Source organism: Neobacillus sp. BP17, from assembly GCF_059579525.1.
This window is the reverse complement of sequence record NZ_CM184198.1, coordinates 3,879,005-3,935,235: the sequence shown is the minus strand read 5'-3', so window position 1 is coordinate 3,935,235 and position 56,231 is coordinate 3,879,005. Positions and strand designations below refer to the sequence as shown.

General features: G+C 38.1%; 63 protein-coding genes, 1 pseudogene and 1 other annotated feature (2 of these 65 running past the window's edge). Of the genes and pseudogenes, 52 read left to right on the top strand and 12 right to left on the bottom strand.

The features are described 5' to 3' along the window. The 6 genes from AC4QJR_RS19085 to AC4QJR_RS19060 all read left to right on the top strand — a co-directional run. Positions 1 to 853: the 3' portion of a spore germination protein gene (locus AC4QJR_RS19085; protein ID WP_496523882.1), read on the top strand. The gene continues 665 nt to the left of window position 1, outside the view; 853 of the gene's 1,518 nt are visible here — the last part of the coding sequence; its start codon lies beyond the left edge, outside the window; its stop codon occupies positions 851 to 853. Positions 854 to 864: 11 nt separating this feature from the next. After that, entirely contained in the window at positions 865 to 1,986 is a 1,122-nt protein-coding gene (locus AC4QJR_RS19080) for a GerAB/ArcD/ProY family transporter (RefSeq protein WP_496523881.1), read from the top strand. After that, positions 1,970 to 3,136, top strand: coding sequence for a Ger(x)C family spore germination protein (locus AC4QJR_RS19075; protein ID WP_375374979.1), 1,167 nt, complete (start codon positions 1,970 to 1,972; stop codon positions 3,134 to 3,136). The genes AC4QJR_RS19080 and AC4QJR_RS19075 overlap by 17 nt, the downstream gene beginning before the upstream one ends. A gap of 81 nt (positions 3,137 to 3,217) precedes the next feature. After that, on the top strand, positions 3,218 to 3,796 hold the full coding sequence (locus tag AC4QJR_RS19070; RefSeq protein WP_251456825.1) for an SCO family protein: 579 nt from the start codon (positions 3,218 to 3,220) through the stop codon (positions 3,794 to 3,796). A gap of 105 nt (positions 3,797 to 3,901) precedes the next feature. Beyond that, entirely contained in the window at positions 3,902 to 4,732 is an 831-nt protein-coding gene (locus tag AC4QJR_RS19065) for an SGNH/GDSL hydrolase family protein (protein WP_496523880.1), read from the top strand. Further along, positions 4,733 to 5,308, top strand: coding sequence for a YpmS family protein (locus tag AC4QJR_RS19060; protein ID WP_496523879.1), 576 nt, complete (start codon positions 4,733 to 4,735; stop codon positions 5,306 to 5,308). A gap of 29 nt (positions 5,309 to 5,337) precedes the next feature. On the opposite strand, the gene AC4QJR_RS19055 is transcribed toward AC4QJR_RS19060, so the two are convergent. Then, complete coding sequence (locus AC4QJR_RS19055) at positions 5,338 to 6,090, bottom strand: DUF4397 domain-containing protein (protein ID WP_375374977.1); 753 nt, start codon at positions 6,088 to 6,090, stop codon at positions 5,338 to 5,340. A 342-nt stretch (positions 6,091 to 6,432) separates the two neighbouring features. On the opposite strand from AC4QJR_RS19055, the pseudogene rsgA reads away from it, so the two are divergent. From rsgA to msrB, 3 genes and pseudogenes are all read left to right on the top strand, one after another. Then, a pseudogene (gene rsgA, locus AC4QJR_RS19050) lies at positions 6,433 to 7,501 on the top strand (ribosome small subunit-dependent GTPase A). Between the two features lie 130 nt (positions 7,502 to 7,631). Further along, positions 7,632 to 8,174, top strand: a complete 543-nt coding sequence (gene msrA / locus AC4QJR_RS19045) for a peptide-methionine (S)-S-oxide reductase MsrA (protein ID WP_496523878.1) — start codon at positions 7,632 to 7,634, stop codon at positions 8,172 to 8,174. Beyond that, entirely contained in the window at positions 8,164 to 8,598 is a 435-nt protein-coding gene (msrB, locus tag AC4QJR_RS19040; protein ID WP_496523877.1) for a peptide-methionine (R)-S-oxide reductase MsrB, read from the top strand. Before msrA ends, msrB begins: the two co-directional genes overlap by 11 nt. 44 nt (positions 8,599 to 8,642) lie before the next feature. Here msrB and AC4QJR_RS19035 read toward each other — a convergent pair whose 3' ends face one another. Beyond that, positions 8,643 to 9,233, bottom strand: coding sequence for a DUF502 domain-containing protein (locus AC4QJR_RS19035; RefSeq protein WP_098571969.1), 591 nt, complete (start codon positions 9,231 to 9,233; stop codon positions 8,643 to 8,645). A gap of 191 nt (positions 9,234 to 9,424) precedes the next feature. Between AC4QJR_RS19035 and AC4QJR_RS19030 the strand changes: the two genes are divergently transcribed. Continuing rightward, complete coding sequence (locus AC4QJR_RS19030) at positions 9,425 to 9,499, top strand: YjcZ family sporulation protein (protein ID WP_142332963.1); 75 nt, start codon at positions 9,425 to 9,427, stop codon at positions 9,497 to 9,499. Positions 9,500 to 9,561: 62 nt separating this feature from the next. On the opposite strand, the gene AC4QJR_RS19025 is transcribed toward AC4QJR_RS19030, so the two are convergent. Continuing rightward, on the bottom strand, positions 9,562 to 10,914 hold the full coding sequence (locus tag AC4QJR_RS19025) for a TrkH family potassium uptake protein (protein ID WP_496526712.1): 1,353 nt from the start codon (positions 10,912 to 10,914) through the stop codon (positions 9,562 to 9,564). A gap of 190 nt (positions 10,915 to 11,104) precedes the next feature. Here AC4QJR_RS19025 and AC4QJR_RS19020 point away from each other — a divergent pair, with 190 nt between their 5' ends. The 10 genes from AC4QJR_RS19020 (at position 11,105) to yodN (ending at position 20,567) form a co-directional block, all read left to right on the top strand. Continuing rightward, positions 11,105 to 12,439, top strand: a complete 1,335-nt coding sequence (locus tag AC4QJR_RS19020) for an aspartate aminotransferase family protein (RefSeq protein WP_496523876.1) — start codon at positions 11,105 to 11,107, stop codon at positions 12,437 to 12,439. A 23-nt stretch (positions 12,440 to 12,462) separates the two neighbouring features. Continuing rightward, on the top strand, positions 12,463 to 13,155 hold the full coding sequence (locus AC4QJR_RS19015; RefSeq protein WP_496523875.1) for a CoA transferase subunit A: 693 nt from the start codon (positions 12,463 to 12,465) through the stop codon (positions 13,153 to 13,155). Then, positions 13,140 to 13,805, top strand: a complete 666-nt coding sequence (locus AC4QJR_RS19010; RefSeq protein WP_496523874.1) for a 3-oxoacid CoA-transferase subunit B — start codon at positions 13,140 to 13,142, stop codon at positions 13,803 to 13,805. The genes AC4QJR_RS19015 and AC4QJR_RS19010 overlap by 16 nt, the downstream gene beginning before the upstream one ends. Positions 13,806 to 13,848: 43 nt before the next feature. After that, positions 13,849 to 15,102: a peptidase gene (locus tag AC4QJR_RS19005; RefSeq protein ID WP_251457596.1), complete on the top strand. Its 1,254-nt coding sequence runs from the start codon at positions 13,849 to 13,851 to the stop codon at positions 15,100 to 15,102. A gap of 124 nt (positions 15,103 to 15,226) precedes the next feature. Continuing rightward, complete coding sequence (ablB, locus tag AC4QJR_RS19000; protein ID WP_496523873.1) at positions 15,227 to 16,081, top strand: putative beta-lysine N-acetyltransferase; 855 nt, start codon at positions 15,227 to 15,229, stop codon at positions 16,079 to 16,081. Positions 16,082 to 16,144: 63 nt separating this feature from the next. Next, positions 16,145 to 17,542 (top strand): sigma-54 interaction domain-containing protein, encoded by a 1,398-nt coding sequence (locus AC4QJR_RS18995; RefSeq protein WP_496523872.1) that lies wholly within the window; start codon positions 16,145 to 16,147, stop codon positions 17,540 to 17,542. 124 nt (positions 17,543 to 17,666) lie between these two features. After that, complete coding sequence (gene kamA / locus AC4QJR_RS18990) at positions 17,667 to 19,106, top strand: lysine 2,3-aminomutase (protein WP_496523871.1); 1,440 nt, start codon at positions 17,667 to 17,669, stop codon at positions 19,104 to 19,106. 11 nt (positions 19,107 to 19,117) lie between these two features. Next, entirely contained in the window at positions 19,118 to 19,402 is a 285-nt protein-coding gene (locus AC4QJR_RS18985) for a YokU family protein (RefSeq protein ID WP_098571978.1), read from the top strand. A gap of 119 nt (positions 19,403 to 19,521) precedes the next feature. Then, complete coding sequence (locus tag AC4QJR_RS18980; RefSeq protein WP_496526711.1) at positions 19,522 to 19,746, top strand: YozE family protein; 225 nt, start codon at positions 19,522 to 19,524, stop codon at positions 19,744 to 19,746. A gap of 125 nt (positions 19,747 to 19,871) precedes the next feature. Next, complete coding sequence (yodN, locus tag AC4QJR_RS18975) at positions 19,872 to 20,567, top strand: germination protein YodN (protein ID WP_098571982.1); 696 nt, start codon at positions 19,872 to 19,874, stop codon at positions 20,565 to 20,567. On the opposite strand, the gene AC4QJR_RS18970 is transcribed toward yodN, so the two are convergent. Next, on the bottom strand, positions 20,568 to 20,735 hold the full coding sequence (locus AC4QJR_RS18970; protein ID WP_180229994.1) for a hypothetical protein: 168 nt from the start codon (positions 20,733 to 20,735) through the stop codon (positions 20,568 to 20,570). Positions 20,736 to 20,932: 197 nt separating this feature from the next. Here AC4QJR_RS18970 and AC4QJR_RS18965 point away from each other — a divergent pair, with 197 nt between their 5' ends. The 4 genes from AC4QJR_RS18965 (at position 20,933) to AC4QJR_RS18950 (ending at position 23,552) form a co-directional block, all read left to right on the top strand. Next, positions 20,933 to 21,106 (top strand): YozD family protein, encoded by a 174-nt coding sequence (locus tag AC4QJR_RS18965; protein ID WP_098571979.1) that lies wholly within the window; start codon positions 20,933 to 20,935, stop codon positions 21,104 to 21,106. 359 nt (positions 21,107 to 21,465) lie between these two features. Continuing rightward, on the top strand, positions 21,466 to 22,263 hold the full coding sequence (locus AC4QJR_RS18960; protein WP_496523870.1) for a serine/threonine-protein kinase: 798 nt from the start codon (positions 21,466 to 21,468) through the stop codon (positions 22,261 to 22,263). A gap of 11 nt (positions 22,264 to 22,274) precedes the next feature. After that, on the top strand, positions 22,275 to 23,045 hold the full coding sequence (locus AC4QJR_RS18955) for a sporulation protein (protein WP_098575031.1): 771 nt from the start codon (positions 22,275 to 22,277) through the stop codon (positions 23,043 to 23,045). Positions 23,046 to 23,240: 195 nt separating this feature from the next. Then, positions 23,241 to 23,552, top strand: coding sequence for a YodL domain-containing protein (locus AC4QJR_RS18950; RefSeq protein WP_180230155.1), 312 nt, complete (start codon positions 23,241 to 23,243; stop codon positions 23,550 to 23,552). Between the two features lie 61 nt (positions 23,553 to 23,613). Here the strand turns inward: AC4QJR_RS18950 and yoyE are convergent, their stop codons facing one another. Beyond that, positions 23,614 to 23,742: a protein YoyE gene (yoyE, locus tag AC4QJR_RS18945; RefSeq protein ID WP_098575029.1), complete on the bottom strand. Its 129-nt coding sequence runs from the start codon at positions 23,740 to 23,742 to the stop codon at positions 23,614 to 23,616. Between the two features lie 160 nt (positions 23,743 to 23,902). Here yoyE and deoD point away from each other — a divergent pair, with 160 nt between their 5' ends. From deoD to AC4QJR_RS18915, 6 genes are all read left to right on the top strand, one after another. After that, entirely contained in the window at positions 23,903 to 24,607 is a 705-nt protein-coding gene (gene deoD / locus AC4QJR_RS18940) for a purine-nucleoside phosphorylase (protein WP_251456801.1), read from the top strand. A 221-nt stretch (positions 24,608 to 24,828) separates the two neighbouring features. Then, positions 24,829 to 27,018 carry a heavy metal translocating P-type ATPase gene (locus AC4QJR_RS18935; protein ID WP_496523869.1) on the top strand — a complete coding sequence of 730 codons (2,190 nt, stop codon included), beginning with the start codon at positions 24,829 to 24,831 and terminating at the stop codon, positions 27,016 to 27,018. 20 nt (positions 27,019 to 27,038) lie between these two features. After that, positions 27,039 to 27,245: a copper chaperone CopZ gene (gene copZ, locus AC4QJR_RS18930; RefSeq protein WP_098575027.1), complete on the top strand. Its 207-nt coding sequence runs from the start codon at positions 27,039 to 27,041 to the stop codon at positions 27,243 to 27,245. Between the two features lie 192 nt (positions 27,246 to 27,437). Beyond that, a complete protein-coding gene (locus AC4QJR_RS18925; RefSeq protein WP_496526710.1) occupies positions 27,438 to 28,901 on the top strand; it encodes a lmo1851 family serine protease in 1,464 nt (487 codons plus the stop codon). 76 nt (positions 28,902 to 28,977) lie between these two features. Next, positions 28,978 to 29,883 (top strand): CobW family GTP-binding protein, encoded by a 906-nt coding sequence (locus AC4QJR_RS18920; RefSeq protein WP_496523868.1) that lies wholly within the window; start codon positions 28,978 to 28,980, stop codon positions 29,881 to 29,883. 88 nt (positions 29,884 to 29,971) lie between these two features. Then, on the top strand, positions 29,972 to 30,793 hold the full coding sequence (locus AC4QJR_RS18915) for a hypothetical protein (protein ID WP_496523867.1): 822 nt from the start codon (positions 29,972 to 29,974) through the stop codon (positions 30,791 to 30,793). Between the two features lie 61 nt (positions 30,794 to 30,854). Here the strand turns inward: AC4QJR_RS18915 and AC4QJR_RS18910 are convergent, their stop codons facing one another. Beyond that, positions 30,855 to 31,100 carry a DNA alkylation repair protein gene (locus tag AC4QJR_RS18910; RefSeq protein ID WP_098575023.1) on the bottom strand — a complete coding sequence of 82 codons (246 nt, stop codon included), beginning with the start codon at positions 31,098 to 31,100 and terminating at the stop codon, positions 30,855 to 30,857. Between the two features lie 100 nt (positions 31,101 to 31,200). Here AC4QJR_RS18910 and yoyC point away from each other — a divergent pair, with 100 nt between their 5' ends. Continuing rightward, the gene (gene yoyC, locus AC4QJR_RS18905) at positions 31,201 to 31,479 is read left to right on the top strand and encodes a protein YoyC (RefSeq protein WP_496523866.1); all 279 of its coding nucleotides are present in this window, start codon (positions 31,201 to 31,203) and stop codon (positions 31,477 to 31,479) included. A gap of 12 nt (positions 31,480 to 31,491) precedes the next feature. Then, complete coding sequence (locus AC4QJR_RS18900) at positions 31,492 to 31,968, top strand: FixH family protein (protein WP_496523865.1); 477 nt, start codon at positions 31,492 to 31,494, stop codon at positions 31,966 to 31,968. A gap of 49 nt (positions 31,969 to 32,017) precedes the next feature. On the opposite strand, the gene AC4QJR_RS18895 is transcribed toward AC4QJR_RS18900, so the two are convergent. Beyond that, entirely contained in the window at positions 32,018 to 32,434 is a 417-nt protein-coding gene (locus AC4QJR_RS18895; protein WP_496523864.1) for an Hsp20/alpha crystallin family protein, read from the bottom strand. Between the two features lie 220 nt (positions 32,435 to 32,654). Between AC4QJR_RS18895 and AC4QJR_RS18890 the strand changes: the two genes are divergently transcribed. Together AC4QJR_RS18890 and AC4QJR_RS18885 are read left to right on the top strand one after the other, a co-directional pair. Then, entirely contained in the window at positions 32,655 to 33,425 is a 771-nt protein-coding gene (locus tag AC4QJR_RS18890; protein ID WP_098575019.1) for an SDR family oxidoreductase, read from the top strand. 90 nt (positions 33,426 to 33,515) lie between these two features. Next, on the top strand, positions 33,516 to 33,674 hold the full coding sequence (locus tag AC4QJR_RS18885) for a hypothetical protein (RefSeq protein WP_180230154.1): 159 nt from the start codon (positions 33,516 to 33,518) through the stop codon (positions 33,672 to 33,674). A gap of 51 nt (positions 33,675 to 33,725) precedes the next feature. Here AC4QJR_RS18885 and AC4QJR_RS18880 read toward each other — a convergent pair whose 3' ends face one another. Together AC4QJR_RS18880 and AC4QJR_RS18875 are read right to left on the bottom strand one after the other, a co-directional pair. Continuing rightward, the gene (locus AC4QJR_RS18880; protein ID WP_098575018.1) at positions 33,726 to 34,286 is read right to left on the bottom strand and encodes a GNAT family N-acetyltransferase; all 561 of its coding nucleotides are present in this window, start codon (positions 34,284 to 34,286) and stop codon (positions 33,726 to 33,728) included. A 310-nt stretch (positions 34,287 to 34,596) separates the two neighbouring features. Beyond that, positions 34,597 to 35,724: an amidohydrolase gene (locus tag AC4QJR_RS18875; protein WP_496523863.1), complete on the bottom strand. Its 1,128-nt coding sequence runs from the start codon at positions 35,722 to 35,724 to the stop codon at positions 34,597 to 34,599. 180 nt (positions 35,725 to 35,904) lie between these two features. On the opposite strand from AC4QJR_RS18875, the gene AC4QJR_RS18870 reads away from it, so the two are divergent. The 3 genes from AC4QJR_RS18870 to dapF all read left to right on the top strand — a co-directional run bounded on the left by AC4QJR_RS18870 (position 35,905) and on the right by dapF (position 38,725). Next, positions 35,905 to 36,759: a patatin-like phospholipase family protein gene (locus AC4QJR_RS18870; protein ID WP_098575042.1), complete on the top strand. Its 855-nt coding sequence runs from the start codon at positions 35,905 to 35,907 to the stop codon at positions 36,757 to 36,759. 111 nt (positions 36,760 to 36,870) lie between these two features. Further along, positions 36,871 to 37,662, top strand: coding sequence for a hypothetical protein (locus AC4QJR_RS18865; protein ID WP_496523862.1), 792 nt, complete (start codon positions 36,871 to 36,873; stop codon positions 37,660 to 37,662). Between the two features lie 79 nt (positions 37,663 to 37,741). After that, positions 37,742 to 38,725 (top strand): diaminopimelate epimerase, encoded by a 984-nt coding sequence (gene dapF / locus AC4QJR_RS18860; protein ID WP_496523861.1) that lies wholly within the window; start codon positions 37,742 to 37,744, stop codon positions 38,723 to 38,725. Positions 38,726 to 38,733: 8 nt separating this feature from the next. Here the strand turns inward: dapF and AC4QJR_RS18855 are convergent, their stop codons facing one another. After that, positions 38,734 to 40,578: a DNA ligase D gene (locus tag AC4QJR_RS18855; protein WP_496523860.1), complete on the bottom strand. Its 1,845-nt coding sequence runs from the start codon at positions 40,576 to 40,578 to the stop codon at positions 38,734 to 38,736. A 129-nt stretch (positions 40,579 to 40,707) separates the two neighbouring features. On the opposite strand from AC4QJR_RS18855, the gene ku reads away from it, so the two are divergent. The 4 genes from ku to AC4QJR_RS18835 all read left to right on the top strand — a co-directional run bounded on the left by ku (position 40,708) and on the right by AC4QJR_RS18835 (position 43,490). Beyond that, positions 40,708 to 41,538 carry a non-homologous end joining protein Ku gene (gene ku, locus AC4QJR_RS18850; RefSeq protein WP_496523859.1) on the top strand — a complete coding sequence of 277 codons (831 nt, stop codon included), beginning with the start codon at positions 40,708 to 40,710 and terminating at the stop codon, positions 41,536 to 41,538. Positions 41,539 to 41,648: 110 nt separating this feature from the next. Next, a complete protein-coding gene (locus AC4QJR_RS18845; RefSeq protein WP_496523858.1) occupies positions 41,649 to 42,611 on the top strand; it encodes a nucleoside hydrolase in 963 nt (320 codons plus the stop codon). Between the two features lie 292 nt (positions 42,612 to 42,903). After that, positions 42,904 to 43,104, top strand: a complete 201-nt coding sequence (locus AC4QJR_RS18840; protein ID WP_066256683.1) for a cold-shock protein — start codon at positions 42,904 to 42,906, stop codon at positions 43,102 to 43,104. Positions 43,105 to 43,286: 182 nt separating this feature from the next. After that, complete coding sequence (locus AC4QJR_RS18835) at positions 43,287 to 43,490, top strand: cold-inducible protein YdjO-related protein (RefSeq protein ID WP_180230153.1); 204 nt, start codon at positions 43,287 to 43,289, stop codon at positions 43,488 to 43,490. A 36-nt stretch (positions 43,491 to 43,526) separates the two neighbouring features. On the opposite strand, the gene AC4QJR_RS18830 is transcribed toward AC4QJR_RS18835, so the two are convergent. Further along, the gene (locus AC4QJR_RS18830) at positions 43,527 to 43,820 is read right to left on the bottom strand and encodes a DUF6509 family protein (RefSeq protein ID WP_098575039.1); all 294 of its coding nucleotides are present in this window, start codon (positions 43,818 to 43,820) and stop codon (positions 43,527 to 43,529) included. 302 nt (positions 43,821 to 44,122) lie between these two features. Here AC4QJR_RS18830 and AC4QJR_RS18825 point away from each other — a divergent pair, with 302 nt between their 5' ends. The 3 genes from AC4QJR_RS18825 to AC4QJR_RS18815 are packed head-to-tail and all read left to right on the top strand — an operon-like array spanning position 44,123 to position 47,665. Then, the gene (locus AC4QJR_RS18825) at positions 44,123 to 44,875 is read left to right on the top strand and encodes a DeoR/GlpR family DNA-binding transcription regulator (RefSeq protein ID WP_496523857.1); all 753 of its coding nucleotides are present in this window, start codon (positions 44,123 to 44,125) and stop codon (positions 44,873 to 44,875) included. Then, on the top strand, positions 44,872 to 45,786 hold the full coding sequence (pfkB, locus tag AC4QJR_RS18820; protein WP_496523856.1) for a 1-phosphofructokinase: 915 nt from the start codon (positions 44,872 to 44,874) through the stop codon (positions 45,784 to 45,786). Before AC4QJR_RS18825 ends, pfkB begins: the two co-directional genes overlap by 4 nt. 13 nt (positions 45,787 to 45,799) lie before the next feature. Continuing rightward, the gene (locus AC4QJR_RS18815) at positions 45,800 to 47,665 is read left to right on the top strand and encodes a PTS fructose transporter subunit IIABC (protein WP_496523855.1); all 1,866 of its coding nucleotides are present in this window, start codon (positions 45,800 to 45,802) and stop codon (positions 47,663 to 47,665) included. Between the two features lie 28 nt (positions 47,666 to 47,693). On the opposite strand, the gene bcbE is transcribed toward AC4QJR_RS18815, so the two are convergent. Next, on the bottom strand, positions 47,694 to 48,980 hold the full coding sequence (bcbE, locus tag AC4QJR_RS18810; protein ID WP_496523854.1) for a bacillibactin exporter BcbE: 1,287 nt from the start codon (positions 48,978 to 48,980) through the stop codon (positions 47,694 to 47,696). Positions 48,981 to 49,201: 221 nt separating this feature from the next. After that, positions 49,202 to 49,450: a binding site (T-box leader), on the top strand. A gap of 61 nt (positions 49,451 to 49,511) precedes the next feature. Between bcbE and trpE the strand changes: the two genes are divergently transcribed. From trpE to mnmH, 8 genes are all read left to right on the top strand, one after another. Next, positions 49,512 to 50,900 (top strand): anthranilate synthase component I, encoded by a 1,389-nt coding sequence (gene trpE / locus AC4QJR_RS18805; RefSeq protein WP_496523853.1) that lies wholly within the window; start codon positions 49,512 to 49,514, stop codon positions 50,898 to 50,900. Next, entirely contained in the window at positions 50,897 to 51,508 is a 612-nt protein-coding gene (locus AC4QJR_RS18800) for an anthranilate synthase component II (protein ID WP_496523852.1), read from the top strand. Before trpE ends, AC4QJR_RS18800 begins: the two co-directional genes overlap by 4 nt. Beyond that, positions 51,480 to 52,508 carry an anthranilate phosphoribosyltransferase gene (gene trpD, locus AC4QJR_RS18795; RefSeq protein WP_496523851.1) on the top strand — a complete coding sequence of 343 codons (1,029 nt, stop codon included), beginning with the start codon at positions 51,480 to 51,482 and terminating at the stop codon, positions 52,506 to 52,508. Before AC4QJR_RS18800 ends, trpD begins: the two co-directional genes overlap by 29 nt. Further along, complete coding sequence (gene trpC, locus AC4QJR_RS18790; protein ID WP_496523850.1) at positions 52,509 to 53,300, top strand: indole-3-glycerol phosphate synthase TrpC; 792 nt, start codon at positions 52,509 to 52,511, stop codon at positions 53,298 to 53,300. Continuing rightward, complete coding sequence (locus AC4QJR_RS18785) at positions 53,297 to 53,914, top strand: phosphoribosylanthranilate isomerase (RefSeq protein ID WP_496523849.1); 618 nt, start codon at positions 53,297 to 53,299, stop codon at positions 53,912 to 53,914. The genes trpC and AC4QJR_RS18785 overlap by 4 nt, the downstream gene beginning before the upstream one ends. Before the next feature lie 6 nt (positions 53,915 to 53,920). Then, positions 53,921 to 55,120 (top strand): tryptophan synthase subunit beta, encoded by a 1,200-nt coding sequence (gene trpB, locus AC4QJR_RS18780; protein ID WP_251462236.1) that lies wholly within the window; start codon positions 53,921 to 53,923, stop codon positions 55,118 to 55,120. Between the two features lie 3 nt (positions 55,121 to 55,123). Beyond that, positions 55,124 to 55,909 (top strand): tryptophan synthase subunit alpha, encoded by a 786-nt coding sequence (trpA, locus tag AC4QJR_RS18775; protein WP_496523848.1) that lies wholly within the window; start codon positions 55,124 to 55,126, stop codon positions 55,907 to 55,909. A gap of 174 nt (positions 55,910 to 56,083) precedes the next feature. Next, a protein-coding gene (gene mnmH / locus AC4QJR_RS18770; protein ID WP_496523847.1) for a tRNA 2-selenouridine(34) synthase MnmH crosses the window boundary here: on the top strand, positions 56,084 to 56,231 show its beginning. It continues 947 nt past the right edge of the window; 148 of the gene's 1,095 nt are visible here — the first part of the coding sequence; its start codon is at positions 56,084 to 56,086; its stop codon lies beyond the right edge, outside the window.

The window sequence follows — 56,231 nt, the reverse complement described above, 5'->3', positions numbered from 1 at the left end:
GCAGTTAATCGAGGATAATAGCTGGACGATTTTCCCGCAAATTATGTCAACCGAACTGCCAGACCGAGTCACTCTTTCCTTGATGAGGGGGCGAGTGGCAGTATTAATGGACCGGTCCCCGTCGGCTATTTATGGTCCAACACCCTTCCTTAGTTTCTTTGAATCAACCGAAGATGTCTATATGCGTTGGAATATGGGCTTTTTCTTACGGATGCTGCGGATTATTTCAATTTTTCTTTCAGTCTTATTGACTCCAGCTTATGTGGCTGTTTTGACCTATCATTATGAGGTTATTCCATCAGCACTGCTTATTTCACTTGGTCAATCAAGGGCAAATGTTCCATTTCCACCAGTCCTCGAAGCCATTCTCTTAGAATTTGTCATCGAACTTTTAAGGGAGGCTGGCGCAAGACTCCCTACTAAAGTAGGTCAAACAATGGGTATCGTTGGCGGTATCGTCATCGGACAGGCAGCGGTACAAGCAGGATTTACAAGTAATATCTTAATTATCATTATTGCACTTAGTGCCCTTGGGTCTTTTACATCACCTAGCTATTTAATGGGTACTGCCATTCGGATGGTTCGATTTCCAATCATAATTTTAGCGGGTATTTGGGGGGGGATTGGGATTATGTTTTCGTTTTGTTTTATTCTAGTTCACCTATTAAGATTAACCACCATTGGGAGGCCCTACCTTACCCCTATCTATCCCTTTAGATGGAAGGACTTAGGGTACAGTATTATCAAATTTCCGACTCAATATTTATCCTACAGGCCGTTAACAAATCGTCCTGTGGACAAACAGCTTTTTCCTAAACATAAAGGTGTTGAAAAAAAGGATGTAGATGAATAGGAGCGGTCAGGATGAAAATAAATGTGCAGCCAAAAGAAGGATTATTGGTTAATGCATTCCTGGTAATGTTTTTTATACACTCTGTACAAACAGGCGTAGGAATTGTTGGATTACCTAGAATTGTCTATATAGCAGCAAAACACGATGCGTGGATCTCTGTTTTTCTCGGAGGATTATTTTCGGCTTTTGTCTTAGCGATGATAGTTCTCATGCTTAAAAAATATGAAAGTGCAGATTTATATGGGATTCAAGTAGATGTGTTTGGAAAATGGCTTGGGAATGCATTGAATGTTTTTTATATGATGTATATGACCATAAGTTTTTTTGTGATCTTGATGAATTATATTGAAATTATCCAAGTGTGGATTTTTCCCGAAATGCCCACATGGCAAATATCGCTTGCTCTGATCCTCCTAACCATTTATGCCGTGAATGGCGGCATTCGTATCATTGTCGGTGTAGCTTTTATGTCTGTCTTAGGGACTCTTTGGATGGTTTTTATTCTAGTTGTACCAATGCAGTATGCTGATCCTAAAAATTTGCTGCCTCTTTTAAACACAGATCTGAAGCACATTATTTATGGGGTCTATAAAACCTCTTTATCACTTATGGGCTTTGAACTACTTATGTTCCTATATCCATATGTAAAAGATAAAAAAAAGATATTTATGTACACACAAATAGCGAACTTATATACAACGGTATTTTTCACGGCTGTGACAATGGTGTGCATTACTTTCTTCGCTGAAAACGGGTTGGCTCGGACTATTTGGCCTGTTTTATCAATGTTTAAAATTGTTAGGTTACCAAACTTAGAACGGTTTGAATTTATTGCCGTTTCTTTTTGGATGTTAGTCATCTTGCCAAACATGTGCGCCTATTTGTGGGCGGCATCTAAGGGGTTTAATCGAATTATTAATTGGAAACAAAAAAAGGGGATTTGGATTATCGGTATCCTCGTATGGGGTGGCTCGTTTTTTATTAAAGCAAGGTATCAAATGAATGAATTGTCTGATTTTGTTGCGCAACTCGGATTTTTATCTGCCTTCTGTTATCCTGTACTCCTTTCAATGCTGGTATTGGTGAAAAAATGGTTCCTAAGGAGGAAGAAATCAAGTGCAGAAGCTTCCTAAATGCAATCTAATTCTTTGGACAATATGTTTGATGACGATGATTCTCTGTGCTGGTTGTATACAGCAAAAGCCACTTGAAAAATTGGGATTAATTACGACCTCAGGTTATGATTTAGCAGGAAAAAATAAAATTAAAGGAACTGCGGTTGTTCAGAAATTTGATCCGATGACGCGAGCGGCAACGAAAGTAATTACATCTTATGCTAAAACAACCAAAGGTTTAAGACAACAAGAAAATCTTCAATCCAATCAGAAGCTTGTTTCAGGACAACTTCGTTCGGTTACCTATAGTCGAGAACTGGCAAAAAAAGGTATTATTCAACTGGTGGACACGTTAAATCGAGATGCCGCAATTGGAAATATGGTCTATTTAACAATAGCTGATCAAACGGCTTCAGAAATTATGCAAATTGAAAATAGAAATAAAGGGAATTTAAACCTAGGGACATATATGTACAATTTAATCAAACAAAATGTTGAGGGCGAACAAGTTATTTCTCCAACACTGCATGAGTTTAACCATAATTATTATGATATTGGCAGGGACCCTGTGCTGCCTATCCTAAAAGTTAAGGGAAAAGATGTGATTATTTCTGGGGTCGGCCTTTTTCAAGAAGACCGTTTAGTGGATGAATTAAAGCAAGGTGATCTTTTTTATTTAAAAATATTAGTGGATAAATATAAAGCCGGAACAAAAGAAATGGGATTCAAGACGGAACAATTAAAAAAACTTATCCTAAAAAATGAAAATTACACCAGGAAACCTATATTTAGTAAAATCTATGTTACTGTTGATAATATTCGGAGTAAGACTAAAATTAAGTTAGTCAATAAAAAAAACCTCCACTTTCGAGTAGATGTTAAATTGGATTCAAGGGTATTAGAAATGACTCAAGCCTTGGATTTAGGTAAACCTGCTTCCGTAAAATTTCTTCAAAAAAAGTTTGACCAACAGATGAAAAAGAAGGTTGAAGAATTACTGCTTCGTTTTAAGGAATTAGGAATTGATCCCGTTGGACTTGGAAATGAATATGAAGCACATCTCAGAGGAAAAACAATCACAAAGGAAGAGTGGGACAGGGTATATAAGGATGTAACATTTGATGTGCACGTCAAAAATACAATAGAACGAACCGGTGTAATTGATTAACAAACCAAATCCTTTCTTCTTTTTAAATTCTTTGTTAAACTAATCACGAAATGGAATAGAATAAAGGTTGCAGGTGATCGTATGAAAGCAAGGTTTTTATTAATTATCGTGGTTCTATTTACTTTGATCATGACGGCATGTGGACAAAAAGAAATAGAAAACGCAGTCGATTGGCCTGTAAAGGAGTTTACAGCTACTAATCAAGACAATAAATCCTTTGGTTTAAAGGATTTAAAGGGAAAAGTATGGATATCAGACTTTATTTTCACCAGTTGTGCAGATGTCTGTCCACCGATGACAGCGAATCTGACGAAATTACAAAAAATGGTCAAGGATGAAGGATTGAAGAATATTGAATTTGTTTCATTCAGTGTCGATCCAACGGTAGATACGCCGGAAGTAATGACACGGTATGCTGAGCAATTTCAAGTCGATTTTAATAATTGGACCTTCCTGACAGGGTACTCACAGGCATATATTGAAAACTTTGCTTTGAAAAATTATAAAGCACTGGTTAAAAAGCCTCAAGAGGGAAATCAGGTCATCCATGGGACTTCCCTTTATTTAGTAGACCAGAAAGGACATATTCGAAAATCCTATGATGGGTACAAGGATGTTCCATTTGATGAAATAATTGAGGATATGAAAACATTACAATAGACCTTTGGACGGGTCTATTTTTTTTGGCAGGAATAGGATATAGTACATATTGTTTTGAATGATTAAAGCCGTGCTATAATAAAAATAATTTAGAAGGTAGGTGAAATGAAGATGAAAAAGTTGTTCCCCCTTCTAATTCTCTCGGTATTATTCCTATGTTCATGTAATCCAGTTGACCAGTTGACACTACATTCTGAAAAGAAAACTGCTGCACAAGCCTTTGCACAAGTTCCCGCTGATTTTGTTCCCCGTAAATTAACTGTCTTAGCTGCGGGCGATTCACTTACCCAAGGGGTAGGCGATAGTACTAATAAAGGCGGCTACTTGCCATATTTAGAAACGATGCTTGAAAAAGAAAAGGGAATCAAGGAAGTTGATTTCTATAATTATGGTGTAAAAGGCAATCGGACAACTCAACTGTTAAAAAGATTGAAAACATCAGAACTGAAAGGTGCGCTTAAAAAGGCAGATTTGGTTATTTTAACAATTGGCGGAAACGATATCATGAAAGTAGTCAAGGATAATATTGCAAACCTTCAACTATCTAAGTTTACTGCTGAAAAAGAATCCTATTATAATCATTTAACGCAAATTTTGGACCTTATTCATCAGGAGAATCCCCATGCACAGGTGGTTTTAGTGGGATTGTACAATCCATTTTCTAAGTGGTTTTCAGAAATAAAAGAGTTGGATGAGATTGTAGCTGACTGGAATAAAACGGGGCAATTGGTCATTGCCAATTATCCAAATGCCTATTTTGTTCCAATTGAAGATATGTTTTTAAATGCAACAGAAGACCTTTTATTTACTGATAATTTCCATCCAAATGACAAAGGCTATGAGTTGATTGCACAAAGGTTGAATGAGACCTTAGAAGAACAAGTATTACCTGGATTGGATAAGCCCCCATATATGGTTAATACAGAGGAGAATTAGATGAAAAACAAATGGAAAATTGGATTCCTCATCTTGCTGGGAATCAACCTTTTGTTCGCTATTATTATTTTGTCCATGATGATGTTCCCATCGGAAGGCCCGGAAACCAGCAAATCGAAGGGGCTGGTGGGTGAACATGTTTCCTTTCATGTTAAATCCAACAAGAATGATTTAAATCAGTTAATTAATCATTATCTTAAAGAAGAGGCTTTGGGATCGATTGACTATCAAGTCGTTCTGGGGGATGATGTAGAACTGTATGGTACTTTACCGTTTTTTAGTGAAGAATTAAATATGAAATTAACGTTTAAACCGAATGCCCTTGAAAATGGTGATTTGGTATTAAAGCAAAAATCAATGACAATCGGGAGTTTACACCTTCCCATTTCATATGTCCTAAATTTTATTAGTAATAATTATAAAATCCCAAAAGGTGTTGAGATCAGACCTAAAGATCGATTGATTTATATTAATATGCAACAATTGAAATTAAAAAGTGATATTAAGCTAAAAGCGGACAAATTTGACCTGAAAAAGGATGACATTAGGTTTACGATATTAGTACCAGTGAAATAGGTGCCTCGTTATACTAGAGGCACCTATTTTTAATCCTTAATTTTGATGAATTGGAATGCCGGTTCATTTTTAGTAAGTCCAACGAACACAATCGTATAGCTTTCATTTGGTAAAAATTGAACTCTGGACATCGGTAAGAGTACGTTTTTTGTGTCTGCCTCCCTAATCTCCAAATCTACTGTCATTGGTGTTAATCCTAAATAATCAGTAGCCTGCTTATAAGAAACTTTTGGGAAAACCACATCCCTGTCTTTCACTGCAATATCTAATGGCGGGGTATCTGGTGATAAGTTGATAAAGCGAACTTTTGATTCATTTGCTGGGACTGCTGGTTTATTCTGAAAAACTAACAAACGCATTTTCTTCACAGTGTCAATGGTTGCAAGTGTGTACGAGTTTCCAGGTTCAACGGTAATCTTTTTATTTAAAACACTGTCGACCATATTTCCCGCTGGGTAAATATCAATATGATGTTTTCCTGCTTTTAATGATAGGTAACTACTTACATTATTAAATGGTAAGCCCCTTATCACTCGGTGCCCATCAATATAAATATCAACGTTTGGGGAGTCAGGAGAGGTATGAAGAACGCGAATAGTCGCTTCTCCTTGGACTGGTTGGGGATTTGTTCTCATGAAGTTCATCGCTTTATTCATATATTGGATGTGCTTTAGGTAGTAATGCATGTGTAAATTTGGAAACGAATATTTATAAAATTGAGCCAACAAGTCATACATAGCTGCTTTTTGAAGATAATCGGGATAAGTTCTTTCCTCGGACATATTATCAACTCCTATCTAATGGATTACATCATAATTTATTCAAGCTTAAATAGGTAGGTGTCTAACTTCTTTTGCACAAATTTGAGATTTTTTTCCTCTTTATATTTACAAATGGAAATATTACACATATACTTAAAACACATATATTTGAAAGTGGGTGACGTGCAATGTTAGATGAAACAATGAAAGCAATCAGTCAGTTGAATATTGTTAGTTGCACAGCCCAATGTCTACCTCGTTAGGGTTCCTTTGTACATTTATTCCAATAGTGAATAAACCATGGGCTGTGTGTGCCTATGGTTTTTTATTATGTAAAAATAATGATTCGCTGGAGGAATATAAATGAATTTAGTAGCAATGGGGTTAACTGAAACGGTAAAACATCATTTTGATCATTTAAATACAAATGAAGAAATAATTCTAGGTCGTGTCGCACTTGAACATAAACATATGTATCGGGTCTGGACAGAGCAGGGGGAATTATTGTGTGAGGTATCCGGGAGATTTAGTTTTAATGCCCTCAACCGAGAGGACTTCCCAGCTGTTGGTGATTGGGTTGCACTAAAGCCGAGGTGCAACGAAGGTAAAGGAACGATTTTAGCCATCATGCCGCGGAATAGTAAGTTCTCAAGAAAGTCAGCAGGCTTAACATCAGAAGAGCAAATAGTGGCCACCAACGTCGACACAGTGTTTCTGGTCAATTCATTAAATGAAGATTTGAATTTAAGGAGAATTGAACGCTATCTATTGCTTGCATGGAAAAGTGGGGCAAATCCTGTAATTGTTTTGAGTAAAGCAGACCTTTGTCAGGATCTTGATCGTAAGTTAGCTGAGGTTGAAGCAGTAAGTATGGGAGTTCCTGTGCTTGCTGTGAGTGCAGAAACGGAGAGTGGTTTAGAGAAATTAGAACCATTCTTGCAGCCGGGAAAAACAATTGCTTTGCTTGGATCCTCAGGTGTAGGAAAATTCAACATTAACGAATCGCCTATTAGGTGAGGAAAAACAAGTGGTTCAGGATATCCGCCCGGCAGATGATAAAGGACGTCATACTACGACGCACCGTGAACTAATCCCTCTTCCCAATGGCTGTGTCTTGATTGATACGCCAGGAATGAGGGAATTGCAGCTTTGGGAAAGCACGGACGGTTTATCGGAAACCTTTTCAGACATAGAAGAACTAGCCACCTCGTGCCGCTACCGGGATTGTCATCATATGAATGAGCCTGGCTGTGCGGTGGTGAGGGCGATTGAAGAAGGATTGGTAGCAGCTGAACGGTTAACAAGCTACAATAAACTGCAAAAAGAATTAGCATTTATTGAACGAAAGGCGGATAAACGGGCCCAAGCTGAAGTTAAAAAGCAATGGAAAAGTTTGAACAAACAAATGAAACAGCAACGAAAAAGCTATTAAAGGAAAGCTGAACAAGTTAGTCGAAATCGACCATGACTTGCTCAGCTTTTTTATGGTCCTTGAAATTGTATTTTTACTAAATCTTTCTGTATACTTTTAATCAAGAAAATATAGTTAAAGGGGTGGGACCTTGGAAAAGTCATTTCAAGTTGCAACATTTGCTGGCGGTTGTTTTTGGTGTATGGTGAAACCATTTGATGAACAGCCAGGAATTAAAAGTGTTATTTCTGGCTACACAGGGGGAACGGTTGAAAACCCGACATACCAACAAGTATGCTCAGATACAACCGGCCACTTTGAAGCAGTCCAGATTACGTATGATCCAGAGATTTTTCCCTATCAGAAATTACTGGAGTTATTTTGGCAGCAAATCGACCCGACCGACCCAGGCGGGCAATTCTATGATCGTGGGCAGTCTTATCAAACGGCGATTTTCTACCATGATGAGAACCAAAAAGAACTTGCTGAACAGTCCAAACAAGCATTACAAGAAAGCGGTCGTTTTAGTAAGCCGATTGTTACACCAATTTTGCCTGCAAAGACCTTCTATCCAGCTGAAGACTATCATCAGCTGTATTATAAGAAAAATCGGGCTCATTATGAGTCCTATCATGTAGGCTCGGGACGTGCAGGCTTTATTCAAAGTTATTGGGGGGAGAAATATGAAAAGTAAAGACCAATTGAAAAAGGAATTAACTCCAATTCAATATGAAGTTACGCAAAACAATGGCACCGAACCACCATTCCGAAATGAATATTGGAACGAAACGCGAGAGGGCATCTATGTGGATCTTGTTTCGGGGAAAGCGTTATTTAGTTCATTGGATAAATTCGATGCTGGCTGTGGGTGGCCGAGCTTTACAAAACCGATTCAAGATGAAGAAGTGATTGAAAAAGCTGACTTTAGTCATTTTATGACACGGACCGAAGTAAGAAGTAAAGAAGCCGATTCCCATTTAGGACATGTATTTAACGACGGACCAGCGCCAACTGGGTTGAGGTATTGTATTAATTCTGCCGCTTTGCGGTTTATTCCAAGTGATAAACTCGAAGAGGAAGGGTACGGAGAGTTCGCAAAGCTATTCGAATCAAAATAAAAAGCCGCGCTATGCGGCTTTTTTCAATTTTACTGGCTGATGACCTATTTTGACTTTTGTTTAGAAGTCGATGTCATCCCGCCTGAAAGAATGAATTTCATCGCATCCTCGGGCTTAACGTCAATAATTTCGACTTGTTCCTTGGGAATTAAAAACGTGAACCCAGCCACTTGAAAGGTTTGTGGAATATAAACGGCCACATGGTCTTTTAAAGGAGAATAAAAGTCCTCTAATTGTTCAGAAGTAATAAAACCGAGACTGCGCATTTCGGTTCCTGGAATCACAACTAAGGCCACTTTAGAAAAAGATTTTTTCTCGCCAAGAAAGGATTGCACGGTGTCCTTAATAACCGAATAGATTGTTTTGACAACTGGAATTTTATCGAGAAGCCTATCAATTAACCTGATGATCTTTCCTGAGATATATTTTGTGGATAGCCAGCCCAATATAGTAATTAAAATAAGGGTCGACAGTAAGCCAATGCCAGGGATGTAATCCTCTTTTAAATACGGCCTCAGTGTATTTCCCAATAAACCGTCTAAAAATAGAAAGGTTTTGTAAATGACATAGACCACGAGGATAATAGGGACAATCGTTAAAATACCGTTAATAAAGTTTTTCACTATCGATTTCATCTTTTCACCTACAATTTTTATCATTGTCTAACATAATATAGGCGAATGCACATGCGGGTCAAGTACCTACTACATATTGTATCAGTGTTAAGAAACAATTTTGCGAGGAGTGAATGTGCATGTTTTACGGACATGGTGGTTTTGGTGGTTGTGGTTGTGGATACCCTGCATATCCAGTAGGAGGCTGCGGAATCGGCGGTGGGTTTGCGTTAATTGTCGTTCTCTTTATCCTATTGATCATTATCGGAGCAAGCTGGGGCTGTTAATAGTGAACTAAAGGCTGACTCAAAACGAGTCAGCCATTTTCAATCCTTTGCAATTTTTTATATTATCCAATCGTTACTTTTTCCTTCGGATATTTGATCTTTTCCTTACTTCCTTTGCCTCTTAAAATAAGTAAACAAGTAACAATTCCGACTCTCCCAATAAACATAAGGATAATAATTAGAATTTGGCCAAATGTAGACAAACGAGGTGTTAACCCTAGCGATAACCCATTCGTCCCGAAAGCAGATGAAACCTCGAAGATAACCTCAAGAACAGTGCCGTTTTCAGTAATCGATAATACTAAAATAGAAAATAAACATAATAGCGCACCTGTCGTGATGACAATAAAGGATTTCAGAACATCCTCACTTAACAATTCACGTCTAAAGATCTTGATTGAACTTTTTCCTTGAGCATAAAATACAATGGCTAAAATGATAATAGCAAACGTAGTCGTTCGGATTCCGCCGCTTGCACTACTAGGAGAGCCTCCAATAAACATTAAAATGGACAAGAACAGTTGGTTGCTCGGTGTTAAGTCATTAATATTCATGGTTGCTAAGCCCGCACTTTTGGTAGTCACCGAATTAAATAACGAGTAGAAAAAGGATTGATGCCAACTTTTATCTGTAAAAAAGTGTTGACTATCAAAAAAATATATAACTATAGCTCCAATTACGGTAAGAAGGACAAATGTTATGGTTGTTAACTTTGTATATAAAGTAAAATGAAATTTCTTCCTCCTATTAAGGTTTATTAAGAATTCATAAACCTCTACCATCACTGGAAAGCCAATCGCTCCCACAATCATCAATACAATAATAACCGACTGTACATAATAATCCCCGCTAAATGGACTGAGTGACTCATCTGTCAAATCAAATCCCGCATTGGTCGTGGCGCTGATGGATGCGAAAAATCCATGTTTAAATGCAGATAATATTCCGTCGTAATAATTCAAAAAACGAATCCCTAAAATGATTCCACCCACAAATTCAAACGAGATAAAAATAATTAATATTCGTTTTGCCAATTGGACCAGTCCAGAGAGTTTCGATTGATTTTGATCAATCATAATCAATTGACGTTCTTTTAAGCCTACCTTTTTGCCAAGCATAATCCAAAGGAATGTACTTAAAGACATGACCCCTAATCCACCCAATTGGAGAATTAAGCATAGGAGGAAAATTCCAAAGTTGCTAAAAGTATCTTTAATGGAAATCACACTTAACCCGGTAACACTTATAGCACTAGCCGAGGTAAACATGGCATCAATAAAGCTGAGTTTAACATCCTCGCGGTGGGCCATCGGGATTTTTAATAATAGTGTTGAAATGACTAAAGCAGATAAATAAAAAATAACGATTAATTGTACCGTTGAAATCTCTTTTGTTTTTAACTTTATTTTTTTGATTGCGCTCATCGGATTCATTCCTTCTGTATTCTAAAAGTAATTCTATATGAATCAATATGAAATGTAAAAGAATCCTTTTATTTAACAGACTTGGTTTCTGCTTTTCTTTGTAAATAACACGAAAGAAACATATCAACCATTCATACAATTTCTATAAGGACGGCTTAACTTATAAAGGAAGTGAATCCCTTTGGATCGAACTTTTCTCATAAAACCAATGCTCGATGACAAATATCCCGTCATTGACTATGGCCAAGGAATTTATTTATTTGATACAGATGGAAAAAAGTACTTAGACGCTGCTTCCGGTGCCGTAACAGCGAATATTGGTCATGGTGTTCCAGAAATCATCGAGGCAATGAATGAACAAGCGAAAAAGGTTTCATTTGTGTATCGTTCCCAATTTACAAGTAAGACAGCTGAAAATTTAGCTGAAAAGATGGCAGATATGCTTCCTGGTGATTTGAATTGGTGCTTCTTTGTGAACAGTGGTTCTGAGGCTACTGAAACGGCGATGAAAATGGCGATTCAGTATTGGCAGGAAAAGGGGGTGCAAACGAAATCAAAGGTGCTTTCAAGATGGGTGAGCTACCACGGGATAACCCTTGGAGCACTATCCATGTCAGGGCATACAGGAAGGAGAGCAAGATTTGTTCCACTTTTAGAGGATTTCCCAGTTATTCATCCCCCTTATTGCTACCGTTGCCCATTTAACCTCGATCCAACAAATTGTAATTACCTATGTGCCCATGAGCTAGAAACGGCAATTAAGCGAATCGGCGCTGATCAAATTGCGGCTTTTATCGCTGAACCAGTGATTGGTGCTGCAGGAGGAGCCATATCCCCACCCCCTGGCTATTACAAAATTTTAAAGCAAATTTGTGAGGAGAATGACATCCTTTTTATTGCAGATGAAGTCATGACAGGGTGTGGCAGAACAGGTACCATGCTGGCATGTGAACAATGGGGAATCATCCCTGATATTGTCGCCTTAGGAAAAGGGATGGGTGCGGGGTATGCGCCGATTGCCGCCGCTATTGCTAGTGACAAAGTTATCGAACCGATATTGGCTGGTACAAAAGCCGTAATGAGTGGTCATACCTTGAGTGCAAATCCGCAGGCATGTGCGGCTGCTTTTGCGGTCCTTCAATATTTAGAGGAAAACAATATCATTCAGGAGGTTGAAAATAAGGGGAATTATTTACGGGGCCAACTTGAAAATTTAAAGCAACACTACTCATTTATTGGTGATGTCCGCGGCAAAGGATTATTGCTAGGAATCGAGTTTGTTCAGAATTCTGCAACCAAAACCCCATTCCCTAGAAGCGCGCATGTAACACAAAGAATGGTTGAAGTGGCCAAGGAAAAAGGGCTGATTGTCTATCCAGCTGGTGCAGGAATGGATGGAATAAATGGTGACTCAATCATTATTTCTCCACCATTAACCATCACACAAAAAGAGATGGATGATCTGGTCAAATTACTAAAAGAAACATTTAGGGACTTCTTAAAGTCAACAGAATGAGTGAAGAAAGGGGGGGAACTGGAATGGAAAATCCATTTGGAAAGGTAACTTCATTAGAGGCAGTCATGGAATATTTCCATGATGGAATGACATTAATGTTTGGGGGGTTTGGAGGGGTCGGCTCACCTCCTGACATAATTGATGGCATTCTTGAAAAAGGAGTTCGTGATCTTACATTAATAGGGAACGATACAGGATTCCCGCATATTGGCATTGGAAAATTAGTGAGCCAACAAAGAGCATCGAAAGTTATCGCATCTCATATCGGTTCCAATCCGTTTGCAGGACAGTTGATGCATGATGGAAAACTAGAGGTGGAATTTTCTCCACAGGGAATATTAGCTGAAAGAATCCGTGCCGGTGGTGTCGGACTGCCTGCGATTCTTTCTGATGTCGGTTTGGACAATGAATTGGTTGTGAAAGACAAACCCTATATTTCTTTAGCAGATAGGAGGTATTTGCTTGAAACTGCCCTAACTGCGGAGGTGTCCATTGTTTATGCGAAAAAAGCCGACGAGTATGGGAATCTAATTTATGACAAAAGTGCCCGCAATACTAATCCACTCGTTGCCATGGCAGGGGATATCACAATTGCGGAAGTAGAAGAAATTGTTCCTTTAGGCACTCTTTCCCCCGACGCCATTATTACCCCTGGAGTGTTCGTGGATTATGTGATTTTGTCGAAGGGGGTCAATTGGAAATGGGCATGGGAGTAGATGTTCGAAATCAAATGGCGAAAAGAGCCGCAGAGGAAATTCATACCGGTATGGTTGTCAACTTAGGAATTGGTATTCCATCGCTTGTTCCGAATCATCTTTCAAGTGAGACAAAAGTGATGTTCCATGCGGAAAACGGTATTACCGGGATGGGTCCTAGCCCAAGTAAGGGTAAAGAAGATGAAAACTTATGTAATGCAGGAGGATTTCCAGTTACTTTGACTCAGGGCGGGTCTTATTGTGACAGTGCGATTTCGTTCGGTATGATTCGCCGGGGCAGAGTGGATTTAACCATTTTAGGATCGCTGCAGGTAAGTAATAGAGGAGACCTTGCTAATTGGATTGTCCCCGGGAAAAAAGTTCCAGGAATGGGCGGAGCCATGGAACTTGCGCAAAAAGCGAAAAAAGTCATTGTGGTTATGAATCACTGTGACAAACAAGGGAATCCCAAAATTGTTTCTTCTTGCACATTACCGTTAACTTCATCCGCCTGTGTGGACTTAATTATAACTGAATTAGCTGTTTTCAGGGTAACGGAAGAGGGTTTGCTATTAACAGAATTATTTGCCCCATACAGTTTAGAAACGGTTGTCACTAAAACTGGATGCGAATTCAAAATACGGGAAACTGTTCGTATGATTCCATATTAAGCAGAAGCGTTCTGAAGGAGTGAATCGTTTGAACAATAATGAAATGCGAATCAAACAGTGGATTAAAGAGAATCGAGCTCGTGGAGCGCGATTGTTACAAATAATGGTGCGAGAAAATAGCACTCGGGGAAACGAAAGTAGTACACAAGCAATTATCATTGAAAAATGCAGACAGTTAGGCTTAACCCTTGATATTTGGGAAATCGGCGGTAATGAGTTGACATCCCACCCAGCTTATTGCTGTGATCGAAAGAGTTTCGAAGGAAATCCAAATCTGGTGGCAGTGTTAAAAGGGACTGGCGGCGGGAAGTCGATGATTTTAAATGGCCATATTGATGTGGTCCCAGTTGGGGATGAATCAAGTTGGAACCATGACCCGTTCAGTGGGACAATTGAGTGTGGCAAGCTGTATGGCAGAGGCGCGACAGATATGAAGGGCGGCAACGCAGCGTTATTAATGGCGATGGAGTCAATAATTGCGAATGGAATTAAACTGAAAGGTGATGTAATTTTTCAAAGTGTGATAGAAGAAGAAAGCGGCGGAGCTGGTACCCTTGCAGCTGTATTAAGAGGTTATCATGCGGATGGGGCCATAATTCCTGAACCGACCAATTTGAGAATATTCCCGAAACAACAAGGATCCATGTGGTTTAGAATATCTGTCAAAGGAAGGGCAGCACACGGGGGTACGAGGTACAAAGGAATCAGCGCGATTGAAAAAGCGCTCTTAGTCATTCAAAGATTACAACAATTAGAGAAAGATAGAAATGCAAGAATGACCGATCCACTCTTTGACAAAATCCCCATTCCAATACCCATTAATATCGGAAAGCTTTCAAGTGGCGAATGGCCTTCTTCGGTGCCTGACACCGCAGTGATCGAAGGCAGGATGGGCGTATCTCCGGAGGAAACGATTCAATCTGCACAGCTGGAGATGGAAAAGTGCTTGAGTGAATTAGGTAAACATGACGAGTGGCTCCTTGAGAATCCACTGAAATTAGAATGGTTTGGCGGAAGATGGCTGCCGGGAAGTCTCGAAAATGATCATCCTTTGATGGCAGAATTGACGAAGAGTTTTATAGAAGTTAAGGGGGATAGCCCGATCATCGAGGCAAGCCCATGGGGAACAGATGGCGGTATTCTTTCCACGATTGGTAATACTCCCGTTGTGGTATTCGGACCAGGAATAACAGAAACCGCGCACGATGCCAATGAGCACATTATCCTCGAAGATATGTTTATTGCTAGTGAGATTATCGCGTTAACCCTTTTAAAATGGTGTGAGGCAGCTGAATAAGGAGCAGATTTTTTCCTATTTTATTCCCATAAAATTGATATAATTGATATAGAAATGTCTGGCTTTTTTAGGGCCAGACATTTCTTCAGAATGCTGGAAAAATAATCGAAATGAGGTGAACTCGATGAATCAAACAGCATCCACTATTTTTCTAGAAGAGGACCATTATTTCCTTGAGATTTATCTTGATCCATTTAATAAACGTATCCGTGTAGATGATTACCGCGGCAATACAAAATTGTTGATAGAGAAGGTCGAAGAACTCGTTCTCAAATACAAAGCTGAAAAATTAATTGTTAAAGTCCGTCGTGAAGATTACTTCACTTTCTTGGAAAAAGGTCTTCAGCCAGAAGCCGTGGTAGACCGTTATTTTCTTGGCTCGGATGCCCATTTTTTCTCAAAGTTTTACACCCTGGACCGTAAAAAAAATGATCATTGGGTGATTGAGGATGGAATGATTCATAGTATTTATCAATTAGACTCCACCGTTCAAAAGGCATACCCTCCGAAAGATTATGAATTAAGAAAGGCTGATGATAGTTGCGCCGAGGAACTTGCAGCACTATACAGTCAGGTTTTTCAAATTTATCCAACTCCATTACATGATCCCGAATATATTAAAAAGACAATGAAGGAAGGAACGATTTATTACACTTTCTTCCATTTAGGAAAAATTGTTAGTGCAGCTTCTGCAGAGGTTAATTCTCTTTATAAAAACGCAGAATTAACGGATTGTGCTACATTGACGGAACATCGAAAATACGGGTTGATGAAAATTATTCTCCAGGAACTAGAAGGAGAATTACAGAAAAATGGAATTTATTGTGCTTATTCCATTGCAAGGTCATTATCCTTTGGGATGAATGCTGTCTTATTTCAGCTAGGCTATTCCTACCGGGGAAGGTTTATGAACAATTGTTATATCTATGATAAGTTGGAAAATATGAATATGTGGGTAAAAAATCTGGCAAACTGCTAAAATTTCGGCCTGCTGTGCCAATTTTTCGGCACCATAAAGTAGAAAATGAAGGGTGGTGAAGGTATGGTTTTATTAACCACTTTAACGCAAGAAGTTTTAACCGCGATTCTAAAATGTATCGATGAAGGGATTCATGTAGTTAATACAGAGGGGAAAACCATTTTTTACAATGAAGTTGCGGCCACTCACGATGGCATGGATGTGAAGGAGGTCCAGGGAAAGTATTTACTTGACGCATTTCCTTCTCTAACTGAAGATTCGAGTACCTTGCTAAAAGTAATTAAAACGGGAAAGCCCATTTATAATCAAACACAGGTCTATATGAACTTGCATGGGACAAGGATTGATACCATGAACACCACCTTGCCGATCTTTCTCGGAAATGAAATTATTGGTGCGGTTGAAATCGCGAAAGATTATTCGCGGATGAAACTGCTCGCGGAGCGACTATTAGATTTACAAAAAGGATTAAATAAAAGTAGTAGAAAGAAGGCGTTGAAACAAGTTACTTATACTTTAAATGATCTATTGACGGTAAATCCAGGGTTTCAAAGGATGAAAGATGGGGCAAAGAAACTGGCAAAATCAGATGCTCCTATTCTTGTCTATGGTGAGTCGGGTACAGGGAAAGAATTATTTGTGCAAGGCATGCATCATGAATCCCATCGGTCCAATGCCCCGTTTATTGCCCAAAACTGTGCTGCCATCCCTGAAACACTATTAGAAAGTATCCTTTTTGGCACAGCAAAAGGAAGTTATACCGGTGCCATAGATCGCAAAGGACTATTTGAACTAGCAGATGGTGGTACGTTATTCCTGGATGAACTACATACGATGCCGATCGAGATCCAGGCGAAGCTCTTACGGGTTTTAGAGGATGGGATGGTAAGGAGGGTCGGAAGTTCACAAAGTATTTTGGTGAATGTCCGTGTGATTGCCGCCATGAATGTATCCCCAAGTAAGGCCCTCCAAGAGCAAACACTAAGAGCTGACCTTTATTACCGCCTAAATGTCTTTACCTTTTCTCTTCCCCCTTTAAGGGAGCGAAAAGAAGATATTCTTTTTTTAACAGCCTATTTTATTAAAGAATTTAACCAAAAACTCCACAAAAATATTAATGGATATGAGAAGAAGCTAGGGCTCTTCCTGACGAATTATCACTGGCCAGGGAATGTACGGGAATTAAAACACACAATTGAATATATGATGAATGTTTGTGAAGCAGGAGAGCAGTTGCGTTATGAAGATTTACCGAGTTTATTAAAACATCTTACTGGCACAGCCACAAATGACAGCGGTGAACAAGAAAATCTATCATTAAGGAAAAATCTCGAAAGATTAGAGAGGGATTTGATCATGAACGCCCTTGAATTATCTGAAGGAAATATTAATCAGGCTGCAAAGCTCTTAGAGATTCCTAGACAAACCTTACAATATAAATTGAAAAAAATAATAGACTAAGCCGCCGATTTTTCGGCGTATTTTTTTTTGGCCAAAAACAACTAAAGTGAGTTCTAAGCCTTTTTATGACATTGGTATAAATCTTGCATATTATTTTAGTGAAGCAAGATGGGAGGAACTGACAATGAAACAATTTTTATATAAACCAAGCAGGCATTGGAAAGATATAGAGTTGTGGAAAGATGTGACCGAGGAGCAGTGGAACGATTGGCTTTGGCAGCTAACAAATACGATTCGAACGTTAGATGATTTGAAAAAGGTAATCAATTTAACGCCTGATGAAGAAGAAGGCGTAAGAATTTCAACGAAAACCATTCCCTTAAATATTACACCATATTATGCCTCCTTAATGAATCCAGACGATCCGCGCTGTCCAATCAGGATGCAATCAGTCCCGATTTCAAAGGAAATTTACAAAACCAAATATGATTTGGAAGACCCATTATATGAGGATGAAGATTCACCAGTCCCAGGATTAACACACCGTTATCCGGACCGGGTTCTTTTCTTGGTAACCAATCAATGTTCGATGTATTGCCGTTACTGTACAAGGAGACGTTTTTCAGGTCAAATTGGCATGGGTGTTCCTAAGAAGCAGCTGGATGCGGCCATTTCCTATATTAGAAAAACCCCGCAAGTTCGTGACGTTTTGATTTCAGGGGGGGATGGCCTGCTGATAAATGATAATATCTTGGAATACATCCTTAAAAACCTGCGAGAAATCGATCATATTGAAATAATCCGAATCGGAACACGAGCCCCTGTTGTGTTCCCACAGAGAATTACCGAAAACCTTTGTAATATTTTAAAGAAATATCATCCAATTTGGCTCAATACCCATTTTAATACTTCGATTGAAATTACAGAGGATTCTAAAAGAGCTTGTGAAATGCTGGCAAATGCCGGAGTTCCGGTTGGGAATCAGTCTGTTATCCTAGCAGGAATAAATGACAGTGTACCTATTATGAAGAAACTGATGCATGACCTTGTCAAAATCCGCGTCCGCCCGTATTACATTTATCAATGTGATTTATCAGAGGGGATAGGACATTTCCGTGCACCTGTCTCCAAAGGACTGGAGATTATTGAAGGTCTCCGCGGCCATACTTCTGGCTATGCAGTTCCAACTTTTGTTGTCGACGCACCTGGCGGCGGAGGTAAAATTGCCCTTCAGCCAAATTACCTAATCTCTCAAAGTCCGGAAAAGGTGATTCTCCGGAATTTTGAAGGGGTGATAACCTCCTACCCTGAACCGGAGAATTATGTCCCGGGAAGGGCGGAAGAATATTTTCAAGAGGTTTATCCGGATATGGAAGAGAAGCGTTCGCTTACAGGAATCGCAGGTATTATGAATGACCAGCATTTTAACCTTGTTCCTGAAGGGTTAACACGGCTAAATCGACGCAAAGATTATAACCAAGACCCTGCCCACACCACATTAAAGGATAAACGCAGCAAACGGGATGAATTAAAGGATAAGAAATTTAAGGCATTGACGCAGAAAGAAATGGAAGGTCAGAAACCAGCCAATAAAGGAAAATCACCTGAAACAATGAAGGATTAGGAGGGGTGTAAATGAAAATTGAATGTGAGTGGTGTAATAGCTCAAATGTGGTGAGGTTAACAGATTCTGTGTTTTGGGAATTACCTGATGGGACACGGGCAATTGAAATATCAGAAACCCCTACCCATTCCTGCCCTGACTGTAAGATGGTTTATCAAAGTGAACCAATTGTAAAAGAAATTGAAAATCAGTTGTATTTAATTGATTGTAAGCAGCTTGGAAAAGTGGTCAGCTTTGAAGAATTAATGGCGATTCCGAGATTACTAAAGAAAAATTATTTTGATTTTTCATCATAACGAAGCAGCTCCACTCGCTAATTACTTTTAAACTATTTCATTCCAAAACGCTGGACGCCTATCATTGAATCCGTTATAGTATTTCTAAGAAATCTGGATGAGAAAGGCGTTTCGAAATGATCAAATCCTTTTACCATTTTTTAATGAAATATAGGCATCCATCTCCAAAGGATGACATTAGTTTATTTGCGAATCATGCGTATTTAGATCATAGTTTTCCTAAAGTCTCGGAGGACTACGATGAAATCAGCTCTTATTTGGAGCTGAACGGTCATTATTTAGAATCCATGTCTGTTTTTGATGAGGCATGGCAGCAATATTTGTTAACTGAACGAAAAGAATAGGAAATTAGAATCGTCTCTTGATGGGGCGATTTTTTCATTTTACAAATGCCATGCGCTTTTATGTAAACGGTGCATATACTATTGTAATCAAAACTCACGACTTATTATTGAGAGGATGGGAGGAAATGGCAAATAGAAAAAAACCGAAGTTTAAGATCGGTGATACGGTCGTGATTACCATATATGGAACAGTTGGCAAGGTGACAGATGTAAAGTGGCTAGATGGGAAGTATGTATATGAAGTAAATAAAAGTGACGGATTATTCATTGAATCCGCCTTACAGTTACTTTCAGAATTTGAAGGCGTTGTGATGGAGAAAGAACAAATTGACATCGAATATAATTTTTTCTTCGGTGATCTAGTTCAAGTAAGCGGTTATGGCGCAGACTTGTTTAAAGTCGTAGGCTTCCGAACAGAAATTTGGCGCTATAAGGAAGATGCCTGGGAAGATGTCATTTATGAGTTATCACGGATTAGTGATGGTGAATGGCTTGAAGCAGGTGAAGAAGAATTAACACTTGTAGCCGATGCTGAAAATGCTGATACATTCATTCAAAAACTAGGTCTCCTATACTTAGTGAATAAGCAAGAAAAGGTAGTCGAAAATCCTAAAGTCCAGAACATGATCAGAAAAGCAGAATTTGAAGAAATTGAAAGAAAAAAAGAAAAGAAGGAACTAATTGACAATTTATTGGACATATTTAATGATTACCGAATTTTATATGAAATGTTTCAGGATCAGGAATATTATCAAGTCATGCGTGTCATTATCAGAAAATTAGAAAGTCTCGTCAGTAACGATGGCAAAAGCCATGTATAATTACCACTTTGAAATTTCAAAAAGTAAATAAACAACAAACGGGATACCTGCCCATTTAATGAGGGAAAACATTCCATCTAAAAACTTTTCCATTAATTGGAGAGTGAAACTATTCTCCCGATTCACATCATTAATCCATGCCTCTAATTTTAATTGTAAATTTGACATTCAAATCCACCCCTTGGAAAAATTCTTTTCATTCATCCTATGCTTGTCCAATCAAAAAAAGACATCATCCCCAGCTAAATTTTCCAAGTTTATTTTAGAAATTTGTTCACAACCAATGGATATTCCGTTTGCTCCTAAAGTATCTAGCATGAAAAAGCCAAGTACATCATACATTCTCTAAAAAGGGGGGCGATGCTATGAGAGAAATTGAAGTTTTTATTGATACCGAAGAGATTGCCGAATTTTTCTTTCATGAGCTTGTAAAAAGGGGATACGTTCCTAGCGAAGAAGAGCTAGAAGAAATTGCAGACATCACCTTCGAGTATCTAATTGAGAAGAGTATTATCGACGAAGAAGAAGATGATGAATAAAAAAGAGGAAAAGAAGTTTTCCTTTATTATAGATTAATACGAAAGACGAGCATTCAATGCTCGCTTTTTGTTGTGTGTAGAACTATCCGTGAGACTTATTTAAATAATATTTCCAGATCATGAAACCTTTACTTTATGGATACGTATAATTATTTACGAAGGTGAGGAGGGGAATGAGATGTTAAAAAAAATCCTTAAAATGATTTTTGGAAGCAAGTCACATCACAAGTATAGTTCCTCAAGTGATGCCTGGAAGAAAAGGAATCACTATAAGCACAACAACTTAGGACACCATTATTATAAAAAGAAATATAAAAGTAGTAGTTTTTTTAGCAGCTAAATGTAATCGGGTGTAATTTATGATGAAGAAAATCGCTTTACTCATATCAAATTTATTGGAAAAACCCTTTCCAAAAAATGAACTAATCGCTGAGCGATACCAGGTGATTACCCATCTTGGAGCAGGTGGTTATGGTCATAGTTATTTAGTGTATGATTTGGAAAGTGGGCAGAAAAAGGTTCTAAAAGCCTTACGTCTTCATAAAAGATTGATCCGATCTGGGCGAAGAAGTTTTGAATTAGAAAAAGAACTGTTAGATTCGATTGATCATCCAAGTTTTCCAAGGTATTTTGAGGGGGGGAACTATAAAAACATTCCCTTTTACACCATGGAATTTATTGCGGGCATGAATTTCGAGCAGCTCATTTTTTCAGAAGGAAGGAAAATTTCAGAAAAAGAAGCCTTTCAAATTGTCCATGAATTACTTACACCACTAGAATATTTGCACAACCTTAAAATAGTCCATCGTGACATTCGCATTCCCAATGTCATTACCGATGGTTCAAACGTAAGGCTGATCGATTTAGGGTTGGGTAGACATTTCCATCAGGAAAATGACGTAGTAAAAACGAAGGAAAATCATTTGCGTAAAGAAATAAATCTCCAAGCGGATTTCTATGGACTTGGACATTTCCTATTGTTTTTGCTGTATTCTAATTTTACTTTTTCAAAAAACATACATGAAAAAAGCTGGGAAGAGGAACTGAAAATCTCGAACCAAGCGAAACACATAATTAGAAGGCTCTTGCAAATCGAACCTGCATATGAGAACTGTGCTGAAATAAGAGCTGAAATAATAAATTTATACTTAATCTAGGAGGAAGAAAGATGTCTTTTTTTAACAAAGTATTTGCCAGTGTAGGAATTGGGTCTGCAGCTGTAGACACAAAGCTTGAAAAAGATACCTATATGCCAGGAGAGACAGTTAATGGTGTAGTTGAGATTAAAGGCGGCAAGGTGGAGCAGCAAGTGGATGAGATTTATCTAACCTTAAATACCACTTATTTAAGAGAATCGGATGACAAAAAATATACGGTTACAGCCGCAATTGACAAGTTTAGATTGACTACTCCTTTTGTTATTCGTCCGAATGAGAAAAAAGACATTCCTTTTTCATTTCAACTTCCGTTTGATACACCACTTTCCATTGGAAGATCAAAAGTTTGGGTAACAACAGGCCTTGATATTAAAGGCGGTGTTGACCCAAGTGATAAAGATTATCTCAAAGTTGTCCCCAATCCATTGATGTCTGCTGTGTTTACTGCCATTGATCAGTTAGGCTTTAGAATTCGTGAGGCAGATTGTGAAGAAGCACCGCGGAGATTACGTGGAAGGTTACCATTTGTTCAAGAATTTGAATTCGTCCCAACTTCAGGAGCATTTCGAGGCAAACTAGATGAATTAGAAGTTGTTTTCTTTCCGTCAGGGAATGGTAACCTCGATATTATGTTTCAAGTAGATAGGCGGGCAAGAGGATTATCAGGGTTGTTCTCGGAAGCTTTAGGGACAGATGAGACCAATGTGCGCCTCTCAGTATCAAATGCAGATATCCCATATTTACAACAAAAAATTCAAAGTTTAATTCAACGATATTCATAAAACCAATGGAAATAGGGCCAGTATGGTCCTATTTTTTTATAACGTTCCATCTTTATTCGATAATTTATCACAAGAATCATCCTGTCTGGATAAAAAAAGTGTTTTTCGACAAAAAAATGGGAGTTCTAGGGAGGAATCAAAAGGTGGCATCGCTAATTATTAGAATAGACATTAAATTCTAATAATTGGAGGATTATGATGATCAAAGTTTTAACAAAAAGAGCTAGAATGCAATATGATGTTACGATCTTTCAAACTCCAAGGTATCGTGAACATAAGGGGCATAAAGAGGTTTATCGAACGATGGTTCCAGCATCCAGCCGCAAAAAGTGCTTAGAGGAAACCTTCAGCCGCTTTAATGTTACCGATAGAATTCCTGCAAACTATAAGGGAAGATTTCTTTCCACTGGAGATATTGTATTAATTGATGAAGGCCGTGGCGGCCAGCATTATTATCAATTAAAACCTGGTGGATGGTTTCCTATAAACAGAATCGTTCTCCTATAACTCTAAAAAACCTAAGGTCAACTCCTTAGGTTTATTTTCTGCAGCTAAACGGTTGGTTCTCTTAATGTTTTCGTCCGCCTGTTGCATTGTGCTCTTTTGCATGTGCTTCGTGTTCAGCTACGATAGCCTCAGCAGGGATGTGGTTATTTTTCTTTGGTGAATTAATGCGGCTTCGATGTTTTTTACCCATGAATAATCTCCCTCCTATCTAAAAATAGCTTTCCACAAATTAAAAAATTCATGTCTATTTCATTGCAGAGTTTCTCATTGGAAAATGTTTATGATATATTGTCATTGATACAGTTTTAACCATTAAATACTGTGCGTAGTTCTTGATTGGAGGATTTTTAATGAGTGTACATATTGGTGCAAAAGAAAACGAAATAGCAGAGACAGTATTACTGCCGGGAGATCCGCTTCGGGCAAAATATATTGCAGAAACATTCTTAGAAGATGCGAAATGTTACAATGAAGTTCGGAATATGTTTGGTTTTACGGGGACCTATAAAGGGAAGCGAATTTCGGTTCAAGGGACTGGGATGGGCGTTCCATCTATTTCTATTTATATAAATGAACTAATGCAAAGCTATAATGTCCAAAATCTTATTCGAGTGGGAACATGTGGAGCTATTCAAAAAGATGTAAAGGTTCGTGATGTCATACTTGCGATGACAAGCTCTACAGATTCTAATATGAATCGACTTACCTTTGGTCATGTCGATTTTGCCCCTGCAGCAAACTTCGATTTACTTCGAAAGGCATATGATGCTGGGGTGGCAAAAGGGCTTAACTTGAAAGTAGGAAATATTTTTACAGCAGATTCGTTCTACAATGATAATGCAGAGTTGGAAAAGTGGGCTAAGTATCAAATTCTCGCGATTGAAATGGAGACAACAGCACTATATACATTAGCTGCTAAATTTGACCGCAAAGCACTATCCGTTCTAACTGTTAGTGATCACATCCTAACAGGGGAAGAAACCACATCTGAAGAAAGACAACTAACCTTTAACGATATGATTGAAGTAGCATTAGAAGCAGCTATAAAGGAATAATCTCCACAAGCCTCTTCCATATAGGATGAGGCTTTAAATTTATTTAGATAACAGGAACTCACCAATAAAATGGAGAATTAATAAAAACAAACTTCACTGTGATAAATATCATCGAAAGGCGTTTTAATTAGGCTTAAATTTAAAATAATATGATTTTGAAATTATTCCTTTGACGAAATATACACTCCGGGGGTATAGTATAAGTATTAGAGGTGATTAAAATGAAAGAGCAGCTCAAATTAGATATTACTGGAATGACATGTGCGGCCTGTTCGAGCAGAATAGAAAAGGTTCTAAATAAAATGGATGGTGTACAAGCAAATGTCAATTTGGCCATGGAGACAGCGGCTATTTCTTTTGATACTGAACAAGTTTCGAGTAATGATATTATTGCTAAAATAGAAAAACTTGGCTACGGTGCACGATTTGATGAAGCAGAACAAAAACAGCAATATAAAGAAGAGGAATTACAGGGGAAAAAACGAAAGTTTCTACTATCGGTTATTTTGTCCATTCCACTTTTATATACGATGCTTGCGCATATTCCATTGGATCTAGGATTGGTAATGCCACACCTTTTGATGAATCCATGGTTTCAATTGCTTTTGGCTACTCCTGTGCAATTTTATATTGGCGGTCAATTTTATGTAGGTGCTTTTAAAGCATTAAAAAATAAAAGTGCTAATATGGATGTCCTTGTTACCTTGGGAACTTCTGCAGCCTATTTTTACAGCCTTGCTGAAGGAGTGAAAACAATTGGAAACCAGGCCTATATGCCGCATCTTTATTTTGAAACTAGCGCCGTGCTGATTACTTTAATTCTTTTGGGAAAGTTATTTGAAACGATTGCAAAGGGGAAGACTACGCTTGCTATCTCTAAATTACTAAGTCTCCAAGCAAAGGAGGCTACAGTAATTAGAGATGGAAAGCAGTGGCAAATCCCTATAGACGAGGTGAAGGTTTCCGATCTTTTATTAGTGAAGCCAGGTGAAAAAATTCCCGTTGACGGTGAAGTAACTTTAGGTCAGTCATCTGTTGATGAGTCCATGATAACCGGTGAATCGATTCCGGTTGAAAAAGCTGTTGGTGATACAGTAATAGGTTCGACCATCAATAAAAATGGTACCTTGACAATAAAAGCAGTGAAAGTAGGTAAAGATACTGCACTTGCTGGAATAATTAAAATTGTCGAGGAAGCACAAGGCAGCAAAGCGCCAATTCAACGTGTCGCTGATACTATATCGGGATATTTTGTCCCCATTGTTGTAGCTATTTCGTTGATTACTTTTTTGATCTGGTATTTCCTTGTCCGCCCTGGTGAATTTTCTTCCGCCCTTGAAACAGCCATAGCTGTTCTCGTGATTGCATGTCCATGTGCACTCGGCCTGGCAACGCCGACATCAATAATGGTCGGGACAGGGAAAGGAGCAGAAATGGGTATTCTCTTTAAAGGCGGAGAACATTTAGAAACTGCTCACAAGATTAATGCAATCATTCTCGATAAAACAGGCACCATTACAAAAGGACAACCCATTGTCACTGATTTTATTGCATATCAGGAGGAGAAAAAGATTCTCCAATATCTTGTATCCGCTGAGAAGTCTTCTGAACATCCATTAGCAGAAGCAATAGTAAGATACGGGATGGAAAAAAGATCAAGTACTCTTCCTGTTAAACGGTTTAAGGCTGTACCAGGGTATGGAATTGAAGCGAAAATTGGTGATGATGAAATATTCGTTGGCACCCGAAAGTTAATGAATCTGAAAAATATTGCCAGCCAAGCGGGAGAAAAAGATTTGTCTCGTTTAGAAAACGAAGGAAAAACAGCTATGTTTATTGCTATAAATTCAACTATGGTCGGTGTGGTTGCAGTAGCTGATACAGTGAAAGAAACGGCTAAAATAGCCGTGCAGCAATTACTGCATTTAGGGATTGATGTGTTTATGTTAACAGGTGATAATGAGCGGACCGCCAAGGCAATTGCACATCAAGTTGGAATCGCAAATGTCATTGCAGAAGTACTGCCAGAGGAAAAGGCTAATCATGTGAAAGAATTACAGTCAAAAGGTCTTAAAGTGGCGATGGTCGGTGATGGCATTAATGATGCCCCAGCTCTTGCAGTTGCTGATATCGGAATAGCAATTGGTACTGGGACAGATGTGGCCATTGAAGCAGCAGATATCACGATTCTTGGCGGTGAATTAACCTTAATTCCAAAAGCGATGGCTTTAAGTAAAAAAACAATGCAAAATATTCGTCAAAATCTGTTCTGGGCTCTTGTATACAATACAGGGGGAATACCGATAGCAGCTTTAGGATTGTTAGCCCCATGGGTTGCTGGTGCAGCCATGGCATTTAGTTCAGTTTCAGTAGTTTCTAATTCCCTTCGATTGAAGAGAATGAATATATAAAAATAAGTGAGGTAATCGTTATGGAGAAAACAACATTACAAGTTACAGGAATGACTTGCGGACATTGTGAAAAGGCTGTCAAAACAGCACTTCTAGGTGTTGAAGGGGTAAGCAAGGTAAATGTTTCACTAAAGGATGGAAAGGTTGAGGTAGATCATGATTCAAGTAAAGCCCCAGTCACAAAGCTAAAAGAAGCCGTCGAAGACCAAGGCTATGATGTAGAATAGATACGAACGGCACCTACTATTTGGTAGGTGCCGTTTATTGTGAATATCGGATTCCTGCGAATATTATTAATTTCATTAACTTTTCTTTGTTAATTTTCTGTAAAAGATGTTATTCTAATCACTAAGAGTTAATTTTTATGGTGAATGAAAGTGGTGAAGGCTTTGGAAGATGAGAAAATTGGACAAGAAAAAGTGGAAAATACCAATATCGAACAAGAGCAGACAAACGAAAACAAGACAGGATACATACGATTAAAGAAATTTCATTTTATCATGCTATTGTTTATGGTAGTGTTCCTTTCTGCGGGGATTACAACATTTGCACTTGCGTTTGGGGATGAAAAGGTAGTCACTGTAGGAACGGAACGACCAGAATTTAATAAACTTTATGAAGCATTTGATACATTAAAGACTGGTTATTACAAAGAAATCGATCAAAAAAAGGCTATTAATGGAGCAATCAACGGAATGGTGGAGTCACTCGATGATCCCTATTCTGATTATATGAGCAATGAAGAGGCTGAAAGCTTTCATGGCAGTATTTCTTCTTCGTTTGAAGGTATAGGGGCCGAAATTCAGGAAAAAGACGGGCATATTGTTATTGTATCTCCAATTAAAGGCTCTCCAGCGGAAAAAGCTGGTTTAAAACCTAATGATATGATTATGTCCGTGAATGGAAAAAGCCTCCAAGGCATGAATTCAACTCAAGCAGTAACCTTGATTCGTGGCAAAAAAGGTACGAAGGTAGTGTTATCCATTCAACGGCCTGGAACAGATACACCAATGACAGTCCCAATTATTAGAGATGAGATTCCGATTGAAACGGTTTATGGTGAAATGGCTGGCGATGGTATTGCAAAGGTTCAAATTACCAGTTTTTCAAGTAATACGGCAAAGGAACTTGTAGAAAAGCTCAATGAATTGAATGGTAAAGGAATGAAGGGACTCGTATTAGACTTACGTCAAAACCCAGGAGGTCTTTTAGACCAAGCCATCTCGATTTCCAGTATGTTCGTTCCAAAAGGAAAACTTATTTTAAAAGTAGAAGATCGTAATGGAAAGATCAAAGAGTATCCGTCGCAAAATGAAGGGAATCCAAATCTTCCTTTAGTTGTCTTGATTGATAAAGGCAGTGCTAGTGCATCAGAAATCCTTGCCGGAGCTGTAAAAGAATCAGCAGGTGTAAAACTAGTTGGAGAAAAGTCTTTTGGGAAGGGAACTGTGCAAACGGCTTCCGACTTTAAGGATGGTTCAAATCTTAAATTTACAACCGCAAAATGGTTAACACCTAACGGTAATTGGATCCATAAAAAGGGGATTAATCCTGATGTGGCAGTTGCCTTGCCTGATTATGCAACCTTAACAATCATAAATCCGGATAAAGAATTAAAACAATCTAGTTCGGGAACAGAAGTACAGACTGCACAGAAAATGTTAAAAGCAGTTGGATATAACCCTGGCCGGACAGACGGGTTCTTTGATAAAAAGACAAAAGTTGCCGTCACTGCTTTCCAAAAGGCTCAAAAGCTACCGGCTAATGGAATTCTAAAAGGCGATTCTACCTTAAAATTAATGGAATTATTAAGAGACAAAATTAAAAATAATGATACACAAATGCAAGAGGCGATAAAAGTATTAAAGGGAACGATGAAATAAACAATAGCGACCCGACTTCCCTAGAAGTTGGGTCCATTTTTTTAAGTAACCATCAATGAATGGAAGGGTTTTGACAATGAAAAAAGCTGAGGTTTATATTTTATCCGGTTTTTTAGGGAGCGGGAAAACCAGCCTTCTCAAACAATTATTAGAGGATGAACAGCGAACAGGAAGAAAAACGGCTGTCATGATGAATGAATTAGGCAAGGTCTCCATTGATTCTGATATAGTCGATGAGGAAGATGTTACATTAAAAGAACTCCTGGGCGGTTGTATTTGCTGTTCCATTCAGGATAAGCTTGAAGCCCAATTACAAGGTCTATTGGTAGAGGAAGAACCAGAAGTAATCTATATCGAAACAACCGGAGCTGCACACCCTGTGGAGGTTTTAGATGCGATTCTTTCTCCCTTATTTGCAGATAAATTAATCATAAAGGGGATTATCACCACCGTTGATGGGACAAGGTGGTTAGTTCGAAAATTATTAAGTCCACAACTTCAGCAATTGATTCTAGAGCAGGTGAGACATGCGGACTATATTCTTGTTAACAAGTTGAATGAATTAACAGAGAGTGAGCAAGCAAAGATCACTTTTGAAATTCAGTCGATAAATCCAAATGCAAGATGCCTTCTGACTAATTTTTCTCAGGTTTCTAGCGACCAGTTGCGAAAACTTTCCGTGTCAGTTGATAAGGTAACACAACCTGTCCATCTTAATTTAACGACCTTTGTTTACCAATTTGAATCAGCAATCAGCCAAACAGAATTTGAGGATTTTTTGAAAAAGCTGCCGGATACGATTTACCGTATTAAAGGCTATCTTAAGTTTGATTTTTCAAAGCTCCCTTTTTTATTTCAATTTTCTTACGGCATGCCCTTATATATGAAACAGGATATGAATATGCCATTAAACCTTGTCTTTATCGGTGAAAATAATGATTGGAACGGAATTAAAACACAATTAGAAAATCTTGAGAAATGACAAAAATACCGGGATTGAATGAATGATTATTTCCTCTTCAGGTAACTCTTTTAATGTGGCAAAGTTTATTAATTTAAAGGAGGATGCGATGAAGAGGGTAGTTATTTTTTTTGTTTTTATTCATATCCTCCTAAATGGTCAAGAGGTTAAAGCTGCATCAAACATTAGTTATAAAATTGAGATGTTGAATTGGAAGGAAGTTGATCAAATTCTTCCTAAATACACAAAATTTACTGTTTTGGATGTAGAAACGGGTAAAAAGTTTAAAGTGCAAAGACGGGCGGGGAGCCACCATGCGGACGTACAACCCTTAACTTCCAAGGATACGAAGATCATGAAAAAAATATACGGGGGCAAATGGAGCTGGAAACGCAGGGCCATTATTGTTATTCATAAGGACCAGTGGATTGCAGGTTCCATGCATGGGATGCCCCATGGCGCAGGTGCACTTCAGAATAACTTTCCAGGACACTTTTGTATTCATTTCTATGGCAGTACCACACATCGTACGAACTCAATGGACTTATCGCATATGCTTATGGTATTGAAAGCTTCAGGAAAATTAAATCAGTATTTAGGTTCTGCGAATCCATATGAAGTCATAAATGCCTATGTAGCCGGATTTAAGCAGCAGGACAGCCAAATTACATCGCTAGCCTCACTACAAAAAATTAATTGGCGACCCATTTTAGAAGATGTTGAAAATATTAGACTTTCTCGAATCGAACTATTGCCAGCAGAGGATTTAACAGAAGAAATCAGTTTGGACGTACCAGTGGAAATTGACTGGTATATTAAAAATAGAGGAAGACAAACTTTTAGGGGAGACATTCACCTAATTAGATTTTCACCGCTTGACGCATGGAAAGTGGATTCAAAGGATTTTCTTAAGGAAAATAAATTTAAATAAAAAACAAAAACATCCTCAAATTGGACACACCAATTAGGGATGTTTTTGTTTGATGATAATGCTATAATGGCTGTTCTCCAAATTTGATAAATGTTCGTTCATCTTCTATTAACCCACAAGCACCGCATTGTATTCGATAGTCTGGGCCATTGTAAGGGAGATGAAAGGGCTCTAAATCGTTTTCGGCATACTCTTTGATAACTTCCCCTGATTGTGGGTCAAGTTTAACAGAATGAGATACTTGTTGGATCACATTAAAACGGCTTCGATTGGTCTTGCAATTTGGACATTTATAAGGTGTCGACATATTAGGATTCTCCTTTCTCGGTCTTGTTAAAAGTTATTTTTTGCAATGTAGTAAGTAAATATGTAACAATGCAAGGGAAGACAAAAAGGGGGGATTGTTTTTGCCTATTGAAAAGGTATCCTTTGATTATTTATTAGAACAATATCGGCTGATTTGGAATCATCGGTTACTTGAAACGATGGGGCAAAGCAGTAAGGAGACATTGCTAGAAGCAATAAAAAAAGAGCTTCTCGATGAAAATTCACATCCGAGAGTAAGAAAGAACAAATTTGAGAAATATTTTTCTGCCATTAATAGAGTGAGTAATTCAACAGTTTCACCAGAAGCTAAGGTACAGTTAATAAAAATTCATAATAAAGTGATGGAAGAAATAAGATAGGAGAGAGAGACCTTGAAAAAGTTTTTCGTTTTATTGGTGATTGTTCTTTGTTTAAGTATCGTTGTTTCCTGTAATAAAAAAGAACAAGAGGATAATCTGCCGCAAATGGTTGATGTAGACTTGTCGATCAAACCCAATCCAGGTGAACTGGGCAAGCCGGTCACATTTGAAGCGAAAGTTACCCAGGGAAAAGATCAGGTGGAGGATGCAGAAGTTATCTTTGAGATTTGGCGAGCAAAGAATGACAACCATGAAAAAGTAGAAATAAAACATTCTAAAAATGGAATCTATCGCCTTGAAAAATCTTTCAACCAAGAGGGGACGTATTATATCATCTCTCATGTGACTGCAAGAGATATGCACAACATGCCTAAAAAGGAATTTGTTGTCGGGACCCCAAGTGAACCTGAGGATGCTAATGCAAAGAATTCAATGGAAAACATGGATATGGATATGGATAATATGAAGGAATCAAATAATGGTAAATAAAGGATGGACAGCAGATTTGCTGTCCAATAAATTGAATACTTTTGCTTGGTTAAATTTCTGTAACGTCTATTTGTGAAAACTGCAAATCAATATTTTTAGGGATTTTAACTTCAAGTACGCCATCCTTGAAGGTAGCAGATGCCCCTTTCTTTTTTACAATAGCTGGTAGGGTTATCGTGTGTTTATCTTCATGACGAGGAATATGCTCCACAATGAGTTGATTGGATGTGTGATAAATTCGAAGCTGCTTAATCCAATCTTCATGTTTTATTGAAATTCTAACGTATACATAATTATGAGTCTCAAATGCAGCTGCATTTAATCCGTCACTATTAGATAAAGGTGAGGATCCTGATGATTGGAATCCCTGGAACATCTCTGCTGGATTTATTCCCGCTTTCATATTTCCAGGCATGATTTTCCCTAATACATCCTGAACATAATTATTAATTTCTTCCGGTTTCATTTTTGCCATCTTTTCCTTTATATTTTTATCAAAAGGGAATATATTCCACGGGAACAATGATCTCATCCTTTCCGTGTTACTTAGATATTTGTATCATATGCTAACACTTGCCCATGCGTTATAAAAACCTAAGTCAATATGAATGTACAAAAAATGTGACTAAACATGTCTAGTTAACAAATAGTTAAGAGAGATACTAAACATAGAGAGGTAATGATTTGTGAATAAGAAAACAGCTCTGATTACGGGGGGAGCAACTGGTATTGGCAAAAAAACTGCTTTATATTTAGCGGAAAATGGTTATCAGTTAGCCATAAACTATCGTAATAGTGAAACAGAAGCAATTTCTTTAGCAAACCAATTGACTGAATGTTTTGGAACCAAAAACATTACTGTTCAAGGAGATGTGGCAATCGAGAAGGATTGTATCCGAATTGTTAATGAAACACTTGCTGTCTACAAGACTGTGGACGTTTTAGTACATAATGCAGGTCCATACATCCAAGAACGAAAAAAGCTCGCAGACTATTCCTTCGAAGAATGGAATTATGTAGTCCAAGGGAATTTAAGCTCTGTTTTTTATTTGTCTAAACTAGTTATCCCTTCCATGCGTAACCAAAAATGGGGGAGAATTATTACATTCGGGTATGATCGCGTAGAAACTTCACCAGGTTGGATATATCGGTCAGCCTTTGCTGCAGCAAAGACAGGTTTGGCCTCCCTAACAAGAACTATAGCGATAGAGGAAGCGGAATATGGAATTACAGCAAATATGGTTTGTCCAGGGGATATCATTAACCAATGGAAAGAAAGTAATATACATGATGCAAAGGAAATGGAAGGAAATGCACCGATTGGCAGGTATGGAACAGGCGAAGATATAGCCAGAGTCATTGCATTCTTGGTTGAAGAAAATTCAGATTTTATTACAGGGAGTATCATTCCTATTACTGGGGGAATGGATGTATTAGGGAAGATACATAAGAATTAGTATAATTTTTTGAACTATTTGATTATCTGAATGAAAACTCCTCCTTTTGTGGATAATAGATAATAATCATCTATGAAAGGAGCAAAGAATATGAGTTTTAATATGAACAGAATAAATCCTAATCAAACTCAGGTATTTTTTCATGATGGCCGCTTTGAAACATTAACAAATGAGGAATTAGACGAATTTTTGCTCCAAATGGGTCTTAATGACGTGAATGAAGCGATTGAACAAAACGTAACAGAATAATAATTAATAAAATTCTAAACAAAAAGCAATCGGACAAAGCCGATTGCTTTTTTACGCTTCCAACAATTGTGAATCGTCTGATTGGACAGCGCCATTCCGCATAAGATAGAAAGTGTACTGATCCTTAGGTATTTCATACAAATCATATACATCACCATTAGCATTCAATTGTTCATATATAGATTTTCTCGTTTCGTTTGCTTTTATTACATAAGGTAGTTTTTCAGCTGCTTTGATTGAGCGAATATTAACCTTCCGTATTCTCATAAAGACGGTTTCGATTCCTAATTCATAAAATAGTTCCTGAAAAAAGGCATCTTTCGCCGGACTATTATAACCTTTGCCGTGGTAAGGCTTGCCAAGCCATGTTCCTAAAAATCCGGCATTTTCCTCAATATCAAAAAGGTTAATGGTACCAATCGGTACACCCCATTCATCAAGAATGGTTCGTGATATTAATTCACCACGGTCTTCGGCCTCAATGGTTTGTTTTGTCATAAATAAGAATTCTTCATAGGTATCAGCTTTTTGGCGCACAAATGGGAAGACATCAGGATGCGTCATTAATTCGTACAGTGTGTGGCTGTCATGAAGATCACGTTTTTTAAGCATGAATAACCCTCCATTAGGGCATTCCGATCCCATGTCAAAAGAAACGGTCCGGTCCACCCTCGAAATTTTTTATAAAGTTACTAAAAAATTTCGGGGTGGGAATCGAACCCACTAGAACCAGTAATACTGGTGGCGCACCATTTGCCTTCCCTATATCATTTTTTTGTTAAAAAGAATATGTTCGTAAACCTCCAAAGATTTTAGGTTTTAAACGGCTTCACTAAAAGTATGATACAAGAAAAAAGCTAAAAAATAAATAGGTTTTTTGTGGATTTTTCGATAATATTTTTTACCAATTTTCAGCAATAATCTACGCTTCTTGATAGACCATTTCGCCGCCAATAATCGTCCATTTCGGCTTAGCCAAGTATTGGAAAGGATGATGGCTCCAAAGCACTAAATCGGCTTCCTTTCCCTCCTCGATACTTCCAACTTGACTGTCTATTCTTAAGTTCTTGGCCGGCAGAATTGTAATTCCTTCAAGTGCTTTCTGCTCTGGTAAACCTTCTCTGACAGCAAGGCTCGCACAAATATTTAAGTATTGGATGGGTGTATACGGATGATCCGTGGTAATAGAAACTTCAACACCATGATTCGTCAGTTCTTGATACGTTTTCCAGGTTTTATTCTTCAATTCGACTTTGGATCTTCGTGTTAAGGTTGGACCAACGGAAACTTTTAAATTCACCCCTGAAAGTTCACTTGCAATAAGATGGCCTTCAGTACAATGCTCTATTCTCAAGTCAAGATTAAATTCTTCTGCGAAGCGAAGAGCAGAAATAATATCATCAGCACGATGTGCGTGGATTCTAACGGGAATTTCTCTTTTGAGGGCCATAATAATCGGTGCGACTCTAGGCGAGTCTGGATTATCCGCGTGGATTGCTTGGTAAAAAGCCTCCCTAAGCATCCCCATAATTCCCATGCGCGTAATGGAATCACTGTTGCCATTGCTATGAATTCTTTTTGGATTTTCTCCTAAGGCAATTTTTAATCCTGCAATCTCTTGGAAAATCATTTTTTTGATATTCTTACCTGTAGTTTTGATTACAGATGTTGTTCCTCCTATAACATTTGCACTGCCAGGCATGACATGAGCTGTGGTGATCCCGCTTTTAACTGCATCAGAGAATGCCGGGTCCAAAGGATATACCCCGTCGATAGCTCGGATATGTGGAGTAAGAGCTTCAGCTGTTTCATTGGCATCGTTTCCCGCCCAGCCGGTTCCTTCATCATAGAGACCTAAATGGGTATGGACATCAATAAAGCCTGGAAAAAGAAATTGGTTCCCACAATCAATGATTTTTACATTTAAATCTGTTGTAAGATTTTTCCCAACTTTAAGGATCTTCCCTGCATCAATTAGGACATCTCCATGGGGAATCGGCTTTGATGTAATAGGATATACCGTTGCATTTTTTAAAAGAATTTTTGTCATAATAAAACCTTTCTTCACATTGATAATAGTTATTTTATAAATTTTAACAATTTAGGTGCCTAGGGATTAGTTTCAATCAGAAAAAATTTTTTAAACAAAGTCGTATCATTTTGTAAAAGAATCAAGTGGGGTCTATAATGACAAGGAAGTTTAATGTTAACAATGAAAGGGCGAGGCAACATGGAAAACCAAGTAGGTTTGGTCCTAGAAGGTGGAGGAATGCGTGGTGTTTATACTGCAGGTATCCTTGAATACTTCTTGGAATCACAGTTATTTTTTCCATATGTTATTGGGGTATCTGCAGGTGCATGTAATGCAGCCTCCTATTTGTCGAAGCAAAAAGGGAGAAATAAAACCGTTACGATTGAATATGCTTCCGACCCTAGATATATTTCGTGGAAAAATTATTTTCGAAATCGGCAATTTTTTGGCATGGATTTTATTTTTGACGAAATTCCAAATAAACATGTCCCGTTCCATTATGATGTTTTTTACAATAGTCCTTCAGAATTTGTTGTGGGGACAACAGATTGTCTGACAGGAGAGCCTGTTTATTTTAAGAAAAAGGATTACAGAGATGACCTTTTAACCGTAATACGGGCATCAAGCTCCCTTCCATTTATTGCACCTGAAGTCCGTTTTAAAGATAAAATATTACTTGATGGGGGGATTAGCGATCCCATTCCAATCAAGAAAGCACAACAGGATGGATTTGCAAAAAATATCGTGATTCTTACAAGAAATGAAGGGTATTTGAAAAAGCCCTCAAAGTTTCATTTTCTGGTAGATCGTAAGTATCCAGAATACAAAGGCTTGCAACAGTCCCTTAGGAACAGATATCGAATATATAATGAAACGGTCGAATATGTTGAGCAGGAAGAGAAAAAGGGGAATGTTTTGATTATCCGCCCATCCCAGCCATTAAAGGTCGGTAGAATGGAACGGAATCCCCATAGGCTGGAAGAGCTTTACAATCAGGGCTACGAAGATGCCAGGGCATCTATGTCAACGATAATTAACTATATTAAGAATTAAAAGAAGAGACCATTTCGTTTCTTCTTTTTTAGTGTAATTGCAAACTTCTATCATTTTTTTGGTTTATAGTAAATAAACTAAGAAAAGAGGAATTGATAAGGAGTTTTCTAGATGAAAATAAATGAATATTACCGGGATACAGCTCATTTGAACTTAAATGGTAGTATTGCTTCATTATTGCCAGTCATCATAATCATCGCTGGCAACCTTAGTATTTTTAAAACAAAAGAAATCATGTTATTAACGATCCCATTTCTTATCTATAGTTTGGTTAGTTTCCAATTCTATCTATTTAGAAGACGGCAGTCGATTTCAATTGACAGACAGCTGAAGAAATCTGAGGCCGGAAGAAGGTCTTTATTTGAATCACGCTATTTACTAGTTTTCTTCCTGAACACTAAATCTTCTAGGCTGCTATTTTACTTTCCGAACGGGCATCTTGCTGGAATGATTAAGAGATATCGAGGCAGTGGGACGAAGAAGCTATCCTTTTCAAAAATTTATGCACTCTATTCGATGGAGAACCAGAACCAAGCCATAGGTTACTATAAGGTTAATGGTGGAAAAACGATAAAAATAGAGGTATTTAATCATCGAAGGCAATATTTAGGCAGTTTTGAGCGAAGTAAAAAGGATTGGAGAACATCCAAAAAGGAATTACTAGATTCGAAAGGAAAGTATATTGGTGAAGTAGAAGGTGCTGTTGCTTTTATGGATGAACAATTCATAAACCACGATCACTTTCAGGAAGCACGTCTTCGTCGTGGATGGATGCCATTGGAGTGGAGTCCCTTGTTTCCAGAGCCGAATACACCGGTACTTTCCATGAGAGAGAGTTTATCTGAACAAGACAAACTCCTTCGGATGTCATTTTTGATTAATGAATATTTTATCGAAAGATAGAAGTTTCGACAGTTTCCCTCACGAACATTGTTTGGTATGATAAATAGAATACTTATATCAAGGTAGTAGGGGGATAACAATGGAAGTCCAATTAATTAAAGGTCATGGATCGGGAAATGACTTTCTAATTATCGATGAAATGTCGAATCAATATGTATTTTCTGAGAGTGAACGAGCAGATCTCGCGAGAATGTTATGTAATCGTCAGTCTGAATTAGGGGCTGATGGGATTCTTTTCGTGATGAATAGCAAACATGCAGACGCAAGAATGCGTGTCTTTAACTCAGATGGGTCGGAAGCATCCATGTGTGGAAATGGATTGCGTCTTGTTGCAAGATATGTATGTGAACACCTTGGTCAAAATAAAGCTGTCATTGAAACAATGAAAGCAAATTTAAAAGTGAGCAAACAAAATGAACTTTTACCAGATATTCATACCTACCAAGTGGAAATTTCCCCTGTGTTGTTTGAATTAAAAGCTCTGCCTTTAAATTTAAATAAACCGACCCTTTTCAATGAAAAAATTGAGGAACTATCAGCAGATTTAAGGTTTACCGCACTTGCTGTTCCTAATCCGCACCTCATTGCAATTGTTGAAGCAGAACACCTTGAAGGTGACCTGCAAAAACATCTTAGTGAAAAAGTAAATGGTCCCAATCATTTGTTCCCAGACGGTGTTAATGTAAGCTTTGTTAAACATTTACAACCTGGTGCTATATATGTTAGAACATTTGAGCGTGGTGTTGGTTTTACTAATGCCTGTGGGACTGCCATGTCAGCATCCACCCTCGTTACTTGTTTACTGGAATTAAATAAATTGGAAAACGTCGTAAATGTTTATAATAATGGTGGAAAAGTTCAATGTGTAGCCCATGAAAGCGAGGGTAAATACACGATTGACTTAATAGGCAATGCCACCTATCTTTATAATGCTACAGTAAATGTGGATTTAGAGAATCATTCATTTACAATTTCATCTAAAACAGAACTTTCTGAGCAGGGAACTTATGAGCAATTGCAAAATGAAGCAAAAAAGTTTGTTGAAACGAATATGAAAGGATAGGGTCAGCCCTATCCTTTTTTGTTTGCCCTATTTTTTAACACCTCCAACACAGGTCCAAATGGTTGTATCGATTTTGATTGAAAATAATCTGTAAAAGGATCTCCTTGTTGGCGAATTCGCTTTAATGCATTTTCCATATTAAACGAAACAGGTTTGAGTTTTTCAGTTACTTCATCCCAATATAGGGGTGTGGCGACACCTGCATGTTCATTTCCCCGCATTGAATAGGGGGCAACAATGGTTTTCCCCTCGCTATGCTGCACATAATCAACATAAAGTCTGTTTCCGCGGTTTTTCTTCATTCTTTCAATTGTAAAGGAATCAGGATCCTTTGAAATCAAATATTCAGCAATAAAGCTTGTAAATAATCTTGTATCGTCATAAGTGAATTCATTTTCCGGCAAAGGCAGGTAGACTTGCAATCCTTTGTTTCCAGACGTTTTAATGAAAGCGATTAAATTTAATTGATCGAGGACTTCTTTGATTAACAATGCTGCTTTTACCGCCAACTGAAAGTGCTCCTTAGAGGGCGGATCTAAATCAAAAACAATCTCACTTGGTCCCTTGCTATTGATGGTTTGAAAGGGGATGTGGAATTCAATTGCTAATTGATTGCCAAGCCATACGAGCGTTTTTAGATTATTGCAGAGGATATAGTCAATCCCCTCATCAGCATGTGTTTGTACAAAGTCAGGCGCATAATCTGGACAATTTTTTTGATAAAACGCTTCACCAAACATCCCGTGCGGATAGCGGATGACGGTTAATAAGCGATTGTTCAAAAATGGCAGCATATAGGGTGAAATTTCTCGCAAGTAGTGAATATAGTCTGCTTTATTAATAGCTAATTTTTCCCATAATGGTTTATCTGGGTGGGTTATATCAAGGTCCCCTGGCAGGTTTTTTTGTGCATAGATAAAGCGATCATATGTACACTCAGTAGGTTCTAAATCAAAGCGAAATCGATCAAAATGGGGTTCACGAAGTTGGTTTTCATAAAGCTCTAAATATTTCACCTCCAGGCATATGGCCGGTTCAACAATTATTAATTGAGCTTCTTCACGAAGCATATTTTGTTTTATTGTGTGTTGTAGTGCTTGTTTTTCTTCTGGTTTAAATCCGAATAGGACCTGACCTATTGGATGGATTTTTTTGTCCTTAAAAACACTTACATAAAAATATCCATTGGTTTTATCATAGGCGTTGATAAAACAACTTACATATTTCCAATTTTTATACTTTAACCACTGTAGGGAGCGTTTTCCCTCTTCCCAAAGACTGTTTTTTTGTTTGGCAATAATTCCTTCCCCATCAGACAATACAACTTTTTCCCAAAGCGGCTCAAATTCTTCATGTGCCTGAACAAGTTGAAGGAGTTGTTCGTTGTAGGGGTCAGCCTCAAGTTGAAAGCCGACTTTTTCGAACAATTTGATGAGTTCCTTTTTGCGTTGTTGAAAATCAAGTGAACGTAATGATTTCCCAGCGCTTTTCAGTATGTCAAACACCATTAGGCGACAAGGGGATTTACTGGCTTGCTCGCGAATCTTTTTTTCTGATCTTAATCGTCCGCGCACTTGAATCATCGAGAAATTGGCTTTGTGTGTGTTTTCTAATGAGACAAGTTCTCCGTCTAATTGTAGAGGTAGAAACGGTTTAAAGTGATTTTCGTGTTTTAATAAAAATTCCTTTATTTCTGGGAATTGGGGGAGAAGAGATTTTTCATTCCGGCTAATAAGTTCAATTCCATGAGAACTCCATTCTAAAAGGGCTCGAAATCCATCATATTTTACTTCGTAGAGCGATTCAGGATGAACAGGGAGATCAAATGTAAGGCTGGGCAGCATCGGCTTCATGGATAAATGGTCCCTTCTTTTTCATTTATTTTGTTTAAAAATACTTAGATTCATTCTTTTCCAAATGTTTTTAGGAATGTGAATGTCTTGGGAACGCAAAATAATAACAAAAAGATTGGAGAAATACAGATGCATACGATGTGGAAGGGAAGTATTAGTTTCGGGCTTGTAAATATACCCATCAAACTTCATACGGCAACAGAAGATAAAGATATCAAACTTCGGACCCTGCATAACAAATGTCATGCTCCGATTAAATATGAGAAAATTTGTTCTGTCTGCGAGGAAGAAGTGAAACCAGAGGATATCGTTAAAGCGTATGAGTATACAAAAGGGAAATTTGTCGTTCTGGATAATGAAGAGCTTGAAAAGTTACGTAAGGAAAATGAGGATAAAGCAGTTGAAATTATTGATTTTGTTAAAATGGAACAAATTGATCCAATTTACTACGATCGCAGTTATTATATGTCTCCAAGCGAGGGGGGAGGCAAAGCCTATTCCCTGCTGAGAAAAGCATTACTAGAGTCAAAAAAAGTCGGTCTTGCCAAGATTATTATCCGTTCTAAAGAGCAATTAGCAGTTATACGTGTGTATGAAAATGTGTTAATCATGGAAACCATCCACTATCCGGATGAAGTTCGAAAAGCGGGTGATGTGCCAAGTGTACCTGCTGAAGACAAGGTAACCGAAAGAGAACTTGATACTGCAATCATGTTGATTGACCAATTGACATCAGATTTTAACCCTGAAAAATATACGGATGATTACAGAACTGCATTACTTGAACTAATTGAATCGAAACGAAATGGACAAGAAACCGTATCAGCAGCAACGAAGGAAGTCGCTTCAAATGTCACAGACTTAATGGCGGCATTACAAGCATCCATTGACCGGACGAAGCCTCCAAAAACGGCTGCGCCAAGAAAGAAAACAGCGCCAAGAGTCAAAAAACGAGCATAGGGAAGTGTTGACAAAACCGATTCGTATCCATGAATCGGTTTTTATATTAGTTCTTTCATCCAAAAAATAAGCATATTTTTTAGAAATATAATTTTTTGGGGGAGATACTTTTGGCTTATAATGTGCTCATGATTGCTGATCCAGGGATTGATGATTCTTTTGCCATAATGTATGCCTTATTAAATCCAAAAATCAACCTAGTGGGTATTGTCAGTGGTTATGGCAATACACCGAAGGACAAATCAGTTAAAAATACAGCCTACTTGTTAACATTAGGCGGCAGAGCAGATATTCCAATCATTGCAGGCACCGCAGGACCGTTATTAGGTGAACCGATTACATATTACCCGGAGATACATGGCGAAGAAGGATTAGGACCTATTAAACCTCCTGATACAATAAAGAATGTGAAGGTATATGACATAAACAAAATCAGTGAGATAGTAACTCAATATGAAGGTAACCTTATAATTGTTTCGGTAGGGAGATTGACCGAGTTAGCCTTAATGTTTATCTTATATGGAAATGAAGCACTTAAAGGAGTAAATGCTTTCTTTATTATGGGTGGGGCTTTTTTAGTCCCGGGGAATATTAGTGCTGAAGCCGAAGCTAATTTTTATGTTGACCCAATTGCTGCACATACGGTGATGGAAAAAGCACATAATATCAACTTATACCCATTAAATGTTACCAATAAAGCACTTATCACGCCCGAAATTATGGACTTTCTTAGCCAAAACAGCCCCACACCTTTCCGCCCGCTATTAAAACCGGCTTTTGATTATTACTTTAAAGCCTATCAGAAAAATGTCCCGGGTATAAAAGGAGCACCGCTTCATGACGTAGTACCGCTGATGGCGCTAACTGAACCTGATTTAGTGAAATATATCCCAAAACGAGTGAGAGTGGAGCAATTTGGGAATGCCAAGGGAAAAAGCATTGCAGACTTTCGACCAAAGCCAGATCAGGAACCCACTGAAACACTTGATAACATCGGGATGGAAATTGATGTAACAAAATTTTCTGTCAACTTTGTAGAAATATTCTTACAAGGTGAATTTAATAAAGAATAATGAAACTAACTTCGAGTTTCATATTCTGTTAGGATGAGACAAGTTTTACAAGTTATTATTATACTGAAATATTTTCTCTGAATTTCCTGGTTTTTGAAATTCAAATTGACGGTATGGCAAAAATCTGTTAAAATGAAGGTACGCTTTTAAGTTGGTTAAATATATATATTGGTTTCAGTAGCCGTAACTGCACGAACATGTGGGTGATGTCTATTACCCGAACGTGTCAGTACGTCTTTTTTATTTTTTTTAACTGAAAATTAAAGTGAACAATTATTTTGGGGGTTAATTCATGAATAACGGTAAAGTTAAATGGTTTAATGCAGAAAAAGGTTTTGGATTTATCGAAGCAGATGGCGGTCAAGACGTATTTGTTCACTTTTCAGCAATTCAATCAGAAGGCTTTAAAACTTTAGAAGAAGGCCAATCAGTATCATTCGAAATCGTTGAAGGTGCTCGTGGACCACAAGCTTCTAACGTTAAAACAGTTTAATTCTATTAAAATAAAAAGGTGATGCACTAGTTTTAGCATCACCTTTTTATCTATAAAATTTATATTTGATAAACTAGTTTCAGTTGGCAATGGAACACTGCTAAATGATGTATTTCCATGTTATTTAGCTAACAAACAAAAGGGTAAAAACAGTCATGCACTAATTATAAGGGGTGATCGTTTTGGCGTTTGGTAGAAAAAGTGATGAGGAAATCAAATTAGAAGAAACGAAAATATGGGTGTGTAACTCAGCAACTTGTAAATGCTGGGTACGTGACAATTTTAAAAGCACGGATGTGCCATTATGCCCGATTTGTAAAAGTGAAATGAGTTTAACAACAAAAGAATTACAAGTGATTCATAACCATAGTAAAAACTTTATGTAATAAAAAAACAGGGAGTGATTAATCACTCCCTGTTTTTTATTCTGATGCATGCTCTTTACAATAGGCAAGGACCAGTGCCTCTTCATCTTCCTCAAGTACAAAGTCTAGAACATTTTCACTCCCTTGTTCATAAAGGTAAAAATTGGTGATTTTCTCACCATTTTCATCGCTAACGAAAATAGTTCTTAGGCCAATTCCTTTATCCGAATATAGCTCATCTTCTTCATCAACCTCTAGTTCGAGGAAAAACTCATAGCGGTCACCTGATAATAAACCGAATGGATCTTCTAATTTTTCAACTGTGTGTCCAGTAATGTTCAAGTGTATCATCCTCTGCAAAATATTCATCCATCCTATTATACACATTTTTGTTTCAACAAGAAAAAATTGAATCGATTTTGATATTTTTAGCGTATATTGTGATTTTTATATATAACGCCATAAATCTCTGGCGTTTTTTTTATATATTGAAAAACAGGAAAACCTACATATTATCCTGTGGTAATTTATGAACTTTCAGAAAACGTTCAAAAACATTCAAATAATGATTGTTTTTGAAAGAAAATGATTGAAATGTGCAATCGTTTTCAGTATTATATAGTTACCGAATAAAAAAACTAGGTGGTGATGACATGTTAACACCAGAACGTCATCGGATTATCATGCAATTATTAAAAGCGAAAAATGTAATAAAAATTAATGAAATTATGGAGTTAACCGAGTCTTCGGAGTCAACTATACGCCGAGACCTCTCACAATTAGAGGAACAAAAGTTTTTAAAGAGAATTCATGGAGGTGCCTCAAGATTACAAGGTAAACTTCAAGAACCCAGTATGATTGAGAAATCATCCAAAAACCTTCAAGCAAAGCGGTTGATTGCACAATATGCGGCCAGTTTAGTGGACGAAGGTGATAGCATTTACCTTGATGCTGGCTCAACAGTTATTGAAATGATAGAATTCTTGAACTTTAAGGATATCGTTGTAGTCACGAATGGCTTAATGCATTTAAAACCTTTATTAGATAAAGGTATATCCACTTACTTAATTGGGGGCTTGGCAAAGCCTAATACCAATGCATTTATCGGAAGAGGAGCTTTAGCAGGTTTGGACCTTTACCGTTTTGATAAATGTTTCATGGGTGTGAATGGTATTCATCCGCAATTCGGCTATACAACACCGGATCAGGAGGAAGCTTTGGTAAAGCAAAAGGCAATGGCTCTTTCAAGAGAGACATTTGTGCTATCGGATAATACGAAATTTGCTGAAATTTCATTTTCCAAGGTTGCTGATATTCACGAAGCAGTCATTATCACGAATGAATTAGATGACGAAACACAAAAGCAGTACTTAAATAGAACGACAATAAAGGTTGTGACAACATGATTTACACATTAACGTTAAATCCCTCTGTTGATTATATAGTTAAACTAGAGAGCTTTCAGCTCGGAGAGTTAAACAGGACAGTGGAGGAAGCAAAATTTCCTGGCGGGAAAGGAATTAATGTGTCAACAGTTTTGAAACATTTTGGCACAAGCAGTATAGCACTAGGTTTTATTGGTGGTTTTACCGGTGCGTACATTGAACAGTATCTTCAAAAGGAACTGATTGAAACAGATTTTGTCAAGGTTGATGAAGATACACGAATCAACGTAAAACTAAAAACGGGTCAAGAGTCAGAGATTAATGCAAATGGACCGAAAATCACGGCAGAAAACTTTTCATTATTAAAACAAAAAATAAAGAAACTAAGTGCCGATGATTTATTGGTACTGGCTGGAAGCATTCCTAGTAGTTTACCGAAAACTACCTACGAGGAACTAGTTAAAATCTGCAGTGAAAGCAGTGCACAATTTGTGGTGGATGCAGAAGGGGATTTATTAAAAAAAGTTCTACCTTATCGTCCATTATTAATCAAACCAAATCATCACGAGCTTGGGGAATTATTTGATGCTACCATTACAAACGCTGAAGAAGTTATTCCATTTGGGAAAAGACTCGTAGAGATGGGAGCAAAAAATGTCATTATTTCGCTCGCTGGTGAAGGGGCAGTGCTGATAAATAGTGAAACAACACTTTTAGCAGAAGTTCCAAAAGGAGAAGTGAAAAATTCAGTAGGTGCAGGTGACTCAATGGTCGCAGGTTTCTTAGCAGCCTATGTAAAAACTCGAAATATTGAGGAAGCTTTTCGCTATAGCGTGGCCTCAGGAAGTGCAACAGCTTTTTCACTAGGTCTATGTACCAAGGAAAAAGTGGAAGAACTCCTGCCACAAGTTCATATAAAAGAGATCCTTTAAGGGAGAGAAAATCATGAAAATTACTGAATTGTTATCTAAAAATACGATTCTTTTAAATATAGAAGGCAATCAAAAAGAAGCAACAATTGATCAGTTGGTTGATGTCCTTTCAAAGGCGGAGAAAATTTCTGATCGTGCTGAATTTAAAGCAGCCATCTTAAAGCGTGAAGAACAAAGTACCACAGGTATTGGGGATGGAATAGCTATCCCTCATGCGAAAACAAAAGTAGTAAATGAAGCAGCCATTGTCTTTGGAAAATCAGCGGCAGGTGTTAATTATGAATCATTGGATGGAAAACCAGCACATTTATTTTTTATGATTGCTGCTCCGGATGGTGCGAATAATACACATTTAGAAGCATTAGCACGGCTCTCAGGATTGTTAATGAAAGCGGAAGTGCGTTATGAGTTATTAAAGGCAACAACTCCTGAGGAAATCCTTGATACTATAAACCGCTACGATAAAGAAGATAAACAGGAAACCGTAACAAAAGAAACTAAGAATAATTTAATCGTAGCTGTAACAGGGTGTCCAACGGGTATTGCCCACACCTATATGGCAGCTGATTCTTTAAAAGCAAAGGCAGCTGAATTGGGTGTTGATATTAAGGTTGAGACAAATGGCTCAGGAGGAGCAAAAAATGTCCTAACTAAAGAGGAAATTGAAAATGCGACAGCAGTCATTATCGCTGCAGATATCAATGTCGAGATGGAAAGGTTTAAGGGTAAACACGTAATCCAAGCAGCGGTAGCTGAAGGAATCCGTCGCCCTGCGCAATTGATCGACAAAGCGGTTAAACAAGACGCACCAATTTTTAAGGGGAATAACGGGCAAAGTGAAAATACAGAGGATCAAAAAGGATCTCGTACAGGCTTTTACAAGCACCTGATGAATGGCGTTTCAAATATGCTTCCCTTCGTGGTTGGAGGAGGAATTTTAATCGCAATTAGCTTTATGTTCGGATATAATTCTGCAAATCCAGATGACCCATCATATAACCCTATTGCAGCCGTTATTAAGGCCATTGGTGGGGATAATGCATTCGCATTAATTGTTCCAGTACTTGCGGGCTTTATTGCCCTCAGTATTGCTGATCGTCCAGGTTTCGCCCCAGGTATGGTAGGCGGTATGATGGCGGCTCATGGTGGAGCCGGTTTCCTTGGTGGTTTAGTTGCAGGTTTTCTAGCAGGTTACATTGTCTTACTGTTAAAGAAAGTGTTTGCAGGCCTTCCACGTTCTCTTGAAGGAATTAAAAGTATCTTACTTTATCCACTATTTGGAATTGCGATTACCGGATTTTTAATGCATTATGTCGTAAACAATCCAGTTGCATGGGTGAACAAGGAAATTGCTGATTGGTTAACAGGTCTTGGAACAGGGAATGCCGTATTATTGGGTATAGTACTAGGACTTATGATGTCATTCGATATGGGTGGACCAGTTAACAAGGCTGCCTATGTATTTGGAACAGGATTATTAGCAAGTGGTGTCTATGAACCAATGGCGGCAATTATGGCTGCAGGTATGGTCCCGCCGCTAGCTATTGCACTTGCAACGACATTCTTCAAAAATAAATTTAATGATCAAGACAAAGATGCAGGAAAAGCTTGTTATGTCATGGGTTTATCCTTCATTACAGAAGGCGCGATTCCTTTTGCAGCTGCTGATCCATTACGTGTCATTCCTTCTGTTATGGCTGGTTCGGCCATTGCAGGCGCATTATCGATGGCATTCGGAATTGGTCTCCGTGCCCCACACGGCGGAATATTTGTTGTCCCATTGGTAGAAAATGGTGCCCTTCTTTATGCACTTGCCATTGTAGTGGGCTCTATTGTTTCAGCATTATTAATCGGTTTTCTAAAAAAACCAGTAAAATAATATGTATATAAAGAGCTGAGGACTTACCTCAGCTCTTTTGGTCTTGTGCATTGGGTTTGATCGCCATCAATGCAACAATGGCTGCAATAATACTTAAACTACCTAATAGGATAAAAATCCAATGAGTTTCTTTCTTTAGTAACAATGCAATAATTGGTGGTCCTGCCGCCACTCCAATAAATCTCATTGAACTATAAATGGATGAAATGGTGCCTCTTTCTTCCTTTTCAACACCCTCAGTAATCAAGGCATCTAGACAAGGTAACCCAGAACCAATACCTACTCCGCTAATAAGAAACATGGTAATTACGTACCAAAGTTTTATCGAAAACCACAAGGCACCAATCGATAGGGCTGTAGCAATCACACCACCAAATGTCATCCACTTCATGAGAACTTTATTTTTCTTAATCACTTTTCCGCTGATAAACGAGGATAAACAAAGAGCACCAAGTGGTAAAGCTAGAAAGAAACCTTTCTTGATATCCTTAATGCCATATTCTTTTTCAAAAAGTTCGGACAGATAAAACAAAATTCCAAAAAGGACAAACATTAAAATTCCACCAATAAAAAAGATGGCGTAAAGCCAGCGTCCCTTTTCAGTAAAGGTTTTTTTCACATTAATGAAGAAATCTTTAAATGGAATGGGTTTCTGTGTTGATTTTGGGCTTTTAACCAAGAACATAATCATCAAAACAGAAATGGCACAAAATACAGGAAAGGAAAAAAACGGCATAAACCAAATGATTCCCGCAAGAAAAGCCCCTAAAATAGGGCTTAATACCTTTCCAAACGTATTTGATGTTTCTATTAAACCCAGACAACAGCTAACATCATCCTCATTTTTAAACATATCCCCAACCAATGGCATAACGATTGGAGCTGCTCCAGCAGCTCCAACCCCCTGAAGGGCGCGGCCAGCTAAAATTATCCAATAAGCATCATTCATTTTCCATGCAGCAAAACCTGAAATCAGCCCGCCAATTCCAGCAATGATAAGGCTTGGAATAATGACTTTTTTTCGACCAATATGATCTGATAAGTATCCGGCAACAGGTATTAGGAAAATAGCAACAATCGAATAAACAGTAATAACCATACTGGTTTGAAAGGAAGAAATCGACAACTTTTTTTCCATTGAAGGTAGAACTGGAATTAACATCGAATTACCCAACGTCATGACTAGTGGAATGGAAGACAGTGAGATGATTGCCCACTTCTGATTAGCTATTTCATTCGATCGCTTTTGTCCCGCTGCTGATTGTTTCTTTTTGGCAGCTTTTGGATTTTGGCTTAAATGTTCAATATGCTCCATTAATCTTCAATCCCGCCTTCGTTATTTGCTACTATTACTATTTGCTTATTCAGTATAAAAAAACCTTGTTGGAATATCCTTTAACTGGAATAAATAAAAAAATAAGCTGTGGCTTGTAAAATAGAACGGAAAAACTAATTTTCAAATTAATTAAAAAATTTATGAATTTTTCCCTTGACTTTAGAGAGAAATTTGCGTAGGATATAAATCAAAGTTAAATAATTAACTCGTTGAACAAGAGGAGTACACTTATTTATTTCTTCTAAGAGAGTCGGGGGAGGTGGGAGCCCGATAAGAAAGGATTTGTGGAATGGACTTGTGAGAGGCATCTTGAATCTAAGTAGGGATGCACGGGTCTCCACCGTTAAAAGGATAGGATATCGAACAGTTTGTTCCGTATCTGAAGAGGAAGCAGAGCAATCGGCTGCTTCAAACAGAGGTGGCACCACGACCATAGAATCGTCCTCTATATGCGTAAAATTTTTGCGCATATAGAGGACGATTTTTTTTTATTTAGAAGGGGGTCCAAACATGAAAACTAAAATGGATTTTTTCATAAAAGAAATTAAAGGAGACACGCTTACACCCATCTCCATCTTAAAAAAAATAAATGGGAAAAAGAAATTCCTATTAGAAAGCTCACATAAGTATAATGCCTCTGGCCGATATTCCTTTATTGGAGCAGAGCCTGCATTTGAACTTATTTCGAGGGGGGATCGGAATGAGATTCTAAAAGAGAATGGTGAAAATGAAGTGATAAAGGGTAATCCTCTAGAAGTGTTAAAGAAACTAATCCCCCCCATGGATTTTGAAGAGTATCCCTTCCCATTTATTGGAGGCGCAGTTGGATTTGTAGGCTATGACATTATTAGGCAGTATGAAGTGATAGGAGAAGAATTTCCAAACGGTATGGAAATGCCGGATGTACACTTAATGTTTTATGAAGAAGTTATCGTCTTTGATCATCTTCAAGACAAGGTTTTGATTTGTGGTTGTCCTTTAACGAAGGAGAGCGACACCGCTGTAATTGAGAAAAGAATCAATCGCAGAATAGAGGAACTCAAGCAGCCTACTTTTTACCCAACAGAAGAGCCATTTGATTTTTCAGGCTTTGACTCTGAAACAACAAAAGAAACTTTTATCAAAAATGTAGAAATCGCGAAGCAACATATATTAGCTGGTGATATTTTTCAAGTGGTTCTTTCTAGGAGGATGAAATCAGCTTTTAACGGAGATCCATTATCACTTTATCGCAAACATCGGGCTAATAATCCAACACCCTATATGTTCTATATTGACTTTGACGGGTATACCGTGATTGGTTCATCTCCAGAGAGCTTAATTAAAACAAGAGCACAAACAGTTATTTCGAATCCTATCGCAGGTACAAAAAGACGAGGGAGGACAAATGAAGAAGATTTGTTGATTGAACAAGAATTGAAAAATGATGAAAAGGAACTAGCGGAGCATAAGATGCTAGTTGATCTTGGCAGAAATGACCTCGGAAAAATTTGCGAATTTGGGTCCGTTCAAGTGGATAAGTATATGGCGGTGGAGAAATACCGACATGTGATGCACCTTGTCTCAGAAGTAAGCGGTCATTTAAAATCCGACAAGACAGCCATAGATGCCCTCGCTGCCTGTCTTCCGGCCGGGACTGTTTCAGGTGCCCCTAAGGTTCGTGCGATGGAGATTATTAACTCATTGGAAAAGTCAAAACGAGGGTTATATTCAGGAGCTGTTGGATATATTTCCGCGGATGGAAATATGGATTTTGCCCTTGCGATTCGAACGACGATTTTAAAAGAGGGTTCGGCTTATATACAAGCTGGGGCTGGGATTGTATATGATTCGAATCCAGAGTCCGAATATCAAGAGACGATAAACAAACTAAACTCTTTCTTGGAGGGTGAGAAATGATTTTACTGATTGATAATTTTGACTCGTTTACATTCAACCTCTATCAATATTTAGGGGAACTTGGGGAACAAATAACAGTTTTTAGGAATAATCAGCTAAGCATGGAACAAATCAAGGAATTAAACCCTAAAGCAATCATTCTTTCCCCGGGACCAGGGAAGCCGGAGGATGCCGGAATTTGCATCGAAGTAATTCAAACATTTTTTAATAAGATCCCTATCTTAGGAATTTGCCTCGGTCATCAAGCGATCGGTGCAGCATTCGGTGGTGAGATTAAAAGGGCACCCCTAATCAAGCATGGAAAAACATCGTTCATATCGCATCAGTGTGATGGATTATTTAAAGGCTTGCCAAACCCATTAGAAGTGATGCGGTATCATTCATTAATCATTGAAAAGAGTAGTATTCCTGAAGAGCTCGAAAGGATTGCTCACTCGGACGATGATCAGGAAATTATGGCAATCAGGCATCGTGACTATCCTGTTTTTGGTCTACAGTTTCATCCGGAGTCGATCGGTACTCCTACAGGAAAACAAATCCTAAATAACTTTTTAAATGAGATAGAGAGGATGAAGAAAAATGAAGAATTATTTACTCCAATTAGCTGAACGTGAATCATTTTCTGAAAAACAAATGAAAGAAGCCGTTAGTTTCATTTTAGGGGAAGAGGTTTCAGAATCTGAAATTGCTGCCTTCTTAATGGGCTTGAAATCAAAAGGAGAAACAGTCGAAGAAATTACCGGAATAGTTAAAGCAATGAAGGCAAATACACTGAAATTTAATGAGAACATCTCTGGCGTTCTTGATAATTGCGGAACCGGAGGAGATGGGTCTTCCAGTTTTAATGTGAGTACTACTTCTGCTTTTGTGATTGCCGGTGCGGGCATTCCGGTTGCCAAGCATGGCAATCGAAGTGTTTCGAGTAAAACGGGTAGTGCTGATGTACTTGAATACTTAGGGATTAATTTAAATCTGTCAGCAGAAAGAACAGAAGAAATTCTTCAGGAAATCGGCTTATCCTTTTTATTTGCTCCAAATGTTCATCCAAAATTAAAGAAAGTTATGACCGTTCGAAAACAATTAAAGATTCCAACGATATTTAACTTTATTGGACCACTTACAAACCCAATTGAGTTGGACTATCAATTGTTGGGTGTGTATCGGAGAGATTTATTGAATGTGTTTGCTGAAGTGCTTTTCAAGTTAGGACGCAAGCGGGCCGTTGTTATCAATGGAGCAGGCTTTATGGATGAAGCATCGCTTCAAGGGGAAAATCATTTAACTATTTTAGAGAATGGCGTAATTACAAGTCAGTCATTCTTCCCAGAAGAAATCAATCTTCCACAATATGATAACAGTTGTATTAGAGGTGGAGATTCTAAAGAAAACGCTGAAATATTAATCAATGTGTTAAAAGGGGAAAAGGGCGCTTGCCGTGATACTGTGTTACTGAATTCCGGGCTTGGGATATTTACAGCAGGTAAAGCTAACTCCATTAAAGAGGGTATATTGGTGGCAAGAGAAATTATTGATTCTGGTGCTGCTTATGAAAAACTAAATACACTTATCGAAAAAACACAAGCAGCAGGGCAGAAAGAGGCGATATAAGTGGCAACCATCTTAGATAAGATCATTGACCAAAAGAAAAAAGAAGTTCGGATTCTTCGTGAAGGTAACCTCCAACAAGTTGAATTGAACAACCCGAGAAGATCTTTTATTCAAAAGCTTAAAACAGCTGATCAAATATCGATAATCTCAGAGTTTAAGAGGGCATCACCATCGAAAGGGATCATTAATAACACGATTGAGCCTGCCTTTCAGGCGGGGCTTTATGAAGAATATGGTGCATCGGCTATATCCGTTTTAACGGATCAAACCTTTTTTAAAGGCAGTTTCTCTGATTTAAGAGCGGTTCGGAGCCAGGTAAATCTGCCGATTCTCTGTAAAGACTTTATTATTGATGAGGTGCAAATTAATCTGGCTGCTTCAAATGGGGCGGATCTCATCTTACTAATTGCAGCTGCATTAGACGATCAAAGATTAGTTGAACTTTTTCAATATGCGAAGGGATTAGGCCTTGAAGTATTAGTGGAAGTTCATAATCAGACTGAATTGGAAAGTGCACTTAAAACAGGTGCGAAGTTGATTGGAGTTAATAATCGCGACTTAAAGACGTTTCATGTTTCTCTTGAGGTAACTGAGAACTTAGCTTCGGAGGTAAAAAACTCTGGTGCATATCTCATTAGTGAAAGCGGGATTCATCACCAAGAAGATGTAGCACGAGTTAGAAATGCAGGAGCCAATGGAATATTAGTGGGTGAGGCATTAATGAAAAGTCCTAATGTGAAACAATCGTTTTTAGATTTTCGCTTGCCACTTATTGTAGGTGTCAAGAAATGAAAGTGAAAATCTGTGGAATTACTGATATCGAAACTGGTGTGGCAGCGGCACGTTATGGTGCTGATGCTATTGGATTCGTCTTTGCAGAAAGTAAGCGCAAGGTCACCATAGAGAAAGCACAAGAAATTATTGCTCATTTACCGAATGAGGTGTATAAGGTCGGTGTTTTTGTAAATGAAACAAGGGATGAAATAGAGAAAGTTGCTGCTTCTGTGGGCCTTACACATATCCAATTACACGGAGATGAAACAGGAGGTTTCAGTGAATCGCTGTCATTGCCTGTTATAAAATCAATAAGTTTTCAAGGAAATGGAGGCTTAGCTGCAGTGGACGATTTTCCATGTGAATTTATTTTATTAGACAGTCCTAAGGGAAAATACAGAGGCGGAAATGGAACGGTATTTAATTGGAATGAGGTCGATCCTCACCTTATTAAAAATCACAAAATAATCCTTGCTGGTGGATTGCATGTTGATAATGTGGAAGAAGCGATAAGAATGATCAAACCATGTATGGTTGATGTTAGCTCGGGGGTAGAAACCAACGGGAAAAAGGATTTAGAAAAGATTAAAACATTTATAGAAAAAGCGAAAAGCATACCTGTAGGGAGGTAAAAGGGAATGAACACTTATACATTACCGAATGAGCAAGGCCACTTCGGCATTTTCGGGGGAAGATTTGTCCCTGAGACATTGATGAAAGCAGTAATTGAACTTGGTGAAGCGTATGAAAGCGCGAAAAAGGATCCTTCCTTTCAAGTGGAAATTCAAGATTTATTAAAAAACTATGTTGGTAGAGAAACTCCATTGTATTATGCAGATAACCTAACAAGACATGCCGGAGGAGCTAAGATTTTTCTTAAAAGAGAAGATTTAAACCATACAGGCGCCCATAAAATTAATAATGCGATTGGGCAGGCACTTTTAGCCGTACGAATGGGAAAGAAAAAAATCGTTGCTGAAACGGGGGCTGGCCAGCATGGTGTAGCAACCGCGACCGTTTGTGCCTTATTAAATCTTGAGTGTATCGTTTTTATGGGTGAAGAAGACATCAAAAGGCAAGCTCTTAATGTTTTTAGAATGGAATTGCTGGGTGCAAAGGTTGTTAGTGTTACCTCCGGAAGCGCCACATTAAAGGATGCAGTTAATGAGGCGTTAAGATACTGGGTAGAAAATGTAGATGATACACACTATTTATTGGGATCTGTTATGGGGCCGCATCCATTTCCTCAGATGGTCAGGGATTTCCAAAGCGTGATTGGCAAGGAAACAAAACAGCAGTTTCAACTAAGCGAAGGGTCGCTTCCGGATGCCGTGGTAGCCTGTATTGGCGGTGGGAGCAATGCGATGGGGATGTTCTATCCATTTATCGAGGATGAAGAGGTTAATCTCTATGGTGTAGAAGCAGCTGGACAGGGTGTGGATACAAAGTACCATGCAGCCTCCTTAACAAAAGGAAGTCCCGGGGTATTACATGGAGCACTCATGTACCTTTTACAAGACCAGGATGGTCAAGTTCAAGAAGCACATTCTATTTCGGCCGGGCTAGATTATCCTGGTATTGGACCGGAGCATAGCTATTTACATGATATTGGCCGTGCAAAATACCATTCGATTACTGATAAAGAAGCACTAGACGCTTTTCAGCTTCTTTCTAAACTTGAAGGAATCATTCCAGCACTTGAGAGCGCGCATGCCATTGCCTTTGCAGTGAAGCTAGCTGCAGAAATGGACGAATCCCAAAAAATTGTAGTGTGCTTATCAGGGCGCGGTGATAAAGATGTTGATACGGTGAAAACACGTTTAAGAGAGGAGAGATAAGAAATGAACCGTTTTGAAAAAACTTTTGCATCTTTGAAAGAGAATAATAGAAAAGCGTTTGTCCCTTACATCATGGCAGGAGATGGCGGGCTGGAATGCTTGGTTGATCGCCTTCAATTATTAGAGAAATTTGGTGCAACGGCCATTGAAGTGGGGGTTCCATTTTCGGATCCAGTGGCCGATGGACCAACCATCCAGCAAGCGGGAATTAGATCACTTGGAAATGGTACAACGCTTAAAAGTATTATTACAGAACTAGGAAAGGCACGAAAGGAAATTAATGTTCCTATCCTGCTTATGACTTATTTAAATCCAATTTATCGCTATGGGATCAATGAATTTGTCCAAGATGTACGGAATGCAGGTGTGGACGGGTGTATTATTCCTGATTTACCGATCGAAGAGGAAGGAATTATTACACCGCAGCTAGAAGAAGCTGAAATAGAATTAATTCGGCTTGTCACACTCACAACACCAATTGAGCGAATCAAAACCATTGCAAATAAGGGCAAGGGATTTTTATACACGGTTACAATTAAGGGGATTACAGGTGTGAGAAATGAATATGATTCGGAATTGAATCAATTCTTACAGAATGTAAAAGCTCTAAGTCCAATCCCTGTCTTGGCGGGCTTCGGTATTTCAAGCCAAGAACAAATATTAGACTTAACAAAGCACTGTGATGGAGTTATAGTTGGCAGTAAAATTGTCGATCAATTTCATAACGGAAAACTGGATGAGATGGAAAAGTTAATGTCTGTTTTTAAACCAATATCCAAAATGGTGTAACCGCACAGATTAATCTTCTTTCCTTGAATGCAAGGGATGTTTCCTGTATAATAGATACGTAATTGACATGAGTTTACTTTTTTTCGAAACTTCCCGTTGTGGAAGTTTTGTTTGTTTTCTAATAGATATTTTAATGTAATCATTAAGAGTAATTTTTTGAGGAGCGTAGATGATATGAAAGAAATGACGGTCGAAGGGCTTTTCGCGACAAAGAACCCAGTAATCATTGATATACGCTCACCAATTGAGTTTAAGGATGGCGCAATTCCAGGAGCGATTAATGTACCATTATTCACAGATGACGAACGGCAAGTAATCGGCA

What these genes read in the sequence shown, in the direction of transcription:
- AC4QJR_RS18825 (WP_496523857.1), top strand. Translation starts at nt 44,123, where the DNA reads ATGTTAACACCAGAACGTCATCGGATTATCATGCAATTATTAAAAGCG.
- AC4QJR_RS19010 (WP_496523874.1), top strand. Translation starts at nt 13,140, where the DNA reads ATGGGCATGGGAGTAGATGTTCGAAATCAAATGGCGAAAAGAGCCGCA.
- AC4QJR_RS19035 (WP_098571969.1), bottom strand. Translation starts at nt 9,233, where the DNA reads ATGAAATCGATAGTGAAAAACTTTATTAACGGTATTTTAACGATTGTC.
- pfkB (WP_496523856.1), top strand. Translation starts at nt 44,872, where the DNA reads ATGATTTACACATTAACGTTAAATCCCTCTGTTGATTATATAGTTAAA.
- yoyE (WP_098575029.1), bottom strand. Translation starts at nt 23,742, where the DNA reads ATGGGTAAAAAACATCGAAGCCGCATTAATTCACCAAAGAAAAATAAC.
- AC4QJR_RS19070 (WP_251456825.1), top strand. Translation starts at nt 3,218, where the DNA reads ATGAAAGCAAGGTTTTTATTAATTATCGTGGTTCTATTTACTTTGATC.
- trpB (WP_251462236.1), top strand. Translation starts at nt 53,921, where the DNA reads ATGAACACTTATACATTACCGAATGAGCAAGGCCACTTCGGCATTTTC.
- AC4QJR_RS18785 (WP_496523849.1), top strand. Translation starts at nt 53,297, where the DNA reads ATGAAAGTGAAAATCTGTGGAATTACTGATATCGAAACTGGTGTGGCA.
- AC4QJR_RS19055 (WP_375374977.1), bottom strand. Translation starts at nt 6,090, where the DNA reads ATGTCCGAGGAAAGAACTTATCCCGATTATCTTCAAAAAGCAGCTATG.
- AC4QJR_RS18995 (WP_496523872.1), top strand. Translation starts at nt 16,145, where the DNA reads ATGGTTTTATTAACCACTTTAACGCAAGAAGTTTTAACCGCGATTCTA.
- bcbE (WP_496523854.1), bottom strand. Translation starts at nt 48,980, where the DNA reads ATGGAGCATATTGAACATTTAAGCCAAAATCCAAAAGCTGCCAAAAAG.
- AC4QJR_RS18840 (WP_066256683.1), top strand. Translation starts at nt 42,904, where the DNA reads ATGAATAACGGTAAAGTTAAATGGTTTAATGCAGAAAAAGGTTTTGGA.
- yodN (WP_098571982.1), top strand. Translation starts at nt 19,872, where the DNA reads ATGGCAAATAGAAAAAAACCGAAGTTTAAGATCGGTGATACGGTCGTG.
- AC4QJR_RS18865 (WP_496523862.1), top strand. Translation starts at nt 36,871, where the DNA reads ATGAAAATAAATGAATATTACCGGGATACAGCTCATTTGAACTTAAAT.
- copZ (WP_098575027.1), top strand. Translation starts at nt 27,039, where the DNA reads ATGGAGAAAACAACATTACAAGTTACAGGAATGACTTGCGGACATTGT.
- trpE (WP_496523853.1), top strand. Translation starts at nt 49,512, where the DNA reads ATGAAAACTAAAATGGATTTTTTCATAAAAGAAATTAAAGGAGACACG.
- AC4QJR_RS18895 (WP_496523864.1), bottom strand. Translation starts at nt 32,434, where the DNA reads ATGAAACCGGAAGAAATTAATAATTATGTTCAGGATGTATTAGGGAAA.
- AC4QJR_RS18960 (WP_496523870.1), top strand. Translation starts at nt 21,466, where the DNA reads ATGATGAAGAAAATCGCTTTACTCATATCAAATTTATTGGAAAAACCC.
- AC4QJR_RS18875 (WP_496523863.1), bottom strand. Translation starts at nt 35,724, where the DNA reads ATGACAAAAATTCTTTTAAAAAATGCAACGGTATATCCTATTACATCA.
- trpA (WP_496523848.1), top strand. Translation starts at nt 55,124, where the DNA reads ATGAACCGTTTTGAAAAAACTTTTGCATCTTTGAAAGAGAATAATAGA.
- AC4QJR_RS18935 (WP_496523869.1), top strand. Translation starts at nt 24,829, where the DNA reads ATGAAAGAGCAGCTCAAATTAGATATTACTGGAATGACATGTGCGGCC.
- AC4QJR_RS18920 (WP_496523868.1), top strand. Translation starts at nt 28,978, where the DNA reads ATGAAAAAAGCTGAGGTTTATATTTTATCCGGTTTTTTAGGGAGCGGG.
- AC4QJR_RS18800 (WP_496523852.1), top strand. Translation starts at nt 50,897, where the DNA reads ATGATTTTACTGATTGATAATTTTGACTCGTTTACATTCAACCTCTAT.
- AC4QJR_RS19065 (WP_496523880.1), top strand. Translation starts at nt 3,902, where the DNA reads ATGAAGATGAAAAAGTTGTTCCCCCTTCTAATTCTCTCGGTATTATTC.
- AC4QJR_RS18885 (WP_180230154.1), top strand. Translation starts at nt 33,516, where the DNA reads ATGAGTTTTAATATGAACAGAATAAATCCTAATCAAACTCAGGTATTT.
- trpD (WP_496523851.1), top strand. Translation starts at nt 51,480, where the DNA reads ATGAAGAATTATTTACTCCAATTAGCTGAACGTGAATCATTTTCTGAA.
- AC4QJR_RS18955 (WP_098575031.1), top strand. Translation starts at nt 22,275, where the DNA reads ATGTCTTTTTTTAACAAAGTATTTGCCAGTGTAGGAATTGGGTCTGCA.
- ku (WP_496523859.1), top strand. Translation starts at nt 40,708, where the DNA reads ATGCATACGATGTGGAAGGGAAGTATTAGTTTCGGGCTTGTAAATATA.
- msrB (WP_496523877.1), top strand. Translation starts at nt 8,164, where the DNA reads ATGAAAAGTAAAGACCAATTGAAAAAGGAATTAACTCCAATTCAATAT.
- AC4QJR_RS19060 (WP_496523879.1), top strand. Translation starts at nt 4,733, where the DNA reads ATGAAAAACAAATGGAAAATTGGATTCCTCATCTTGCTGGGAATCAAC.
- kamA (WP_496523871.1), top strand. Translation starts at nt 17,667, where the DNA reads ATGAAACAATTTTTATATAAACCAAGCAGGCATTGGAAAGATATAGAG.
- AC4QJR_RS18965 (WP_098571979.1), top strand. Translation starts at nt 20,933, where the DNA reads ATGAGAGAAATTGAAGTTTTTATTGATACCGAAGAGATTGCCGAATTT.
- AC4QJR_RS18830 (WP_098575039.1), bottom strand. Translation starts at nt 43,820, where the DNA reads ATGATACACTTGAACATTACTGGACACACAGTTGAAAAATTAGAAGAT.
- AC4QJR_RS19080 (WP_496523881.1), top strand. Translation starts at nt 865, where the DNA reads ATGAAAATAAATGTGCAGCCAAAAGAAGGATTATTGGTTAATGCATTC.
- AC4QJR_RS18985 (WP_098571978.1), top strand. Translation starts at nt 19,118, where the DNA reads ATGAAAATTGAATGTGAGTGGTGTAATAGCTCAAATGTGGTGAGGTTA.
- dapF (WP_496523861.1), top strand. Translation starts at nt 37,742, where the DNA reads ATGGAAGTCCAATTAATTAAAGGTCATGGATCGGGAAATGACTTTCTA.
- AC4QJR_RS19005 (WP_251457596.1), top strand. Translation starts at nt 13,849, where the DNA reads ATGCGAATCAAACAGTGGATTAAAGAGAATCGAGCTCGTGGAGCGCGA.
- AC4QJR_RS18910 (WP_098575023.1), bottom strand. Translation starts at nt 31,100, where the DNA reads ATGTCGACACCTTATAAATGTCCAAATTGCAAGACCAATCGAAGCCGT.
- AC4QJR_RS18855 (WP_496523860.1), bottom strand. Translation starts at nt 40,578, where the DNA reads ATGAAGCCGATGCTGCCCAGCCTTACATTTGATCTCCCTGTTCATCCT.
- AC4QJR_RS18915 (WP_496523867.1), top strand. Translation starts at nt 29,972, where the DNA reads ATGAAGAGGGTAGTTATTTTTTTTGTTTTTATTCATATCCTCCTAAAT.
- AC4QJR_RS18880 (WP_098575018.1), bottom strand. Translation starts at nt 34,286, where the DNA reads ATGCTTAAAAAACGTGATCTTCATGACAGCCACACACTGTACGAATTA.
- AC4QJR_RS18870 (WP_098575042.1), top strand. Translation starts at nt 35,905, where the DNA reads ATGGAAAACCAAGTAGGTTTGGTCCTAGAAGGTGGAGGAATGCGTGGT.
- AC4QJR_RS18815 (WP_496523855.1), top strand. Translation starts at nt 45,800, where the DNA reads ATGAAAATTACTGAATTGTTATCTAAAAATACGATTCTTTTAAATATA.
- AC4QJR_RS19015 (WP_496523875.1), top strand. Translation starts at nt 12,463, where the DNA reads ATGGAAAATCCATTTGGAAAGGTAACTTCATTAGAGGCAGTCATGGAA.
- deoD (WP_251456801.1), top strand. Translation starts at nt 23,903, where the DNA reads ATGAGTGTACATATTGGTGCAAAAGAAAACGAAATAGCAGAGACAGTA.
- ablB (WP_496523873.1), top strand. Translation starts at nt 15,227, where the DNA reads ATGAATCAAACAGCATCCACTATTTTTCTAGAAGAGGACCATTATTTC.
- AC4QJR_RS18970 (WP_180229994.1), bottom strand. Translation starts at nt 20,735, where the DNA reads ATGTCAAATTTACAATTAAAATTAGAGGCATGGATTAATGATGTGAAT.
- AC4QJR_RS18950 (WP_180230155.1), top strand. Translation starts at nt 23,241, where the DNA reads ATGATGATCAAAGTTTTAACAAAAAGAGCTAGAATGCAATATGATGTT.